The following is a 57,671-nucleotide window of genomic DNA, read 5'->3' as shown; positions in this document are numbered from 1 at the left end:
TTGGCCAATTTCATGATGGCGTTTGGGTCTAGGTTCGTACCATAATCTATCATCCAGGCGTTAAAGTCGTACATTCCCAGAACACCTAAAATGCTCATGAACAGGAACCAGCCTATAAACCATTTGTGGGTAAGTATATTGAAAAAACCAAAAACTCCAATGAGTACCCCTAAGGCTACCATGACCCCGATCACAATGGGGAACGTACTAAACTCCCACATTTCCTCTGGTTTTGGAAGTTTGCGCATGCCTATGTAATGATTGAGACCGTCTATGTTCTGAATGTCAAATTCATTTGTTCCTTTAATTCCGTCAATATAGATGTCCATACCCAAAGGCTCTGGATATTGGGGGGCACCCAACATTATGTTCCATAAGGGGAAAAAATAAAGGCCCAATAGGAACAATGGTCCAATAATCATCAGTATGCTTGCTTTTTTCATCGTACTTAATTTTTTGGTTAAAACAGTGCCTTAAAATTGGCATAAAGAATAGCGGACGGGTACGGGAATACTCACGTCCGCTATATCAATCAACCAACTAAATTTTATAGACTATTCTCCTAAGGAATAAGTTAAGGGAACATTTGAATCTGCCGGAGAGACCCTCACATAACCTTGCATTTCTTGGTGTAGCGCTGAACAAAAGTCCGTACAATAGAACGGCCAGACCCCCACCTTTTTTGGTTCCCAAACAGATGTTTTTGTCTGTCCTGGCATGATTAATAGTTCCGATGTATTTTGCCCTATCATTGCAAAGCCATGGGGTACATCGAAGTCCTGTTCGTGGTTGGTAATATGGAAGTATACCTTGTCACCCACTTTTATTCCCTCTATATTATCTGGGGTAAAATGGCTTCTTATGGTAGACATATACACATGTACCTCATTTCCCTCGCGAACCACTTTTGCCTGATCCGGACTGGTCACCGCATACGGATGCTTGTTGTCATCCAACCTATAGATTTTCTTGGACTTAGGTGCCAATAAATCTGCAGGACAGCCTGCGGCATAGTGCGGCTCCCCATGGGTTGGAAAATCATATATGAGCTCCATCTTATCACCGGATATATCATAAATTTGTGCGGAATGCTCCATTTCCGGACCTGTAGGCAAGTATCTGTCCTTTGTAATTTTGTTCATAGCCACTACGTATTTGCCAAAAGGCTTTCTTGAGTTTCCGCCAGGAATCATTAAATGACCAACTGAATAGAATGTAGGCTGCCTATCCAAGACTTCCCATGTGCCTAATTTCCATTTAACTACTTCGGATGAAATAAAGAAAGTGGTATAGGCATTTCCCTTGTCGTCAAATTCAGTATGAAGAGGTCCAAGACCACCACTTTTTACAGTTCCAGCCAGCACATCCTCAAATCTTAAAATCGGTATCCCATAAGCTTCACCATCGAATTTTTCACCCTCAATGGCAGCAATCATCTTGTCAAAGGAATGAATTGTAAGGTCTGCGGACAATTTTCCGTTACCAATTATATATTGGCCGGAAGGGTCAACATCGCAACCATGAGGTGACTTTGGAGTGGGTAGAAAGAAAACCGCACCAGGAACCTCTGTGGGGTCTACCGTAATTACCTCTTTTTTCATTGTGGAAGTTGCAGTATGGGTATGTTCATCGTATACGTTATGGGCATATTCTGTCGCCATTTTGGTTCCTCCTCCATTTTTTACATAATCCGCCACCATTTTCCAATTTACCGCAGCGATGAAGTCCTTATCGTTTTGGGAAGCATTCACTTCCTGGAGTGTATTGGCTTCCTCGGTGTTATAGGTTGTAAAAAAGAACCATCCGTGTGATTTGCCCCTACCAGGGTGCGAGAGATCATAATTAAAACCTGGCATTATCATTTGAAAATCCAGATTCAACCTCCCAGTTTCAGGTGCTATGCTAATGAACGAAAGTGACCCTTTGAAATTTCCTTTGTATTCATTTATGGGCATATCCCTTTGGGGAATGGGTACAGAAAAACGGGTGCCTGCAACAACATACTCGGTGTTTTCGGTTATGAAGGAAGAACTATGGTTACCAGCGCTGTTTGGTAGTTCTATGATTTCCTCAGTCTCGAAAGTTGAAAGACTTACCCTGGCGATTCTTGGCGTATTGTTACCGTTAATAAAAATCCATCTTCCGTCCAGCTCCCCATTGGTTTGGGAAATATCAGGGTGATGCGCATCGTCCCAAGGTACAAAACCGAAGGAAGTATTGAGCATTGGCTTGGTCTCTTCAGAATACCCATAACCTGAGGTGGGGAACTGAGAGAATACAGGTATCTCTTTAAATAGCCGGCCAGATGGAAGGCCATATACAGTAATATTTCCACTATATCCGCCCGACATGAAGGCATAAAACTCGTCATGTTCGCCAGGAGCCACGTAGGCTTTTTCAGCGGCACTTGAGGCCAAGGCACCGGTCGAGTTATTGTTCCCTTGGTTGCCACAGCTACTAATCAATGCGGTAGCGGCCAGAATGGTTAAAATAAAATTATACTTTTTCATTTGTAGTTATTATAAAGGGTTATTTGTAAATATTATTGATTGGGGGGTAGTATTACCTTATCCACTACGTGTACAATACCATTCCCTGCGGGTACGCTGGCCAATATTTTGGCTCCACCAACATACACATCGTCACCTTTGACCTCGACCGTAGTATTTTGGTCGTTCGCTTGACCAAGTTTCTTGAAATTTTTCAAAAATGCTTTATCATATTTCCCAGGGGTAACATGGTGTTTCAGAATATTGGCAAGCGCATCCTTGTTTTCTGGTTTCAATAGGTTTTCAACGGTACCTGCCGGAAGGGCATCGAAAGCTTCATTCGTAGGCGCAAACACCATTAAGGGACCCGCATTGACCAAAGCATTCTCCAAATCCGCCGCCTGTACCGCTGCAACCAAGGTGGTATGGTCCGGAGAATTGATGGCGATACTCAGAACTGTTGGGGTAGATTCATCGTTTTCAATAAATGCCTGTCCTTGCTCTTTACTGGTTGCTATTGAACCACTGGGGTCCCCTGAGTTCGTTTCCTTAGGTGCCTCATTGCAGCCTAACAAAAGGAGGCCGATTAAAAAGGGACCCAACATTGATTTTAAATTGGATGTTTTCATTGGTTATAGTATTTAAAGTTGTCTCATAGTATATAAAGTGAAAGTAATTGTAACGTGATCCTGGTTCATTAATTCAATGTTCTGAAAAATTCCAAAATATCCCTGGCCTGGTCCTCTGTCATATTTTGGTTTGCCATGGCAGCACCATTGAATTCTACCAGAAGATCTTTTGCACATCGATCTTCTTCGACCATCAACTGTGGATCTAAAATCATGTTCATAATCCATTCTGGGCTTCTACGTTCCATGATTCCTTTTGGCGAAGGTCCAATGAAGCGTTTGTCCACCTTATGGCAGGCATTGCAATTGGTCTTGAAAAGAGCCGCTCCTCGATCTACCATGGCCTGGTCTATATTTGGGTCTAAAGGAAGGTCCTTGATAGGACCAACTCCTTTATTGTCAAGGGTAATTCGTTGCGAGGCAGGAACCTCGCTTGCGGGCTCCGTAGATTCCACGGTTTTCTCAGTGGTTTTTTTACGATCTACGCTAAAACCTTCTTTCTTTTCTTCCTTGCCTCCACAGGCAAAAAGAAGAAGGGAAAATACCAATCCGATTGAAAAAGTCTTTGTGTTCATAGTTCATTTATTTAAGGTTGTCATCTCCGTAGTTCCTTTTGCTAATTTTCCGTTTTTAAGTATCGTTTTAAGGACACATCGATAATATTATAGTTCAAAATTAAGGGAGCTACTTCCCCGAAAACATGATTTTAATCATAAAAAGGATAAAAAAGTCTTTAAATCTTTATATTTGAAAAAAACAGAGAAAATATGCTTTCCAACTCTTCTAAATATGCCATAAATGCCGTTCTATACGTGGCCGTGAATTCTTCAATTGAAAACAAAATTTTAGCGAAGGATATTAGCAGGGAAACACAAATACCCCAGGCCTATTTGTCCAAATTGATGCAGGAATTGACCAGACATAATTTAATATCCTCGGTTAGGGGTCCCAATGGGGGTTTTTATTTGACCGATGAAAATAGGGGAGTGTCCTTATTGCAAATCGTCAATGTTATTGACGGGGACAACCGGTTAACATCCTGTATGTTGGGTTTGCATGCTTGCGATCACCAACATCCTTGTGCCGTTCATCATTTGGTAGGGGATACCAAGACTAGATTTGTTGAAAACCTAGAAAAAACTACTGTACAGGATTTGGTTTCGGATATAAAATCAGGAAAAAGTTTTCTTGGAATTTAACCATAGCGGAGGCCATTTTTATGAGAGCGAAAATCAACTATTGGCATTGTTATTACTGAAAATCTGATTTCCAATTTATGTACTAAGTACAGTATCTCTTTACAGATTCAAACCGGGCGGATTCAAAGCAATTGATTTATTCCACCCGGTGAACAAATGATTAGTATATCTTTTAGAACTCCAACTCAAAATAAAGTGAGCTAGCTTCGTTTTCTTCTGTAACATCCTCACCTTTTAAGACTTCCCCCAAAGCATTTTTCACTTTAAGGTTGATTTTCCAATACCCGGTCATGGTCAATGATAGTTTTCCTTTGTACATTTTGGCAGCAGTGTCAAAGGTTAAATCTTCATTGCTGGGCGAACTATGGTTGCCCATACCTGGCATTCGAGGATCAATTTCAATGGTGTATTCTTCAACTGCCGGAAAATTCATCATAGTCTCCATCTTAAAAAGCAAGGCAGAGAAGTCATTGACCATAACATCTGGAGTCATGGGCATCATGGCCAAGACGTATCGGGTTTCGTCCGTGCCTGTGAAAACATTGACCCGTTTTTTGCCATCGGCGGGAGCTATTACCTCAATGCGTTCCGAGAGGTTGTATGTTTGTCCAGCGATAGTATATTCAAGGTTCAAGTCCCAATATTCGGTAGCGTTTCCTGGCATTTGAAAGATGCTATATCCTTTATATACCGAAGAATCTTCTGTTTTCGTGATAGCCGATTTTGGACATGAGTGCGACATCATCTCCATATTCATTATAGGGGTCATGGATAGGTTGGCATTTTCAATGTAACTACCCTCGACGTTATCCTTAATCCTAAAGTAAAGTTCGTTGTAACCTATGGTGTATTGGTTTTGTTCCGAGTATACTTCAAGGGTATGGCCGTTGGCATCAATGGCTGTTAGTAAATTGTAGGACTCGAGTGGGTTAGTTTCAACCATGGGCTCATCGTTATCCTCGGTACACGAAATAAGTGTTGAAATCAAAAGAAGAGACGTAAAAATTGACTTTATAGTTTTCATGATTATATTTTTTTTATTGTTGGAAATCGATTTATTTAAAATTTCATTAATTGATATCATAGGATAGGGTCATATACATATTGCGGCCCATCCTTGGGATGTTGTTCCAATCCGTATAGGTAGAATAGAACGTGTCAAAGACATTATCTACCCCGGCTTTTAGGTATACATTGTCATTGTTGACCTTGAAGGTTTTTCCTAGGGAAAGGGATACCACGTTGAACGCATCCGTACGGTCTTCCCCAAATTCAGGATTGAAGTTCACTTGATCCGCAGACCCCCTAAGGGTTAGTGACATGGAAAATTTGGGGCTGGTGTATTGCAGGCCAGTGTTATAGGTCAAAGGACTAATGAACGGTAGGTTTCTTCCGCTCTTATCGACCCCACGGTGGTAGGATACCAGACCATTCCATTGCAGCTCTTTGGTGATTTCGTAGGTGCCGTCCACTGCAATGTTGTACAGATTGGCGTACTTCAAATTTTTGTAGATTTTCACCCCTTCGGCACCAATGGTCATGGTGCTGAGACTTGGTTCGATTTCACCAATGATGAAGTTTCTGGTATGAAAGAAGTTTCCCTCCATCCCAATAGTAAGTTTTTCGAAAGGAAATAACACCTTTGTGGTTGCCTCTACGGCACTCTCATTTTCTAGGTTTGGGTCACCTATATAATCATGGTTGTCAAAACTGTTGAATAAGTAGAAGCCAAAACCTTCTGAGACCGATGGCGCCCTGTTACCATAGGAAAGACTGTTAGTAAGCTCCAACTTTCCTAGATTTTTTTGATGCCGTGCCGAAAAGCTTTTTAGAAACCGTGTTTGTCCTCGGTCCATTTCCGGGTAGAAAATGCGCAAACTGTTCAATCCGAATTCATCGGCGATATTAAAACCTTGAACGGCCAATCGCGCCGAAAGTGTCAAAGTACTTTTTTCAATGCTCATGATGTCCCTAGCATACATGCCCGTGTTCAGTGTGCGTACATCTGGCCAGGTTAACATGAACATTGAGGCTTCACTTGGATTGTTGGGATACATGGTCATTTCAGCCAAAGAACGGTTGTAAAAACCATCCACTTTAAACATCAAACTGTGTGTTCCGCTATGCAGCTTTGCCTGTGAAAAATAACCATAGGTATCGCTCCATCCGGGCATATCCATTCGTATGGGCACATCGGGGCGTTGGCTATCGTCCATGATATGGGTAATGGAGTTAGCGTAGACCTTGGTTTCCCAATCGTTAAGATTTCCAAAAAAATCTTCCTGAACCCAACTTACGGAACCAATAAAAGCCCTGGCCAATGATACGTCCATAGGCAAAGCAGGATACCCAACATCCCGGGCTTCATCAAAGATGAAACTGACCAGTAACTTTTCGCCTTCTGCCACCTTTATGCCTGAATTGATGGAAAGGTTATATTTGGTGAATTGTGAAAAGGGTACCTCTTCTCTCCCTCCTGCAATATAGTTATCCGCATGCCTGTAGATAACATCCGTATCCAAATAAAAATTCTCGTTGGCATAGTTCAATTCACCCCCGACAATTTGTGCATTATTGTTGCTCTCGAAACCCGTTTCTACCGACCCCGTCCAATCAAGTGACAAAAAGCCGCTCTTTTCCAATCGCATGTCCAATGCCCCCCCGATGGTATTCCCTATTTCAGCTCCTTTTTGACCGCTTGTAATATGCACATTGGAGAGGTTTGAAACATCTACATAAGAAGTAATAGGATCCATACGGTCTGTGCAGGCACCAAAAATGCGCATGCCATCGATGGTAATCGCCAATCGCTCCGAAGTCATGTCGTTGATGATAGGCTCCCAGGCATAAGCCCCTCGCTTGACCATAGCCACTTTCTTAGAGGACTCCAAATATTCATCAAGCGTGGAAAGTGGTTTTTGATGTGTTTGATGGTCAAGACGTGTAATGTTCGAGGCAATTACGATTACTTCGCTTAGGTTAATGGGCAAAATGGAATCTTGGTCTATTGCCACTGGAATTTCTTGTCCCGTTGAAATCCAACAGGTCAAATAGTAGCATAGCACTAAGGTCATCTTACTAATTTTCGGGCCCTTTAACACATGGTTGAAAGACCAAATACTAAAACTATTCATAGGAATTGATTTAACGTTGACTTAAAAGAAGGATGCTTTGTGTCCAATCCCACCATACGGTTGCAGATAAGAGTGGCATCCATGATTACAAGCGTCAAACCAATTCAGGCGGTTCCGAAATGTCAGGAACATGAAGTGAAGAAATAAATATTAGTGCGTTGGAGAAATTGTGCTGAGTATTTTGAAGGCTTTCCAATTCCAAAAAAATGTTGGAGATTTTCTTAAAGAAAACCGCATGCAGTATATCTAATGTTGGACTCTTTTCCCCAAATGGATTCTTTTCGTTCTCTTTGGACTCTTTGGCGAACTGTTTTGCCAAATAACATTTGCCATCACATTTCAGTTCCGGCCTTTCTTTATTCTCACAGAGTACGTTCACTATGTAGTTATAATTCATGATGTATTCCGCCACTGGCCATAGAGGCTTGACCAACATGGTCATCGCGACGAAAAGAATTACCACTTTTTTCATGGGAACAAATTTATAAGCCACCCATGTCCAAAAACATGATAAATATCAGTATTAAAGGATAAAAATATCTTTTTAACTTTTAATACTTCTCATTTATAGGCTCTACCACGAATTTAATGGTAGAACCCATCTTCAACTCCTAGAGGAAAAAATATATGACGATAGGAGGTAGGACATAAGACAATTTTAAAGCCGATTTACTCGGTTCCGTAGGGTCTCAAATGTTCATTGGTCTTATGTCCTACATCTTTATATCCTGCACCAAACGTAAAATGTTTCCATTAAAATAAGGGTAGAACCCATTTATATAAAACAGTTTTACAGGTCGTTGCTCAAAGAATGGGAACCTGATTTTTTGTCCAAAAACTTATTTACACAAAGGCATGAAGGATTCTGGTCGTAAGTACAGAAACTTCCTGTGATTTATTTGCAGTATGTGATATGGTCTATGGAAAATAGGTGAAGAAACCTTTAAATGAACTCGAGAAGAGTTCAATATTCAAACCATCCACCAAAACATCATTATCAGGGCAAATACCGTTAGGGCAATCAATGCCCCTAAGATTTACACGGCATATTGAATTATCCATTTTTTGACCCTTTCGAATGCTCTGTTCGCACTATAGACCATTACATCTGAGAAATCATATATTCTATTGTAATTCGGTCTCGTTTGGGAATTCTGTTTTTGACGTCTCAGCAGCATGGACATTCTGTTCAATTTCTTTTTCCTCATCATCTTGACCGAATTACTAAGTTCTACTATTCCTCAAGTTTCTCCTCTACCTAGTTTCATACCGAGAAACAGGCTTTTTCGAAACTTTCCGGTCCCCTACGTACTGCTTTGATATATTTGAAATTAAGCCTCTCCATACATGGAATGGTGTCCATAAATTCCTTTAAATTGGTCTGCTGGCACGAAGGTTATCCTCAATATGAAATTGATTTTAAGCAGCTTATCGCCTTGAGTTCGACAGAATTTTTGATAGGACATTCAATTTTATTTTTCTATATTTCTTCACAAGGGCCAAATAGTCGTTGCGGTTTTTTTCGTGTTTGTGGAGATAAAAAGCATCACACGCCAAAGTATCGCACTCATCGGCATTTCGCATTGTACCTTCATATCTGTAAAGTATGCCTAATCTTAATTGATTTTCACGTCTTATATCATGTAATTGCTTATAAAGTTGTGCATTGTTCAGCATCCGGTCTTCGATATCCAGAAGGTATTCGAGTTCCTCGTTGATATATTCCAGGTCGTCAGTCCAGTCGGTAACTTCTTGCCTGTCTTTTTTTATCATGATGTTACTGTCGGATTCATGTGTATAAAATGGTTTTACAGTATTCATAGTATCATGTTTGTATTAATGAATTCGTTCTTTTGTACCACTTTCTCAATAGTCAGTTGTTGCTCACCTGAAGGAAAATCCCATAACAGGGAGTCGCCTTCGGCATAACCGATCACAGCGGAACCCATTGGAGTGGTGATGGATATCCTGTCATCTTTTAAATCGCTCTCCTTGGGCATGACCAATTGAAAGGTCTTGAACCAGCCCGCCTTGGACCGTACCGTCACCTCTGAGTTGAGCCGTACCACGTCACTTGGCATTTCCGATTCATCCTGGACGTGTGCCGTCTCCAGTTCCCCGTAAAGTTTTATGACGGACTTTCGCAGGGTGTCGTCCTTGTAAAAACCAGAAAGGTTCATCAATCGCTTTAAAAGCACATATTCCTTTTTTTCAATGACCAAACTTCCATATTTCATGTTTTCTGTTCTTTAGTGGTTTAAAGCTCCCGCCAAACTGGCGGGAGCCATCAAATATGCAGCCCTTGTTTCAGGGAAAAATTCCCCGTTGCACATAGGCTTCTTCCAGGCGTTCGATAGCGATGATAAATGCGGCTGTGCGCATGTCAATATTTCTTTCTTTGGAGGTTTCGAACACTCTGGTGAATGATTCACGCATTTTTTTCTCCAGTTTGGCCATGACCTCGTCCAACTGCCAAATCTCACCATTCTTATTCTGCAACCATTCGAAGTAACTACCTATGACCCCACCCGAATTGCATAGAATATCGGGAATGATTTCAATGCCCTTTTTTAAAAGGATGGTCTCGGCCCCAACATCCGTCGGACCATTGGCTCCTTCTGCAATTAGATATGCCTTTATCTTTTTGGCGTTCTTTCCAGTGATTTGGTTCCCCAGGGCAGCTGGCACACAGATATCACAATCAAGACCAAAGAATTCGGAATTCTCTACGGAATATGCACTTGCATAACCCTGAATACTACCTTTATTCGCCTTGGTATACTCCAAAAGCTTTTCAACGGAAATGCCCTCGTCATTGGCAATACTACCATAGGCATCTTGTACTGCGGTCATAGTGGCACCCTCTTTTTCCAGAAAGTGGGCGGCCCAATACCCTACGTTGCCAAAACCCTGTACGATAAACTTCTTATCCCTTAGGTCGATCTTCTTCTGTTCCGCCCAGAACTTTATGGTAAGGAACACACCGTATCCCGTGGCCCTGTCCCTGCCTTCCGAACCTCCGGCACCGATGGGCTTACCGGTCACGACGTGCATGTTGGTGGATCTTTCCGCAGGGGGCTTGGTACTCATATAGGTGTCCAATATCCACGCCATGGTCTGTGGGTTGGTGTTCACATCCGGGGCGGGAATGTCCAGCTCCGGGCCGATATTGTCCCCAAGGGCATAGGTGAACCTTCTTGTGATGCGCTGCAGTTCCTCTTGGGAATACTTGGTGGGGTCCAGTTGAATGCCCCCCTTGGCACCGCCATAGGGCAGTCCGGCCAGAGAGGTCTTCCAGGTCATCCACATGGCCAGTGCCCTGGCCGCATCGATATCTACCGTGGGATGATAGCGAAGTCCGCCCTTGTAGGGTCCTAGGGCATTGTTGTGCTGTACCCTGTAGCCCGTGAAAATCTCTACCTCGCCATTGTCCATACGCACGGGAAAGTGCACCACAAACTCATTGTTGGTGACCTCCAATATTTTTCTGATGTTCCCATTCAATTGGATGATATCCGCTGCATGGTCGAACTGGCGCATGACATTGTCCAGCATGCCCTGCTTACGAGGTGTTCTTTGTGTTTTAGTCAATGTTGTCATTATGTTTTAGCTTAAAATCGGTTCTTTATTGGGTATCCTGGGCACCGTTTCACCCATCATTTCTTCGGATACCATGTACTCTGGTTGCGTATTGTCGTCCAAATAGTGCCTATACTCGCTGCACGAACTGATATTGCCCATGTCGGTTGTAAGAGAACAATAGGGTGCGTGCTTACAGGTAGAGCAGATACTTCTTTTATAATTCTTCATCACTGTCCTTATTTATTTCCAAATTGGTTAACTGTTCTCCGTAACGGTTTGAACTTTGGAAGCTGGATAAAAAATGAGTGCCAACATTGCGAGACCGATTACTATCAAAAAGGCCACTTCAAGCTTGGATAAAAGGATGTTCATACCCAAGGATTTATTGGATACGCTTGTTAAATGTCCACTTTCGTTAAGTTGGATCTGGGCAAGGCCGTCCAAGGTGGAACCCATAGCATTGAGTCGGTTTGCCAATTGGAGCCTGTAATCGGCCACTGACACCTCTGGGGCATCCCGTAACCGGTTTTCAAGTCCCTTGAGGCTTTCGAACTGTCGGTTCAGTTCGTCCAGTAGCTGGGATTCCTTGGTGGTGAGCTCGGTCGCACCAAAGTCGACCAAGAGCCCATCGACCCTTTTGTTTATCGAGGAATTGCCCATAAGTTCTTTTTGCTGTACCAACTGCAGTTCCTTTCGGTGGAAGATGTTATTGAGTTGGTAAATAAAATCCTGTACGAGGACCCGGTCTTTATAGACGGAATTCACTGTGGTCTGTATCGTTGAAAAGTGTCTTTGGTCCAGTCTATTGGATCCAAGGACCAATAGAAAAGCCATGGCCAAAATCAAACCGATCTGTATGCGTTGCGATGTTGTGAGTCTAGTGAACATGGTTTCCAGTTTTACTCGATGATCGAGATTTGTTATTTTGATTTTTATACTTTATCCCTATGGAGATCTTTATTCTTCACCCTGCGATTTTTGTGACAGGGCAGTTTCCGTTCTTTTAAAATCCTTAACTGTTCGAACCCTGGCTTGGATAGTATATCCACCCGGTCTCCAACATTATGAAAAATGATTCTTTCGGATTCCGGGCGGATTACATTAACCAACCAATCAAACTGTTATTTAGCCTGCAGTTCCCCAGATGCCATTGCATCGTGGAAGTCCGCCGCGACCACGGTGTGGCTTCCAAAGAAGCGGCCGCCATCGTTGCGCTTGATCTTGATCTGTGTGGTTCCGTCCTTCTTCTCCCTTACGGAAGTGACCACCACTTCTTCCCCCTCTACACGCTTGTAGTTGGCGATACCTCCACGTTTGATGATGAAGTTCGCCCTGGGAAAATCGATGTGCTTGTACTTGTTCGATTCGGGCTTTCCGATCTCGAAGACATCTCCGACCTTGACCTCCGTGGTCATTCGGTCAACACTGCTCTGTGCGTTCAGTACGCTAACAGAGAACAAAAGGGCAATTGCATATTTGATCATAACTATGTATTTAGGGTTAATAAATTCTTTTTTCGATTCGATAATATCTTTTCAAAGGTCTCTTTGGGTGTGTTCAGTTTTACGCGTTTTTTACTCTGGGCCACTTTTTCAATCCTCAGTCTGACTATATTCCCCGGAAGGCCATATTGCAAGGTGTCGCCTGCCGAAAGCCCAACGATCTTGGCACCCAAGGAGCTGATGACCGAAATCTTGTCATTTTTGATGTTCTGTTCATAAGGTGGGACCAGGTCAAAGGTTTCCTCCCAGCCAGATTTGGACCGTACAGTGACGGTAGAGTAGATTTGTACTACGTCGGGCGGAATCTCGTCCGTTTCAACCAATTGGCACCTGAGCATGTTCTTCTTCAAAGCCTTCAGTGTGTCCTGGTGTGTGTAGTCCTCAATGGTCTCGTTGGTCTCTAGATAGTATTTGACCATTACAAAATTGTCCTTGCCGAATATCAGGTTACCGTACTTCATGGCTCCTCTTTTTTTGAACAGTCCCATTTTTTGCTCCTGTCCAAGTTTTTTGCCCCTGCATTATGGGATATCTTTTTGGTATGGATTAGTGATGGGATGAACATTATCATGTTGTATTTTTTATTCATGCCATAAAGGGCAAAAGGCATGCCCACTAAATGCCAAAGTGTGCTAAAAAATATAATCATCTGATTTTCAAATGATTATTTATTAAAGTTTTAATGAAACAATTTTAAATACTGGGGAAAAACACCCCAGATAGGGAGAAACCGACCGGTTTCAGTCGAGCTTGTCGCGTAGGGTCTTTCGGTCTATCTGGAGGATTTCGGCGGCCTTGGTCTTGTTGCCCTGGGTATGCAGCAAAACACGTTTGACGTATTCCTTTTCCATCTCCCTGAGCGGAACAAAGTCCTTTTCGGGGAACTCGATCTGATATTTGAGGAAATCGGGAAGGTCATTGACATCGATGAGGCCATCTGACATGATGACGGCTCGCTGGACTATGTTCTCCAGTTCCCTGATGTTGCCCGGCCAGTGGTAGCGTTGCAGCACTTCCAATGCCCCGGGTGACATCCGCAACAGCCTATCCTTGTATTCTACGCCATATTTTCTGAGGAACTTTTCAACCAAGAGGGGAATGTCCGTTTTGCGCTCACGAAGTGGGGGCACTTCGATCTCGACCACTGTTAGACGGTAGTACAGGTCCTCCCGAAAATTTTTGCCCTTGATGTCCTCCTTTAGATCGGCGTTCGTGGCGGCGATGATGCGGATATCCACTCTTTCACCTTTTTGCGAACCCACCTTGGTAATCTCTTTTTCCTGAAGGGCACGCAGCAATTTGGTCTGCACGGCCAAGGAAGCCGTTCCAATCTCATCGAAGAAGAGCGTGCCGCCCTGTGCGGCCTGGAAGAACCCGTTGCGGTTTTCATTGGCCCCGGTAAAGGCACCTTTGGTGTAACCGAAAAGTTCGGCCTCTTGTAGGTTTTCGGGTATGGCCCCGCAGTTGACGGCAATGAACGGTGCTCGCGAGAACTTTCCCGAATAGTGGATGGCCCGTGCCACAAGTTCCTTTCCCGTACCGCTTTCCCCTTTGATGAGTACCGTAGCTTTATTATCCTTGACCCTGTCGATGATGTTGGTGACCTTCTGAAACCCTTCGGATGCCCCGACCATTTCCCCATAGTTGGTGGTGGTGGGTTTGGTTTCGACAGTTTTGTTCGGTTTTCTTTTTTGGCCGTGTATGAATGCCTTTTCGACGGCTTGCGCCAATTCTGCCTTGGTAAAGGGTTTGGTCAGGTAATCGATGGCACCCGACTTGAACGTCTCCAATGCACCGTCAACGGAGGGATAACCCGTTACCACGAGTTTGGGCATCTCAGGATAGTGCTCGTTGGTAAACTTTAGCAATTGGAGCCCGTCGACCTCTGGCATCTGTATGTCCGTAATCAACAGGTCGATAAAGGTATCCTTAAGGATAAAGAGCGCCTCCTTGACCGATACGGCCTTGTAGGTATGGTAATCCATCGAACGAAGGTGCCGTTGCAACAGTTCGAGGATGTCGATGTCGTCATCGACGATCAAGATGTTCTCCTTACGCAGTGCCATGGTCACAATTTAGGAAAATCGATGGTAAAAACGGTTCCTTTTGGGGTATTTGGCGCATGGGAGATCGTGCCTCTATGGCTGCTGATGATTCCGTGGACCACGCTGAGGCCCAATCCGGAACCATCGCCTGTCGGTTTGGTCGTAAAAAAGGGTTGAAAGACCTTTTCGGCAATTTCGGGGTCGATGCCCTTTCCCTGATCGGCTATCCGTACCCTGATGTTCTTTCCTTTTTCGGCAATTTCGATACGGATGCTCCCCTCTTGGGGAGAGTAATAAGCAGCGTTCATGATCAGGTTGAACAGTACTTGGGTCAACTGCACGGTATCGGCCCTTAGTTTGAGGCTTTCATCGGTGAAGGACTTTTCAAGCTTGATGTTTTTTGCCCTGAGCTGTGGTTTGAGTAGTTTCAGCACGTTCTCGACAGTTGGAATCAATTCTACAACCCCCATCTCTTGGGGCATTTCACAAGCGAAGAACATGAGTTTTTTGACAATTTCACGACTGAAGATGGCATTGTCCATGATTTTTTGCAGGTCACGCACGTTTTCCTCGTTCCTGACCTTTTCCTTCAATAGTTCTGCAAAGCCTAGAATATTTGCCAATGGTGTATTGAGTTCATGGGCAATTCCAGCGGTGATTTCCCCCAAGATATGTAAACGGTCCGCACGTTCCATCTGTCGGCGGGTAGCCGCCTCGCTATCCCTAATCTGTTTGCGCTCCAAAAGATTTCCAATGGCTAAGCTGATATTGTCGAGTAGCGTTTGTTCTTCACCCAGAAAATCATCCTTCTTATATTTATTTGAAGGATAGCCCACAGTAATTTGGCCATCGACTTTGTTGAAAATCTTGATATCGGAAGTCAGGGTGACCCTGTCCAAATCATAATACTCAGTCTGTACTTTATAGCCGCTTGTATACAAGTAAGCTTCCGCGTCATCATCAAACTGCCAACCACGTTTGATACAGTATAATATGGCCTCCAACGAGCTTTCAAGCTCGTCGTAGTCAGAATTGACGATAATCGAGGTGACCTCGTAGAGACAGGTGAGCTCTTTTACGCGTTCCTTTAGTTTGGCTTCAGTTGATGTCATGGCATTTAGAATCTTGCTGCTAAATTCAAAAAGTGAAGTTCTAAAATAATTGGTCAGTAAGGAAATAAAGGTTAGGTAAATCTGTTCTGTTTTTGCGCAATCCTAGTGGTAGTTGGAAAACCCCCAAAATCCAAGTCTGACCTATCGGACGACCCTCGCCCGAACAAGGTCGTCTTTCAGTCTGCTATTTTCAAACATGTACAGAACGTCAATGCACTGAAATAAAGGCTTAGGAAGTTCATCTAAGGGTTCAACGGGGTGGCGACCAAATACCTGCAGAACTACCTGAACTAGTTTCTGGTGCTCGAAAAGATAAAACATTTCACCGAGCGCGTATGGCAATATTTGCCGCCATCGCCCGAACCTCGAACACCTCATGGTTCGAGTACAAACAGGTCCTCTACAATATGTTAATAAGAACTTAGCTTTAATCAATTGAGAATTGATTTCTGTAGACGAAAAATCCATTATATCTGCCTACCAGCTTATAAAATCCATTGGAGAACTAGAAGTACTATATGAAATTACTGGGTTAATGAGGTACAGGCTCTGTATTTTTAAGGATTATCTCGATTTGTTTAAGGTAGGTCTTTAAGCAAAAACAATTTATACCAGTAGCAATTCGCTAGCCTCATCCAAAACAGAACTATCCAATTCTTTTAAATATGCTTGGGTTATTGCCAAATTTTGATGTCCCATGGACTCGCTTATGACATCCGTAGCAACCCCTTTTTGTTTTAAGCAGTTTGCGAAACTGTGCCTGGCTACATAACTACTTATATTTTTATCGATTTTACAGAGTCGGGCGATTTCCTTTAAATCCTTATTGAATTTCTTCAGGGTTTTTGATTTCCTGTTTTCTATTTGGATGGGGGTCATATTCTCATTCAGTAGCAATGGGAAGACATATTTTGTGCCTATTGAGTTTTCTTTATAATAGTTTAGTATTTCTTGTACCGGAGGAAGCACTTTTAAAATGAAATTGCCCTTGGTTTTGGAACGTGTGTAAAAAATCCTGTCCCCTTTGATGTCATTCCATTCCAATTTCATCATGTCAGTAAAGTTCATACCACGTGTATAGAAACTAAAAACAAAATAGTTACGGGTATTTCTTAATGTAGGATAATTTGAAATATCCATTTTCACGATGCGCTGTACCTCATCAAAGTTTAAAGCCCTTTTGGCTCCTTTTCCTTTTAACCTAGAAAGCTTGTATGCTTTGAAAGGATAGAAATCGGATTTTACAATATTTCGGCTAATGCCAAAGTTGTATAAAGCCCTAATAGCCCTCATTCGAACACCAATACCGCCATCGGTCCCGCCTCTAGACCTGAGAAAGACTTCGTACTTATTCAAATATGTAGGAGTTATTTGTTTAAAGGTCAGGTTGGTTGAACGGTTGAACATTTTTAGGGAGTTGTATGTGTCTCTATTTGCTCTTGCATTTCCCGTTCTTCCGGCTTCTATCATTTCACAAATTATTTCTTCCCAAAAAGCGAAGACATTTGTTTTTATTGGATTGGTTTCAATGCGATATCTTTTTTCAAATTCTTCCAAACCGAAATCTTCTTTCTCAATTTGCAATTCTCCTACAACCTTCAATGCCCGGTCTTGGAATTTATGCAACAGCCTGTTGTTTTGTATGAAATTTTCGTTACGCTTATTAAATTTTCCGGCATTGCTATCCCACTCCGCTTCGGTAGCATCAAATAAGGTCTTGAAATATTTTGATTTTCTGTCCTTGGTTACTCTCAAACAGATGGGATATTTACCATTTGAAAGCTTCTTTTTTCGTAGAATTGTTTTGACGTTAATCATGGCCTTTGTTTAGATCGGGTACAACATAGGTACAACATTTTGCTTTTTAAAAGTACATTATATGAAAATAGATACAAAATAAAAATTTATAATATGCTTAAAATCAATTAATAAGAAAATACATGAAACTATATGAAAGCTAATTCTTGCTGACTGTTAATCAGAGGGTCCTTGGTTCGAGCCCAAGAGGAGGAGCAAAAAAGAGAAAAACCTTGTCGAAAATGGCAAGGTTTTTTTGTGCCCAAAAGTTTCTGGGCGAGATGCCTGTTCCTAAGTTTTCGACTACCTCAAAATAAACGAAATAAACGGAAACCCTAATGCTTTACTGAGCTTGGGATGTAAGGAGGATTAAAAATGGAAACGACCCTATCTACAAAGATGGAACTTTTTGTATCCAACAGTTTTTGGGAGAGAAGTCTGTTCCAACCATTTACTCAACGCTCAGTGGGGACTTTTTAGAGGTGATTTAAGAAAAAAATGAAATCCAATCTATTGGTGCCGGTTTTTTTAGGTAAGCTTCATTTAACTGCAATTAAGAGGGTTATCCGAATCAAGTTAAAACTTTAGAATTTGCCTTATTGGTGACAGATTGCTTTAACCTATATTGGTACCATAATCATTTTTAAAATCATATTTTGGAGTCTCGAAAAATTCTGTCGGTGATTTTTCTGTTCTTATTCTCGTCATTGGTTTTTTCACAAAAAGGAATGTCCATTGCAGATAGTATTATTAAATCGGTACAAGAGAAAGAATCGTATGTGGAAAGAATAGGTCTTTTGCAAAAAGAAATTCAAACTATTTACCTAACCCAATATGAGGAGACCCTAGCCTTGGCGCGTTATGGTTATACCTTGGCCAACAGCAGAAACGATAGCATAAATAAGGGGGATTTCTTAAGAAGTATAGGTGGCGCCTACCAAAAATTGGGTTTCATTGATAGTGTTTCCATATATTTTTTTAAGGCCCTAAAATTATTGGAACCCACCAAGGACAGTGAAAAGTTGGGTCTACTTTACGATGATATGGCCAGGCTCTATCGAAAACTGGAACAACCCAAAAGAGCTTTGGAGTTTTATGATCGGGCTCTTGAACTCTATGAAAAAGAGAATGATTTAGAGGGGATTGCTCGTATCAATAACGAAAGTGGTGCCGTGTATAGCGATAACGGCGATTATAAAATAGCAAATGAACGTTTTGAAAAATCCTTACGAATTCAAATACAGCGCAATGATTCGGTTGGAATTGGTTATTCACTGGAATTTTTAGGGTATAATCAATTACAGATCAGAAACTACCAACGGGCAGAATCCTATTTAATGCAAGCCCTGAAGGTCCGCAAAAATGTAGGTGATGAATTTGCAATAATGCTAAATTACACAGCTTTAGGGGAATATTATAAAGAGATAAATAAAGCTTTAACCTCGAACGAATACTTTGAGAAGAGCAATTCCTTGGCTCGCAAGATCAATTTTTTGGATATTCAGGCTTATAATCATCGCCAATTAATGGAGAACTACGAAGTTTTAGGTGATTACAAAGCAGCATATGAAAACCTAAATGCCTATAATATATTGAATGATAGCCTCTACAATACACAAAAAATTAGAGATGTTGAAGAGATAACCGCAAAATACGAAACGGCCGAAAAGGAAAATGAGATTTTGCAGCAACGGGCCAAAATTGCGGAGAGCGAACTGCGTTTAAAAAAGCGCAGTCAGTGGATCTTTGGTCTGTTGGGCTTGGCCCTCATCGTGGGGCTTTTGGGTTTTTTATTCTACCGCCAACAGGTCTTTATCAATGAAAAACAGAAAAGGGACGGTGAATTAAAACTGGCCATGGAGAAGATAGAAAGTCATACCAAATTACAGGAACAGCGCTTGTCCATTTCCCGTGACCTCCACGATAATATAGGCGCTCAACTATCTTTCGTTATTTCGACCATAGATACTCTAACATTTCATGTTCAAGGAACCAATGATAAAGTCCTTACCGGTTTGGCAAACTTGGGAACCTTTACCAAGGAGACCATGCAAGAGCTAAGGGACACGGTTTGGGCTATGAACAAATCGGACATTACCATACAAGATCTACAGGCGCGTATGGCCAATTTTGTGGAAAAAGCAAAGCATGCCTATCCCGGCAGGCATATCGCCATACAAGTGGCCGCCACGGTTCCGTCCACACTCGGGTTTACGGCGTTAGAGGGCCTTAATATTTTCCGGATCCTTCAGGAGGCCCTTAACAATGCACTGAAGCATGCCGGGGCGCAGGCAATGCTCGTAAGAATAGAGAAGGAGGAAAATGCCGTTCTTTTTGAAATATCGGATGATGGAAAGGGTTTCTTGGAGAACGAGGTTGAACCGGGAAACGGGCTATATAACATACGCAAGAGGGCCAAGGAATTGGGCGGTGAACTTCATTTGGAATCCCAGCCCGGCCAGGGTACCCGTATCGTTTTTCAACTAGAAGAAAAAAAGCACAGCAAATGAGCATACGTACGGCAATCATAGACGACAATCATTTTCTCATTAAGAGCCTACAGGAAAAACTCTCGTTGTTTCCTGATATTACCATCTCTTTTACAGCAAATGACGGGCTACAGTGCATGGACAAGCTGAACCAAGATCCGCAGGTAGACCTTATGCTGATGGATCTGGAGATGCCCGTGAAAAATGGTATAGAGGCTACGGCGGCGGTCAAGCAAAGGTGCCCTGACTTAAAAGTGATCATACTTACGGTTTTTGATGATGACGAAAATATATTCAATGCCATACAGGCAGGCGCAGATGGCTATCTGCTAAAGGAGACCGGGGCCCATGAACTGCATAACGCCATGGTACAGACCCTGAACGGCGGTGCCATAATGACACCGTCCATAGCGCTAAAGGCACTGAACCTCCTGCGTTCGCCCTTGGCCCCAACTGTGGCCCATATGGAAGAGTCCGTCCAACTTTCAAACCGCGAAGTGGAGGTGTTGGAACAGTTGTCCACAGGAATTCCCTATACCGCCATTGCGGAAAAACTCTTTATTTCCCCGTTTACCGTGCGCAAGCATATTGAGAACATCTACGAGAAATTACAGGTAAATTCAAAGGTGATGGCCATAGAAAAGGCCAAAAGAAATGGGCTAATTTAAACCTATATGATGTAGCAATGGTAATCTAAAATAGGGCATATGCCCTATTGAAACAAAAATGTAGGAAGCATAGTTTTGCAAAAACTATAATTTTTACTTTATGAAGCTTATTAAATTAAACCTGCTACTTGTTTTAGTATTGGGCTATTTTCATTTTACTTGCGCACAAAATGTTCAGGACTTTAAAATAAAGTTATTGGGGGCTGCCAATTTAAATTATAGAAAAAGTCCCAAAAAAGTGGTCATTTCAGATTTTCAGTTGAATTTCCAGACTGCATTGGAAATGCAGGACAAAAAGGCCGGGGGTAAAATGTGGCGAGGAGGTTTAAAGGGAGACGCGACGGCCTCTTTGGCACTTGCTTTGGAAGGGTTGAACGAAGCGTCCCTACAAGAGATTACCGATCAACTTTTTGAACAGTACAAGGCCGAGCTCAATGCCAATGGTTTTGAGGTTGTACCTATAGAAGGACTTTGGGCCAACAATGCGTATGACAAGAGCCGCGATAAAAGATGGGAGTTAAAGGCAGGTAAGGGTGCGGAGAAAGGAAATGTGTTCGGGGATATTGTCATGCGGCCAAGCAGCCAACAGTTTATAGTGGCGAAAAAATCGTTCAATGGAAAGCAGAAGAACAACTTTACGGTACTTAGTGATTTTGAAACTCAAGTGGAATCTAAGATAGCTAGCCAAAAAAACGATTTTATCTTTAACAAAGTAGTGATTTACATTCAAGCGTTTGAAAATTCCATGAGTGAAGCCGAAAGGTCTTTGAACCGCATGGCAGGTTATGCTCAGGTGAAAGCGGAAACCGATTTTAGGCTAAGTGATATGAGCTTTAATAAATTTGGTTCTGGTCAGATGATAGCTAAAGATGGGGTAGAAGTGACCAATGTATTGGAAAAGCAAAAGTTTGATGCATCCCAGGCAGCGGATGTGGACAAGCTTGGTACCGATGTTGGGGTTTTACGTATTTGGGATGTGGATGATAGGGAGGAAATGACATTAGGTGTAGTAAAATGTGACTCGGATAAATATGCAAAGGGCACCCAGTTAGGGGTTGAAGCCTTTTTAAAGGCCACGGTCCAAAAGTTGAGGGAGAAGTCCTAGCACTATTAATTTACCAAATTGAAAAATCCCTTGGGGCACTTGCACAAGGGATTTTTTATTGAAATAAATCTTAGTAGTTGGCGTAAGTTTAATACTTAAATTTGGTTCAGTTTTCCATTTATTGTTAGGGTTTCTCAAAAAATTGTAATACCCGGTTTCCTTAAAAGTATACAAAATGTAATTAGTGACTTGAGCTTTAGAATAAATACTAACTTTTCAGTTCTTGTTTTTTAAGTAAACATATCATAACTATGCATATTCTTATAAATGTAATTTTTACATTTAATGTTTATGCGGTTCCATTTTGCTTTGAATCCTTTATGTCGAATAAAAATGATCGTGTATCTTAACGTCTTTTTAAAATATAAGAACGAATCGATACTAACTTTAGCCCAAAAAGAAAGCTTGGTGCGAATAATACAATCCAATTAAAGTGAAAAATTTCATCACCGATAATTTTTTGTTACACAATCAATTTGCAGAAGAGCTTTACCACGGCTATGCGGCTTCGATGCCTATCATCGATTATCATTGCCACCTTCCCCCTGCTGAAATTGCCAAGGACCATATTTTTGAAAACCTTACAAAAATTTGGATTGAGGGTGATCATTACAAATGGAGGGCAATGCGGGCCTTTGGTATCGATGAAAACTATATTACGGGAAGCGCACCGGATCGGGAGAAGTTACGGAAATGGGCCAAAACGGTTCCCTACACCCTCAGAAATCCTTTGTACCACTGGACGCATTTGGAACTGAAACGGTATTTTGGGATCGACGATTTGCTGAACGAGAAAACTGCCGACAGGATTTTTGACGAGGCGACGGACAAATTACAAAGTCCGGAATTCAGTTGCCAAAACTTGATAAAGAATAGGAATGTGGAAGTGGTCTGTACCACGGAAGATCCGTTGGATTGCTTGGAACATCATAAAAAATTGGCCAAAAGTGATTTTGGGGTGAAGGTGAGTACGGCATTTAGGCCGGATAAGGCGCTATTTATCTCGAAACCCGAATATTTGGACTATTTGGAAAAATTGTCTGATGTAAGTGGAGTGACCATCGATTCCTTTAAATCGCTCTGCGATGCCCTGTCCCTACGTTTGGATTATTTTGGGGAGAACGGCTGTAGCCTTTCGGACCACGGTCTAAGCTATATTCCCTATCAGACCTTTACCGATCAAGAAGTGGAGAATATCTTTCAAAAGAGAAAGGAAAATAAGGTCTTGGCTCCTGATGAAAGTGAAAAATTCCAAACGGCGGTTCTGCTCTTTTTATGTGAACAATACAGTAATAGAGATTGGGTACAGCAATTTCATTTAGGGGCCCTTAGGAACAATAATTCAAAGATGACACGTTTATTGGGTCCCGATACGGGTTGGGATTCCATTGGGGATTATAGACAGGCCGAAGGGCTATCCAGGTTTTTGAATGCCTTAGACGAAAGGAATGTACTTGCCAAGACCATATTATATAACCTAAATCCTTCAGATAACGAGGTAATTGCTACCATGACAGGGAATTTTAACGATGGTCGCATCAAGGGGAAAATGCAATTCGGTTCGGGGTGGTGGTTTTTGGATCAAAAGGATGGTATGACCAAACAGTTGAACGCCCTTTCCAATATGGGATTGATTAGTTGTTTCATTGGAATGTTAACTGATTCTAGGAGTTTTCTTTCTTATCCCAGGCATGAATATTTTAGAAGGGTACTTTGCAATTTGTTCGGGGAGGAAATGAAAAACGGTGAAATTCCACAGGATTTTGATTTGGTAGGTGGCATTGTTCAGGACATTTGTTACAGGAACGCCAAGGAATATTTTAAATTTTAAAAAGAACAATATAATAATGAAAAGAGTAATCACTTTTGGGGAAATAATGCTTCGACTTTCGCCTCCGGGGTTTTTAAGATTCTCCCAAGCGGATTGTTTTGATGTTGTATACGGGGGAGGCGAGTCCAACGTAGCGGTCTCCCTGGCCAATTATGGCGTCCCTGTCGATTTTGTCACACGTTTGCCCAAGAATGATATCGGGGATTGTGCCCTTATGGAGATGCGAAAGCGGGGGGTAGGAACTGACAAGATAATTTATGGGGGCGAGCGATTGGGTATCTATTTTTTGGAAACGGGAGCGGTCAGTCGCGGTAGTAAGGTAATCTACGATAGATCCCATTCCGCCATTTCAGAAATTGAACCCGGTATGATCGACTGGGATTCCGTTTTTGACGGTGCTGGCTGGTTTCATTGGACAGGGATAACACCCGCCATATCACAGGGTGCTGCAGATGTTTGCCTAGAGGCTGTAAAAGCGGCAGACAGAAAGGGAATTACAATTTCTACGGATTTAAACTATAGGGCCAAATTATGGCAATTTGGCGGCGACCGTGAAAAAATAATGACGGAACTGACTTCCTATTGCGACATCATTTTGGGCAATGAGGAAGATGCCGAAAAACATTTTGGAATACATCCTGAAGGTCTGGATGTCCATAAGCACGGACAGGACGTAAAGGCAGAAGCTTTTCTATCTGTCTGTAAACAGATGATGGAAAAGTTTCCCAAGGCAAAAAAAGTAATCACTACCCTTAGGGGTTCCATATCGGCCTCCCACAATACATGGGCCGGTGTACTTTGGGATGGCAAAACCATGTACGAGACCAGACAATATCAGATTACGGATATCGTGGATAGAGTCGGTGGTGGCGATTCCTTTATGGGCGGACTCATTTATGGATTGATGAAATATGAGGGCGATGACCAGACCGCCTTGGATTTTGCCGTGGCGGCTTCCTGTTTGAAACACACTATTAAGGGCGATGCCAACTTGGTAACGGTAGATGAGGTAGAAAAGTTGATGGGCGGAGACGCTTCGGGTAGGGTTGCGAGATAAGTCTACCTTTCCCCGGGTTGTAGAGGGAAAAAAAGCTTTATCATGAAAATTAAGAATTAAAATTTTAAAGAATGGAATCCTCACCGTTGGAAGGATTTATATAGGAAGGGCATATGGCACAATATTCAAGAATTGAAGTAGCAAGGGTAATGAAGGAAACGGGTATGGTTCCGTTATTCTATCATCCTGATATCGACCTGGGAAAGAAGGTCCTAAAGGCCTGTTACGATGGCGGTGCTAGGTTGATGGAATTTACCGCTCGAGGGGACTTTGCCTTTGAGGTTTTCCTGGAACTTAACAAATATGCGGTAAAGGAACTTCCCGGTATGATCATGGGGGTTGGCTCCATTACGGATGCGGCGGCGGCCTCGCTTTTCATGCAGATGGGGGCCAATTTTATCGTAACCCCATCGCTTAGAGAGGATATCGCGATCGTTTGTAACAGACGAAAAGTGCTTTGGTCCCCGGGTTGTGGTTCCCTGACGGAAATCAACCGTGCCGAGGAACTTGGGTGCGAGATCATTAAACTGTTTCCAGGATCCACATACGGACCTGAATTTGTAAAGGCCATAAAAGGCCCACAACCATGGACCAGTGTTATGCCCACGGGCGGCGTAAGTACGGACGAAGCCAACCTAAAAGGCTGGTTCGATGCCGGGGTGACCTGTGTGGGAATGGGCTCCCAGCTAATCAGTAATGAGGTTTTGAAGAATAGGGATTTTGTTGGTTTGAGCAAAAGCGTAAGGGATACCTTGGCCCTGATAAAATCCCTTAGAAAATAGGCGTATGAGGTTTCATCGGATATATTTTGGATTGGTCACGGCACTAGTAGTGCTTAGCTGTTCCGATGAAAATGCCGTAAAGACCTTACGTTTGGGTCATGGTCTAGATGTTAGCCATTCGGTTCACAAAGCCATGGTGTCCATGGCTGAGGATTTGGCAGAGCGTTCAGGTGGTAGGCTAAAACTAGAAATCTATCCAAGTCAGCAATTGGGTACTGAAAGGGAATGCCTGGAACTGTTGCAGATAGGAAGTTTGGATATGACCAAGGTATCCGTAGGTGTGCTTGAGAACTTTGCTCCCAAAATGAAAGTGTTAGGTTTGCCTTTTCTTTTTAGGGACAGACAGCATTCGTTTGATGTTTTGGATGGGCCTATAGGGGAAATGTTGTTGAAAGATGGGGAAAAATATTGGCTAAAAGGTTTGGGGTACTATGATGCTGGGAGTCGTAGTTTTTATACGATGAACAAGCCTATTTTAAAGCCTTCAGATTTGGAGGGAGAAAAAATTCGGGTGATGGAAAGTGCCACGGCCGTAAACATGGTCAAGGCTTTGGGCGGGTCTCCCACTCCTATCTCATGGGGAGAGCTTTATACCTCGCTGCAACAAGGGGTGGTGGACGGTGCCGAAAACAATCCTCCAAGTTTTTATCTTTCAAGACATTATGAAGTATGTAAATACTATAGTTTGGACGAGCATACCGTATTACCCGATGTACTCTTGATCGGAACATATGCCTGGGAAAAACTCACTGAACAGGAGCGGGAGTGGTTGAATGTATCGGTTGAAAAATCCATAAAATATCAACGGAAACTTTGGGCGGAAGCGGAGACCGAAGCACTTCGGGAAGTTGAAAAAGCGGGCGTTGAAATAATCAGGCCGGACAAGACCCCTTTCGTCGAAAAGGTATCCGAGATTTTTGAAAGCTATAAGGATGATGATGAAATGTACCCACTAATTAAGCAGATCCAGGAAACCAATTAGCACATGAGAGCGACAATAGATAGGATTTTGGGCAAGACGCTGGTATTTATTATGTCCGTGATGGTCATCAACGTATTATGGCAGGTGTTTACGCGGTTCGTAACCGGTAATCCCAGTTCCTTTACGGATGAGTTGGCGCGGTACTTAATGATATGGATCGGGGTTTTGGGAGCGGCCTATGTGTCTGGGCGAAATCTTCACGTGGCCATTGATATTCTGCCTGCCCGTTCAACCAAGCGAAGACAGAAAGTACTCAAGGCCATAGTGTATTCGTTGATTATATTGTTCGTACTGTTTGCATTTGTTATAGGTGGCTCTAGGCTGGTCTATATCTCGTATGTCCTTGGCCAACAATCCCCCGCCCTCCAATTACCCTTAGCGGTAGTTTATATGATCATCCCCATTAGCGGTCTTTTAATAATGTACTACAAGATTTCGGATTTAAAAAAGCTATTGTCATGATGGAACACATCCCCATTCTGGTCTTGGTACTCAGCTTTATTTGTCTCTTGTCCATTGGTACGCCGGTAGCTTGGAGTATCGCTATTTCATCCCTCCTAACTATGCTGGTGAGTATTCCGGTAGTTCCCGCATTGACGACGGTTTCCCAGCGCATGGCAACCGGTCTAGACAGCTTTGCCTTATTGGCCATTCCCTTTTTTATTTTATCGGGAGAACTAATGAACAAAGGTGGTATCGCACACCGACTCATAGCCTTTGCAAAGACCTTGGTGGGTTCCCTTCCAGGTGGCTTGGCATTGATCAATGTGATCGCTGCCATGCTCATGGGTGCCATCGCAGGGTCGGCCATGGCATCCGCCTCCGCCATGGGCAGTATTTTAGGTCCGGAAATGGAAAAGGAGGGCTATTCCAAGGAATTTGGAGCCGCTGTGAACATTACTTCTTCTACCACAGGATTGGTCATACCTCCAAGCAACGTGCTGATCGTCTATTCCTTGGCCAGTGGGGGCGCCTCCATTGCAGCCCTCTTTTTGGCTGGCTATATTCCAGGGATATTGACAGGACTTTTTCTGATGATCGTCGCCTTGGTATGGGCAAAGAAGAAGAACTATAAGGTAGGCAAACGAAGTAGCATTAAGGAAGTGGTGAAAACCTTTGTGGATGCCCTGCCCAGTTTGTTCATGTTGGTCGTAGTTATCGGGGGCATCGTTACGGGTGTCTTTACGGCTACGGAGGCATCGGCCATTGCGGTGTTGTACAGTCTGGTTCTTGGGTTTGTCTACAAGGAAATAAGTTTTTCGTCGCTACCTCAAATATTACTGAATTCATCGGCCACCACCGCCATTGTCATGCTGCTCATTGGTGCGTCCATGTGCATGTCCTGGGCCCTGTCCTATGAAAACATTCCCCAGGATATCAGTTCAGGCCTGTTAAGTTTGAGCGACAACAAAATCGTCATCTTGTTGATTATCAATCTAATCCTGCTTTTTGTAGGTATATTCATGGATATGACACCCGCGGTGTTGATATTCACCCCTATATTTTTACCGATTGTCACCAAATTGGGACTGGATCCTGTCCATTTTGGAATCATCATGGTATTGAATCTCTGCATTGGGCTATGCACACCCCCCGTGGGTTCTGTTTTGTTTGTGGGTGTCGGTGTGGCCAAAACGACCATCGAAAAGGTATTTAAGCCCCTACTTCCCTTATTTGTGGCCATGATTATCGCCTTGTTCTTGGTAACTTACATTCCAGAATTAAGCCTGTGGTTGCCAAGCTTGTTCGATTTATAATCCAGTATGGAAAATCTTAAAAGAGAATCATTTTCAAGTTCCGGATCCTTGCCCATAAAAGTGGTACAATTTGGGGAGGGTAATTTTTTGAGAGCCTTTGTGGATTATGCAATCAAGGTATTGAACGATACCGTGGGGTTCCATGCCGGAGTAGCCGTGGTGCAACCCATTGAAAATGGAATGGTCCCCTTGTTAAATGAACAGGACGGGTTGTACACCTTGTTTACCAAGGGTATTAAGCAAGGCGAGGAAGTTCAGGAGAAGATACTGATTGATACCATTGTCAAAGGTGTCAACCCTTACGATGAATTTGAGGAATTTCTGGAATTGGCTCGAGGGAAGGACCTCGAGTTTGTGATTTCCAATACCACCGAAGCAGGGATTCGTTATGATGGGAACGATCTCTTTCACATGACCCCGCCCAATTCGTTTCCTGGAAAACTGACCCGTTTCCTATATGAGCGATTCCTATATTTTAATGGAAATCAAGATTTTGGGCTGACCATCATTCCCTGTGAACTGATCAATTACAATGCCGATACCTTGAAAACAGTTATTCTGCAATATATTGATCTTTGGAAGCTTTCGGGGCAATTTAAAAACTGGGTCTTGAATGCCTGCACATTACACAACACCTTGGTAGACAGGATTGTACCGGGCTACCCGAAGGCCGATATCGAGGCATATAATCTGGAACTGGTATATAAGGATCGACTCATAGTCACTGCCGAAACATTTTTTCTATGGGTCATTGAAGGGGATGATAATCTCAAGAAAAGACTTCCATTTCATAAGACGCCTTTGGATGTTCGTATCGTGGAGGATATGCAGCCTTTTAGGACAAGAAAGGTGCGAATATTGAACGGTGCCCATACCGCTATGGTCCCCATGGCATTGCTATATGGCAACGAAACCGTGAAGGAAACAATGGACGGCCCTTTTACAGGGGAATTTATTCGGTCCCTAATTCTTGAGGAAGTAGTCCCAACCTTGGCCATGGACAAGCAGGAATTGGAAGTTTTTGCCGAAGAAGTTTTTGATCGCTTTAGAAATCCGTTTATTAAGCATCAATTGTCCAGTATCGCTTTAAACTCCATTTCAAAATTTAAGGTTAGGGTGCTGCCCAGTCTTTTGGAATATGTTGAAATGAAAGGAAAATTGCCGTTGAGAACGGTATTTGCCTTTGCCTGTTTGGTCAGATTTTATCAAGGGCATTGGCAAGGAAAAGAAATGCCTTTGAATGATGATGAAGCTATCATCAATACGTTTAAAAATCGTTGGCAGCTTCCCTTGGAAAACATAGTGAAGGAACTATTGGGAAATACCACGTTCTGGGATACCGATTTAAATCAGGTGGACGGACTCCCTTTGGCCATGGAAGATGCCTTGCGGTATTTGGATACGCAAGGTGTGGAAAAAGGATATCAAGAATTTGAGGAAAGTTACAAGTAAGCACTATGCAACAACGGTTGATCAAAGTACACGAGGATGATAATGTCGGGATAGCCCAGACCGATTTATCCGAAGGTGAAATTGTCCATTTTCAAAATGACAATTTGCAAATTCAGAATCCTACGAAGGCAAAACATAAAATTGCACTGGAAGAATTATCAAAAGACGCTAAAATAACCATGTACGGGGTCTTGGTAGGCAAGGCAACCATGCCCATCAAAAAAGGCGGACTCTTAACCACCGAAAACGTAAAGCATCAAAGCGAAAGCGTACAAGGACGAAAGGAAAAGTATCGTTGGAACCCTCCAGATATTTCCAAATGGAAGGATAGGACATTTTTGGGCTACCACAGACCGGATGGGCAAGTGGGCACGCAGAATGTATGGCTGTTCTTTCCGTTGGTCTTTTGTGAAAACAGAAATATTCAGATTTTAAAGGATGCTTTTGAAAAGGAACTGGGCCTTGGCAAAATAAGCAGGCAACGGCAATTGCTACGGCAACTCATACAAGGCAAAAATCCCAAAGTTGGCGAGGATGCCGCGGTGGGAGAAAGGACTTTTGAAAATGTCGAAGTTAAGTTTATTACACACCAAGGAGGTTGCGGAGGAACGCGCCAAGATTCGGAAATGTTGGCCAGGTTATTGGCGGGTTACATTAAAAATCCCAATGTAGCGGGAGCTACGGTCCTAAGTTTGGGATGTCAAAATTTACAGATAGACCTCCTAAAAAACGCCTTGAAATCGTTGGATAAAGACCTTCAAAAACCCGTATTGATCTACGAACAGCAACAAATGGGGACCGTTGAGGAGATGCTGAATACCATCATCCTGGAATCTTTTGAAGGAATCAAGGAGGCGAATAAAATCGAAAGGAAACCGGCACCGCTTTCCAAAATAAATATGGGCTTGGAATGTGGTGGTTCCGATGGTTTTTCGGGAATTTCCGCCAATCCTGCCCTGGGATATACTTCGGATATTTTGGCCGCACTGGGAGGATCTCCCATGCTCTCCGAATTTCCTGAATTATGTGGTGTGGAGCAGGAATTGGTAAACCGATGTGTAAGGGATGTGGATGCCGAAAGATTCATTGATTTGATGAAGGCCTATGAACAATCGGCAGAACGGGTAGGTTCTGGTTTTGATATGAACCCTTCACCGGGAAATATCAAGGACGGCTTGATTACCGATGCGATGAAATCTGCTGGAGCGGCCAAAAAAGGAGGTACCTCACCCATACAGGCGGTTTTGGATTATGGGGAATATGTGACCAGAGCCGGTCTCAATCTACTTTGCACCCCAGGAAACGATGTGGAAAGTACTACGGGTATGGTAGGATCTGGCGCCAATATAGTCGTCTTCACGACCGGTTTGGGAACGCCCACGGGAAACCCAATCGCTCCCGTAATCAAAGTGTCCTCCAATACCGAAATGGCCAAAAAAATGCCCGATATCATCGATATCGATACAGGACCGATAATCAGGGGAGAGACTTCCATCCAACAAATGGGCGAGGAAATTCTGGAATATGTCATAAAAGTGGCAAGCGGTGAAATCACGGCAAAGGCGGATATCTTAGGACAAGATGATTTTATCCCATGGAAACGGGGAGTATCCTTATAAAAACCTAAAATCATGCCGGAATGCTGAGGTCAGCTCTAACAGTTTCCCTAATTTTAGGGGTAAATTAATGAATACAAGGAAAAAGAATAACAAATGAGTAAAGAAACAACCTATTATCAGGCAATAAACCCGGCAACAGGAGAAAAGCTAGAAGGTGAATTCAAAAATTCCACTTGGGAAGATGTAGACCAAGCCGCTCAAAATGCAGCCAAGGCCTTTCAGGTTTACAGAAGGCTTGATAACGAGACCAAAGCTAAATTTTTGGAAACAATTGCCGATGAAATTCTTGCATTGGGTGATGCCCTGCTTGAGCGTTGTAATCTAGAAACTGCTTTGCCATTGGGACGGCTTACCGGAGAACGGGGAAGAACCATGAATCAATTAAAATTGTTTGCCAGTGTAGTTAGGGAAGGTTCTTGGGTAGATGCCCGCATTGATTTGGCACAACCTAATAGGGAGCCCCTGCCCAAATCGGATATACGACATATGTTGATTCCATTGGGTCCGGTTGCGGTCTTTGGGGCAAGTAATTTTCCATTGGCATTCTCAACAGCTGGTGGTGATACGGCTTCGGCCTTGGCAGCGGGATGTCCTGTGGTATACAAAGGGCATCCGGCGCATCCAGGAACCACTGAAATGATTGCAGGTGCCATTCAAAAGGCCGTCGAAAAAATAGGGTTACCAGAGGGTGTGTTTTCCTTGGTTCAGGGAACCTCGATCGAAGTCGGTGAAAATCTGGTGAAGCATTCAGCAATAAAAGCTGTTGGTTTTACGGGATCTTACAATGGGGGTATGGCTATATTCAATTATGCGAACTCAAGGCCCATTCCAATTCCCGTTTTTTCTGAAATGGGAAGTACAAACCCCATGTTCATTTTACCGGGGGCACTTAAGGAGCGTGCCTCGCAATTGGCCCAAGGCTATTCCAATTCACTTAATATGGGCGTTGGCCAATTTTGCACCAATCCCGGTCTTAGTTTTTATCCAAAAGGGGACAAGTCCAATGAATTTCTTGAGGTGTTATCAAATCAAATAAAGGCTACCGAGCCGGCAACCATGCTTACGGCTGGAATCCAATCGGCCTATAATAAAGGGTTGGAAGAACTCTCCGGAACAAAGGACTTGGAAGTTCTGGGCGAAGGAAAATCCGCAGGTGGGGGTATCGGGGTTTGTTCAAAGGTTTTCAAAACTACGATAGACACCTATTTGAAAAATAGTAAACTCTCTGAAGAAAATTTTGGTCCTTCTTCCATATTGGTTGAAGCATCAGCTAAGGAGGATCTTTTGAACGCTGCAAGAAATCTTGAAGGCCATTTAACGGCCACCGTGCACGCTACCGAGGCTGATTTGGAGGAATATGCAGAACTATTTGAAATTTTGGAGCAGAAAGTTGGGCGTGTATTGGTGAATGGTTATCCCACCGGGGTGGAGGTATGTCATTCCATGGTTCATGGAGGCCCGTTCCCCGCTACAACGGCACCAAGTTCAACGTCTGTGGGGACCAATGCCATAAAGCGATTTGTTCGGCCGGTCTGTTATCAGGATTATCCGCAAAGTTTACTTCCACCGGAACTTAAGAACGACAATCCCTTGGGCATTTGGCGTTTGGTAGATGGCGAGTTTTCCCAAAAATCAGTGTAGTTCTTTCTTTAAATTATTTGGTGCCCCTTTGATTTAAGTTTTAAAGGGGTACTTTTTTTTAGTTTTTTATATTCCTTCGGGTTTACACATATCTTTTTCCGCTTGCAATTAAATAGGTGCCGTTGCTTCATTTTAACACGAAGCGGTTTCAGGTCAATTTTTAGTCACTTCACACTAAAACATCCCTTGAGGCACTACTTCTATCCTACATTTGCCCTGTAAATAATTCGTAAACAGATAGATAATTAAAAAATAGATATAATGAAAAAAGTTAGTGTTTTACTAGGGATAGGAATTTTGTGGGGTTTATTGATTTCGGCAAAAGGCGATTGCAACCTTAAAAATTTGGAGCACAATCCGCATACGACAAAATATAATCCATTTGCCGAAGGATTGCAAATTTCCATAGAGTCAGCCAACCTGAATGCCAGCGAAATCGTCGTGTTGGAGATCGAGGAAGAAGTGGATTTGGGTTTTGACACATTAGAATACCTGCCTCTTGGTTTTAATGCCTACGACGGAATGGAATTAGCTGTTGAGGATATTGTGGTTCTTGAAGAAGATGAAGAAGTGTATTTGGGTTTTGATGTAGCCCTTTACCTCCCAAAAGATTTCAATGCATATAAGTAACAGGTGGTTGATTGTTGCTAGTTAGCACCTCTAAATAGGCCTTCATTAACTTGGAGGCCTATTCTCCATACAAGGTCCAACCAACCAAAATTAATGTACTTTTAAAGCCTAAGAATCCATGCGACCAACCACTATGATAAAACCAATAAAGGCCGGACAGATAATCAAGGTTTCCTTGCTTTTGGCCATTCTTATTTCGCTTCCCAGGTCTATTTATCTATACAATATGTTTTCCGGTGGAAGTATTGACCTTTCCGGTGAGTTGGTAATGGATTTTCTGTATCGTTATATCTTCTTTGCTTTATTCTCTTATTTGATTCTACAAGTAAATACCAATTTGGTATATCAAAAGATAAAGGCAAGGCATACCGTACAATTGGTCATAGTAGTGGTGATTGATTTTCTTATTTTACTGTTGTTATTGACATTATACCATTTTATGTATTATCATGTGATGGGCGTTGATATAGATAAACGTGATTGGGGGTTTGTGAAATTCAATTACGTAGTACTTACCGTAGTCCTTTTTTTTATAGCTAGGGTATTGCGCTTGCAGACAGATCAGCAGGAAAGTAAATTGGAGAACGAACGGTTAAAACAGCAAAACCTTCAAAACGAACTTGCCGCATTAAAGAATCAGATAGACCCACATTTTCTGTTCAATTCCTTAAACTCGCTAACTTCTTTGATAAGGGACAATAAACCGGCAACACAATTTGTGAACAAACTTTCATATATGTACCGATATATCCTCCAAAGCGGAGACTCCAATTTGGTGACGGTTAAGGAGGAGTTGAAGTATTTGGAAAGTTATGCATATCTCATTGAAACGAGGTATAGAGATCGTTTCCAGTTGAATATAAAGATTGACGAGTCTTTTTTGGATAAAAAACTACCGCCTATGGCCTTACAATTGCTGGTTGAAAATGCCGTAAAGCACAATGAGATATCCGCTTCCCACCCACTTAAAGTGGACATTTTACAAAGGAACGGGTCTATTTTTGTAGAGAACATTATCAGGCCAAGGACCAATTTGGCGGATGGAACAAAGAACGGTTTGATAAATTTGAAAAAACGCTATGCTCTGCTATTAAAACAGGACTTAAGTATTCGGCAGGACAACGATATTTTCAGTGTGGAGTTACCTTTGGCATGAGAAGCATGTAGTTACATTGAGTTTTATTGCAAGCTATATACCTTCTAAGAAGGGAATGTTTAAAAAGCAAAATAATAACCAAATTTTAAACGTGTGCAAGTAATCATCGTAGAGGACGAATTGGCGGCCAGTGAAAACTTGGCCTATTTACTTAAATCCATTGATGAAACCATTGAAGTGGAACAAGTTCTGGAATCCGTGACCGATGCGGTAGAATATTTTTCCGTACCCTACAAGGCATCCCTCATTTTTATGGACATCCATCTGGCGGACGGACTTTCCTTTGAAATTTTCGAAAAAGTTAAGGTTAGTACTCCCATCATTTTTACCACGGCCTACGACCAATATGCTCTAAAAGCTTTTAAGGTGAACAGTATCGACTATCTCTTAAAGCCCATAGACGAGGTTGAACTTTTAGAAGCCATTAGAAAGTTTAAAAGTAGGACACCGGACAAGGGTATAGATAAGCAACAAATAGACAGTCTACTAAATTTGATCGGTGGTCGAGGGCAAAATTACCGGGAGACCTTTTTGGTAAGTCACCGGGATCAGCTAATTCCCTTAAAAACGGATAGTATCGCTTATTTTAGAATCGATACGGGCATCGTTAAAGGAGTTACGGTAGATAATCAATCGTATGTAATGGATACCAAGTTGGAAGAAATCGAGGAAGGCTTGGACCCTGCAAAATTCTACCGTGTCAATAGACAGTTCATTGTAAAAAAAGATGCCTTGGAAAGCATCAAATACTACTTCAACGGAAAACTCATTATAACCCTATCTCCCGCCTGTGATGAAAAAGTGGTGGTTAGCAAGGCCAAGGCCACGGCCTTTAAAAACTGGGTGAATACGTAATTAAAAGAGTATTTTACAGGTTGCTGTAAGCAGTCGTTTTTCCTTATTTCTTATCGTATCTTTGGGAAAGTACCATTGATATAATCCCGTAATGTCAAAAAAACAGGCAACGCCTCTTTTTAACGATTTTCCCCCGGTTTCCGCCAAAGCTTGGAAACAGAAAATTCAGTATGACCTAAAGGGAGCCGATTACAATACGGAGTTGCTATGGACTTCCAGGGAAGGAATCCATGTAAAACCTTTTTATCACAGGGAGGATCTTGAAGAAACCTTACCTGCCACGGGTACAATCACCTCATGGAAAATAGGGCAATCCATGTACGCGGGCAACGCGAAATCAGCGAACAAAAGGGCATTAAAAGGATTGGAAAATGGGGTCGAGGTGCTAGATTTTACCATTCCCGATATTGAAGTAAAGCCTGAAGCGCTTTTAAGGGGTATCGATTTGGAAAAAATTCCGGTGTCGTTCCAATTTCAATTTCTATCAGGGTCCTATATAACCTCCCTGCTCAAATCCGTAGGCAAAGGAACATCCAATCTGCAATTGAACATCGATATCATCGGGAATTTGGCCCGTACCGGAAATTGGTTCCACAACCTGAACAAAGACCTTGAAGAGCTGGAAGTGCTGCTACAAACCGGGGCGGATACCATTTTGAGTATCGACACCACCTTGTATGAAAATGCCGGGGCGGATATGGTGCAGCAATTGGGATACGGACTCGCCCACGCCCATGAATATGTACAGCATTTGTATGACAAAGGCCTATTAAATAAACTGGGAAGGGTCACATTTAAGGTGTCCGTTGGGGGCAATTATTTCTTTGAGATAGCGAAGCTTAGGGCCTTGCGGCTACTCTGGAAAACGTTGATGGAAGATTACGGTCTCACGGCGGACTGCCATATCATTGCGGAACCTTCCAAGAGGAACAAAACGTTGTATGACTACAATATGAATATGGTCCGGACTTCGGCCGAAAGCATGAGCGCAATCTTAGGCGGGGCGGAGGTAGTTTTCAATCACCCGTACGATAAAATATACCATAAGGACAATGGGTTTTCAAGCCGAATCGCCCTAAACCAGTTATTGATTCTCAAGGAGGAAGCCTATTTCAATAGTGTACATAATCCTGCCGATGGCGCCTATTACATCGCATTCTTGACCGCCCAATTGGCGGAAAAAGGGTTGGAACTTTTTAAATTGGTCGAACGGGAGGGCGGTTTCCTTCGGCAATTGAAAAACGGCACCGTACAACAAAAGATTAAGGAAGCTGCCATCAAGCAACAAAAGGAATTTGATCAAGGGAACGAAGTACTTGTAGGAACGAACAAATTTGTGCATGGTTCCGATACCATGAAAGCCGATTTGGAGCTGTACCCTTTTGTGAAAACCCGGTCCAGAAAAACCCTAATAGTACCCATAATAGAATCACGCTTGGCCGAAGCCATGGAACAAAAAAGGCTGAACGATGAGTAGAAGGAACGTACAACATATCAAACTTAAAACCGGGAATGCCACGAACGATTCCACCAATAGTTCCCAAGAGGAATTCGTGACTGCGGAAGGTATTACTTTAAAAAAAGTGTATACGAAATCCGATCTGGGCGAATTGGAGCATCTGGATTTTGCAGCGGGTTTGCCACCTTTTTTACGAGGTCCGTATCCTACCATGTACGTCCAGAAACCTTGGACAATCAGGCAGTATGCCGGGTTTTCTACGGCCGAGGAAAGTAACGCCTTTTACAGAAGAAATCTGGAGGCAGGACAAAAGGGTCTGTCGGTCGCCTTTGACCTTCCCACCCATCGGGGCTATGATAGCGACCATGAACGCGTTGTGGGCGATGTTGGCAAGGCTGGGGTTGCTATCGATTCCGTGGAGGATATGAAGATTTTGTTCGATGGCATTCCGCTGGATAAAATGTCGGTTTCTATGACTATGAACGGGGCGGTAATCCCAATCATGGCCTTTTACATTGTTGCCGCTGAGGAACAGGGCGTATCCAAAGAGCAATTATCGGGAACCATCCAAAACGATATTCTTAAGGAATTCATGGTGAGGAATACCTATATCTATCCCCCCGGGCCTTCTATGCGTTTGGTCGCCGATATTTTTGAATACACAAGTAAGTTTATGCCCAAGTTCAATAGCATCAGTATTTCCGGGTACCACATGCACGAGGCCGGTGCTCCGGCCCAAATGGAATTGGCCTATACCTTGGCCGATGGCTTGGAATATATACGAACAGGTCTTGAAGCCGGACTCAAAATCGATGATTTCGCACCAAGGCTTTCCTTTTTCTGGGGGATTGGTATGAACCATTTTATGGAAATCGCCAAGTTACGTGCGGGTCGCATGTTATGGGCCAAATTGGTAAAGAAGTTTGGTCCGAAAAATGAAAAATCATTGATGCTGCGTACCCATTGTCAAACCAGTGGTTGGAGCTTAACGGAACAGGGCCCTTTTAATAATGTAGCCAGGACGACTATCGAGGCCATGGCGGCGGTCTTTGGTGGGACACAAAGTTTACATACCAATGCCTTGGACGAGGCCATTGCCTTACCCACCGATTTTTCGGCACGGATTGCACGTGAGACCCAATTATTTCTTCAGGAGGAAACTAAAATTACGAAAACGGTGGATCCATGGGCCGGCAGCTATTATCTGGAAACCCTAACCCATGAATTGGCACAAAGGGCCTGGGACCTCATAACAGAGGTGGAGGAATTAGGTGGAATGACAAAGGCCATAGAGGCAGGAATCCCCAAAATGCGCATTGAGGAGGCAGCGGCCAAAAAACAGGCCCGATTGGACAGTGGAACCGATTTACTTGTAGGGGTTAACAAATACCAATTGAAACAAGAAGATGTCCTGAGTATTTTGGAGGTGGATAATGAGAAGGTTCGGGAGCAACAGCTATCCCGACTCGCAACCATCAAGAAAAATCGGGATGAAACAGCAGTAATGCGACTTTTAGATCAACTTACAAAAGGGGCAAAGGATTCACTTGAAGAAAACAAACAGCGTGATAATTTATTAGCTTTAGCAGTCGAAGCAGCTAGGGCCAGGGCGACTTTGGGCGAAATCAGCACGTCGCTTGAAAGGGCCTATGGTAGGCATACGGCAAAAACCAATACGATTACAGGCGTGTATTCCAAGGAGATCAAACAGGACGAAAGTTTTAAGAGGGCGATTCAGTTGGCCAACGAATTGGCTGAAAAGGAAGGCCGAAGGCCACGAATCATGGTCGCCAAAATGGGACAGGATGGACACGATCGTGGGGCCAAGGTAGTGGCCACCGCCTATGCCGATTTGGGATTTGACGTGGATATAGGACCCTTGTTCCAAACACCGGGAGAGGTCGCCAAGCAGGCCGTTGAGAACGATATACATATTTTGGGGATTTCCTCATTAACGGCCGGGCATAAAACCTTGGTCCCAGCCGTTATCGAAGAACTTAAAGCCTATGGCAGGGCCGATATTCTTGTGATTGTTGGGGGTGTAATTCCCAAACAGGACTATGCATTCCTAAAGGAAAAAGGTGTTACCGCCATTTATGGCCCGGGAACAAAGATAAGTGATGCCGCCATAGAAATATTGGAGCTATTATTACAATAGAATCCGTTCAGGGGCAATAAAAAAAGGGACCTTGTACGGAATCCCTTTTTTATGGTATTGTTTCTATATTAAGCCGTGGCTACTTCACCAGATGATTTTTTGTTTTTCATCCAAAAATATAGGATAATGAACATCACAACGGCCAAGGCGGGGAAAATGGTTATGGTGCGCATCGTTTCCTGTCCTGCTACCAATTCCAGTTCATCACCAGTAAGTCCAGTAGCGGCTACTTTCTCCAAATCGGAGTCTATCCACCTTCCGGTCAAGGGTTGAAAGATTGTTTGGGAAAACATTCCCACGGCTCCTATAATGGACATACCCAAAGCGCCACTTTTTGGGATTTTATCGGCTACAAAACCTATCATGTTAGGCCAGAAATAGGCAACACCCAAGGCAAAAAAGATAGCAGCTACATAAGCCATGGCTCCAGTTTGGGTACTAAATAGATATACACCTATCGTAGCTAAAACAGCAGACCCTAGCAATACCCCGGTTTGGTCGAATTTTTTGACCATATCACCACCAAAATATCGGGCAACGGCCATAATACCCGTAACCAAGGCTAGAATCAACATAGGCTGGGCACCACTTTTTGCCAGTATGATACTGGACCACTGTTGTGGAATGAATTCTGAGGCGGCGGTTAGTGCCATACAGGCGATCATGAAAATAAAAAGCGGAGAAATCATTGCTTTTAGGTTACCACTCAAGGTAGCACCTTCCTCCACCTTGGCTTTTGGCCAAGTTTGTCCTAAGAATAGATATCCGTAAATAAGTGTTGGGATAACAATAACCCAAATTTGGGATTCCCAACTCAATCCGGCATCCGTCATAAATTTTGAAATCAAACTACCTATTACAATGCCCCCGGGAAACCACATGTGGAACCTGTTCATCATGGTGCTCATTCTTGTACCCTGATAGGCATCTGCAATCATTGGATTACAAGCGGCCTCGGTACAACCATTGCCAAGTCCAATAAGCAGGGTAGAAATCAATAGACCTGTGTAACTACCGGAATAGATGGTTAGGATAATTCCTAAAGCGTGGGCAAAAAAGGCAAAATTCATAATGGCCTTTCCTCCAACCTTATGGTAAATCAATCCTCCAATTACCATAGATATTGGAAATCCTAAAAACCACATGGAGTTAATAAATCCTAATTGTTCTGCGGAAAGGCTCAGTTCCTCTCCCAATTGCGGTAAAATACCAGCCCTGATACTAAAGGAAAAGGCTGTTGTAATCAAAGCGAAACAACTTGCATAGAACAATCTGTTCGCATTTACGTTTGAAGTTGCTGTTGAACTCATATTAGTTGGTTTTGTTAATTTGTTTTTTGGTTAGCATGCTAAGCTAAGAAAAATGCGATAATTTCCCCTATTTTTTAAGAAAATCATAGTTTAAGTGTTTGCTTATACACGATAATGAGGTTTTGGAAATGTTTGCATGATTTTTAAGTAGTTGTAAAACAGACCGTTTTCCTATTTGTAAACTACCCTGTTTAAGACTACCTTGGAGGAAAAATGATACAGTAACATCATGATACTTAGAAAGACATTACCACTTATTGCATTATGCATTGTTTTAAGTTGCAAGAATGAACCGCCCAAAGAGGCCCTAGAAAAGGTGACCATGGATGAGGGTTACGACCCTGAAGCAAATCTGTCGGCTTTGCGAATCGAACTAAGGCCAATAGGTTCACCCGTGGCGAACTATGTACACGCCGTACGAACGGGCAACTTACTTTTTTTAGCTGGAAAAGGCCCTAGACAAGCCAATGGTGAGAACGTGGTTGGAAAATTAGGCTTGGATTTAACCGTGGAAGAAGGATATAATGCGGCCAGGGAGGCGGGCATCAACCAGTTATCCGTCCTAAAGGAGGAGTTGGGCGATCTGCGCAAGGTGAAACGCATTGTGAACGTAAAGGGCATGGTGAATGCCATCCCGGAGTTCGCAGAACAATCCAAGGTCATCAATGGATATTCAGATCTGATGGTCGCGGTTTTCGGTGAAAAGGGAAAGCACTCACGGGCCGCCGTGGGTATGGGATCCTTGCCTGGAAACATGGCCGTAGAGGTAGAAATGGTCGTTGAGGTTTATGAATAAAGAATTTTAATGAATGCCATTAGACCCATGGAAATAGCAACGGTACATCCACATAAAAGCGAATTGGGGGAAGGTCCCTTTTGGGATGCCCATAAAAAGGCCATTTGTTGGGTGGATATTTTGAATGGGCATCTTCATGAATATGTGTTACATGCGGATGCGTACAGGCGATATGAGATCGGTAGAATGATAGGGTGCGCCGCAGTTTGTAAGGACCAAAATTTTATTTTGGCCTCTACGGGGGGCATCGGGTTTTTGAATAGGGATTCCGGATTGATAACCTATGTGGACCACCCTGAAAAAGATATACAAGGAAATAGGTTCAACGATGGTGCCTGTGACCCCGCCGGAAGATTTTGGGTCGGCAGTATGGCCCTTTCAGAGGAAACGGGAGCCGGTTCGGTCTATATGTTCGAGAACGGGATTAGTAGTAAAAAGATTGAAAACAACACTATCTCAAATGGTATGGCTTGGAATGCGGATCATACCCTTTTTTATTTTATAGATACGCCTACGGGGAGTGTCGTAGCGTATGATTTTGAGGTTAAAACGGGCATGATATCGAATAAAAGGGTGGTTATTTCCATTGATGAAAAAGAGGGGTTTCCAGACGGGATGACCATCGATTCTGAGGATATGCTCTGGATCGCCCACTGGGGCGGATGGCAAGTGACCCGTTGGAACCCGCAAAATGGTGAATTGTTAACCCGGATCAAACTACCCGCGGCGAAAATCACCTCGTGTACCTTTGGAGGTGAGGACTTAAAAGATTTGTATGTGACTTCCGCAAAAGTGGATTTGACCGAGGAAGAATTGAAAGAGCAACCTTTGGCGGGTTCCTTATTTGTAATTCGGAACAGTGGGTGCCAAGGTGTGCCCGGATTTTTATATAAGAACTAAATTATTCATAATGAAACTAATACGATTTGGAAAACAAGGAGTTGAGAAACCGGGAGTGCTGGATGAAAAAGGTATTAGAAGGGACCTTTCCAATGAGTTTACGGATTGGAACAGAGCCTTTTTTCAGAGTGGGGGACTCCAAAAATTGGGAACTTTGGATATATCCAAGTTTCCGGAAGTGGATTCCAAGGAACGTTTGGGATCCTGTGTTTCGCGTCCTGGGAAGGTGATTTGCATCGGTCTAAATTATTCGGATCATGCGGCCGAATCAGGTATGGCCATTCCCGAAGAGCCCATCATCTTTCAAAAAGGAGCGAACACCGTAGTAGGCCCCAACGATGACATCCTAATACCACGAAACAGCCAAAAAACGGATTGGGAAGTGGAACTGGGCATCGTGATCGGGAAAGATGCTAGATATCTAAGTTCCATGGAAGCGGCCAAGGAATACATTGCGGGGTATTGTATTTCCCATGATGTATCGGAGAGAGCCTTTCAACTGGAAAAGGGAGGGCAGTGGACCAAGGGCAAGTCCTGTGACAACTTTAATCCCTTGGGTCCTTTTTTGGCCACCCCAGATGAAATAGACGATGTACATAACCTACGAATGCAGCTTTGGGTCAATGGGGTTAAAATGCAGGATGGAAATACCAAGACGATGATTTTTGATTGCTATTATGTGGTGCATTATCTGTCCCAATTTATGACGTTGGAAGCTGGTGATGTCATCTCTACGGGAACGCCACCTGGCGTAGGTTTGGGTATGAAACCTCCCATATACTTAAAGGTCGGGGATGAGGTAGCCCTGGAAATCGAAGGTTTGGGCCGGCAAGAACAAAAATGTAGTAATGCCTAAATATAGCGATATTTAATATGTTTAGTTTAAAAGGAAAAATTGCCGTCATCACCGGCGCTGGAAGCGGAATTGGAAGGGCCATTGCCGTTGTCTTGGCGGAGCAAGGTGCCGTAGTACATATTTTGGAGGTCGATGAAAAAGCGGCCAACGAAACCTTGAAAACGGTCATTGAAAATGGGGGTAAGGGCTATTTCCATTGGTGTGATGTTAGCAATCAATCAGCCGTTGTAGAAATCTTTAATAGAATTGACAGAGTCGATATCTTGATCAATAATGCCGGGGTCGCCCACATTGGTACGGCTGAAAGTACTTCGGAAGCTGAATTTGACCGAATCTATCGAATCAATATAAAAGGCGTTTATAATTGTCTTCATGCATGTATTCCTTTAATGAAAAAACATGGCGGCGGACGTATTTTGAACATGGCAAGCATTGCTGCATCCCTAGGAATATCAGATAGGTTTGCCTATTCCATGTCCAAGGCTGCGGTATTGAATATGACCTTAACCGTTGCCAAGGATTTTATAAACGACAATATTACTTGTAACTCCATTTCGCCTGCCCGGGTACACACCCCTTTTGTGGATGGATTTATCGCCAAAAACTTCCCCGATAATCAAGAGGAGATGTTTGAGAAATTATCAAAAACGCAGCCCATTGGCAGAATGGCCAAACCTGAGGAAATTGCCGCTTTGGCAGTATATTTATGTAGTGATGAGGCGCAATTTATTACGGGTACGGACTATCCCATCGATGGTGGGTTTATTAAACTCAATAGTTGAAAAATGAGACTTAAAAACAAAATTGCCTTGGTAACGGGTGCCGGTAAGGGCATCGGGAAGGAAATTGCTTTAGGTTACGCTGCGGAAGGGGCTACCGTAATCATCAATGATTTGCCTGGGACGGATTATGCGGGACATGTTGTAAAAGATATCGTAAAAAAGGGTGGGAAAGCCGAGTTGTACGAAGGGGACATGTCCAAGGTTGCGGAGATTCGGAAAATGTTCGCCTATATTCGTCAGGAGTATGGCCAATTGGATATTTTGGTCAACAATGCCGGAATTACTGGTTGGAGCGATTTTTTTGATACCGATGAAGCCTTGTTCGACAAGGTAATCGGCCTGAATATAAAGGGAACCTTGTTTTGTTCCATTGAAGCGGCACGCCTCATGAAGGAAAATGGAAAGGGCGGTAGTATCATCAATATATCCTCCATCTGTTCCGTACTCAGTGTGAAGAACCTCATCTGTTATTCCACCAGTAAGGGAGGCATAGAGGCCATGAGCAAACAAATGGCGGTGGAATTGGCTCCGTTTAAAATTAGGGTGAATACCTTTGGACCGGGCCCAATTAACACGGAACGGAACTTGATTGAGGATCCGGAGTATAAAGAAAATTGGGGTCGGGTGGTACCCATGCAAAGGACCGGAGAACCGGAGGAAATGATTGGGCCGGCTATATTCTTAGCTTCTGATGAGTCCAGTTATGTGACAGGCCAATTGTTCTACGTAGATGGCGGCTGGAGCGTACAGGGGAAATTTGCGGAGGATAGTATGGATAGCCAGTTGAAGAATAGTGGGGCAAAATAATAAAACCTAATAATTCAACTATTAAACGCAAACTAAAAAAGGAGCAATAGGATTCCCACTTTTTGTTTAAAGTAGCCTCGACAAGAGATAACTGCGTTGTTCTTTTGTGTCTCATGTTGAAAATGCATATAGAAAGCTAACGCTTTACAAACTTTAACAAAAAAAGGACCAGCAAGCTGTCCTTTTTTTATTTTCGTATGTAACACCTTCGGTGAATCTATATGCATTTATTTGTAGCCTCGGCAAGAGATAACCGCGTTGTTCTTTTGTGTCTCATGTTGAAAATGCATATAGAAAGCTAACGCTTTACAAACTTTAACAAAAAAAGGACCAGCAAGCTGTCCTTTTTTTATTTTCGTATGTAACACCTTCGGTGAATCTATATGCATTTATTTGTAGCCTCGGCAAGAATCGAACTTGCATCTAAAGTTTAGGAAACTTCTATTCTATCCATTGAACTACGAGGCCAAATAGGCTGGCAAAAATAGGGTTTTTTGTGGATTGTAAGCAAAAGGAATTACATCAATTTCTTTTGGACCATATTTCATACATGGGTTCCCCCCTGCTATTATTGCCGGTATGATGCCAATCGTCCCCTTTGATTTCGTAGTTGAACTCTAAACTTGCACCTACCCGATTGTTATCACGGGAAAAAAACTCGATGTTCTCCGTATAGACCCCGTCCACCGAAGTAAAACTGCCGCCCCCCGTTCCAGAAAAGGCCATGGTCTCTGTTTGGTAGGCAATCCATTGAAACCGACCGTCCATCAGGAATTTTAAGGTTTTCCTTGGGTTTTCATCTCCCCGGCGTTCTTGGCCCGTATCGGGGCCACGCGTAGCAAACAGCCATTGCCCGTCCAGGGCTTGGTTCAAGGATTCCTTTTTTTTGAAGGTTATGGCATCCTCCATGTGTATTATGATCTTATCTCCATCCATGGAAAAAGGCATTTCCAATGCCCTGATTCCGTCCTTTTCAAAGTTCGAATTGAACTCGAGCTGTACTTTTAGCATCTTTTCATCCGCAGTATAAAACCCACCTACCGTTTTTATAAATTCGGCCGGGTCCAATTTGTATACCGAATAGGTCAGATAACCCTTGTTGATTTTAAGTTCGTGCTGCGTATTGTCCTGATCGGAAAGATAGACACCGGCCGCAATTTGGGCATTTGCCATGGATATCAGCAAGGCCATTACCACAAAAGGTAGTATTCGTATTATTTTAAGATGTTTCATTTCCATGGATATATTGATTAATATTCTTGGTAAGATACTGAATATAAATATTTTGTAAATTTAAAAAAATCATAAACCCGACTCTGTTGAACAATTATTGGTCCTTGAACGTATTTTGTTTGAAAACGGTTGTTTTTTCAATTTTTTTGTTTTCATTTGTGCCCTAAAATATGAGGTTAACTCAATGTAAGGCCATGGTCTTTAGCTGAACATAATGCAATTTGTTTCTATGTTCGGGTTTTTGGGAATTAGGAAGTCAAACCCAAAAATGGCTTATAAGATAAGCAACCGAATTTTAAAGCTAACTTCCGAATGTAACTCCTCGATCGTGCAGAGTCAGCACATCTATTTTTTCATTCCCACCACCCAAAAACAAATTCTTATTTGATTTGAAAATACATCATGTTTTCTTAACATGATATGAGCACATTTTATTAATTATTAAACCGTATTTTCAAACATCAAATATTTTTTTACATGAATACCAAGTATATTGATCTTATCGATCAGACCTATTTTTTCCCCCAAGAGGAATTTACATTAGACGGTGACCACTTGAAGTTTCACAATATTCCCCTAAACGAATTGGTCGAGGAATATGGTAGCCCTTTGAAGTTTACCTACCTACCCAAAATATCCGAGAATATTGCGCGTGCAAAGAACTGGTTCGTAAATGCCATCAAAAAGAACGATTACAAGGGTAAGTACCATTATTGCTATTGCACCAAAAGTTCACACTTTCAACATGTAATGCATGAGGCATTAAAGAACGATATCCACATTGAGACCTCTTCCGCCTTTGATATCAACATTGTTGAACAGTTGAAAAAGGACGGTAAACTTAAGGACGACGCCTATGTCATCTGTAACGGGTTCAAACGCGAGCAGTATATCGATAACATTGCCCGGTTGATCAATAACGGCCATGACAACTGTATCCCGATCATCGATAATTATGAGGAAATAGAACTTCTTTCGGATAGTATTAATGATACGTTCAAAGTTGGTATCCGTATTGCATCGGAGGAGGAGCCCAAATTTGAATTTTATACATCCAGATTGGGCATCGGCTATAAAAATATAGTGCCGTTCTACGAAAACCAGATAAAGGACAACGATAAGGTGGAGCTTAAGATGCTACATTTTTTCATCAATACCGGTATCAGGGACAATGCCTACTATTGGAACGAATTGGTAAAGTGTCTAAAGGTGTACGTGCGACTTAAGAAAATCTGCCCTTCTTTGGACAGCCTGAATATTGGCGGCGGATTTCCAATCAAGAACTCTCTGGCCTTCGAATACGATTATCAATATATGGTGGATGAGATCTTGAACCAGATCAATATTGCCTGTGCAGAAGCCGATGTACCCGTTCCCAATATTTTTACCGAATTCGGGAGCTTTACCGTGGGGGAAAGTGGCGGTGCCATCTATGAGATCCTCTACCAAAAACAGCAGAACGATCGTGAGAAATGGAATATGATAGATTCCTCCTTCATCACTACTTTGCCGGATACCTGGGCCATTAACAAACGATTTATCATGCTGCCCATAAACCGGTGGAATGATGAGTATGAAAGGGTTTTATTGGGCGGACTTACCTGTGATAGCGATGACTACTACAATAGCGAGCAGAACATGAACGCCATCTATCTCCCAAAGTACAAACGTGATAGACCTTTGTACATCGGGTTCTTTAATACGGGTGCCTATCAAGAGACCATTGGCGGCTTTGGCGGTCTGCAGCACTGTTTGATCCCACAGCCCAAACATATCTTGATCGATAAGGACGCGAATGGTGAACTGATAACCACTTTATATAGTCCACAACAGACCGCTGAGGACCTCTTGGAAATTTTGGGGTATGGAGACTATCAAAAAGGAAAAAAGAAAAAATCCGCAAAAGCGGAAAAACAACTTTCAAATTAATTAGTTCTAATTTTTAAATCAGATGAGTACATCAAAGAATTATGCAGGTATACCTGACAAATTCGCACAGTTGGAAACCGCAAAGGTTATTTTGATTCCAGTGCCTTATGAAGGTACTACGACTTGGGGCAAGGGAACGGTGAACGGACCCAAGGCCTTTTTGGAAGCCTCCGAGAATATGGAGCGCTATGATATTGAGACCGATACCGAGGTGTACGAACAAGGTATTTACTTGGCCGATGCCATTGCCGGACACACCTCTCCAGAGGCCATGGTAAACGAAGTCCACAAAGTAACCAAGGACTATATAAAGCGAAATAAATTTGTAACACTGGTAGGCGGGGAGCATTCCATCTCCATTGGTACGATCCGCGCCTTTAACGAGTGCTTTGACGACCTTACCGTGCTACACATAGATGCACATGCAGATTTGAGGGATTCCTATGCCGGTAGTAAATACAATCACGCCTGTGCTGTCCATGAGGCCAGTCAGACTACCAATTTGGTGCAAGTAGGGATTCGTTCCATGGATGCCATTGAAAAGACCTTGATCGATGCGGACAAGACATTTTTCGCGCATGAGATGGTGGCCGATGAATATTGGATGGACAAGGTCATTGAGGCCATGACGGACAATGTATTCATTACCTTTGACCTGGACGCTTTGGATCCTTCGATTATGCCATCTACGGGAACACCGGAACCTGGGGGGCTTTTATGGTACGAGACCTTGGAGTTCTTAAAACAGGTTTTTGAGGAGAAAAACGTGGTAGGCTTTGATCTGGTGGAACTTTGCCCTAATCCTTCCGCAAAATCCTCGGATTTTGTGGCCGCAAAGTTGTATTATAAGATGTTGAGTTATAAGTTTATGGGCCAGGACGCTGATGAGGAGTACGACAATACCTATGATGTGGACTATAAATCGAACAACAGTTTAAAATTTAATGATGACGAAGAATAAGGGAGCTATCTCCAATTTTATTGAAAAATACTATTTACACTTCAATGCCGCAGCTTTGGTGGATGCCGCCAAGGGCTACGAGGAGCAACTGAACAAGGGTGCCAAAATGTTGGTTTCCTTGGCCGGGGCCATGAGTACCGCGGAGCTGGGAAAGATTTTCGCGGAAATGATCCGTCAGGACAAGGTTCAGATAATTTCTTGTACCGGAGCCAATTTAGAAGAGGATATCATGAACTTGGTAGCACACTCGCACTATAAGCGTGTGCCAAATTATCGAGATCTTACGCCGCAGCAGGAATGGGATTTATTGGAAAAGGGACTGAATAGGGTAACGGATACGTGTATTCCAGAGGAAGAGGCCTTCCGTAGGTTGCAAAAGCATATTTTTAAGATCTGGAAGGATGCCGATGATAAGGGAGAACGCTACTTGCCCCATGAATTTATGTATAAAATGTTGCTCTCAGGTGTTTTGGAGGAATATTATGAAATAGATTTGAAGGACTCGTGGATGTACGCTGCAGCGGAGAAAAACTTGCCAATTATCTGCCCAGGTTGGGAGGACAGTACTATGGGCAATATATTTGCATCGTATGTACTTAAGGGAGAGCTGAAGGCCAGCACCATGAAATCCGGTATTGAGTACATGACCTTTTTGGCAGATTGGTATACCGATAATTCCGAAAACGGAATCGGGTTTTTTCAGATAGGAGGTGGTATTGCGGGGGATTTCCCCATCTGTGTTGTGCCCATGCTGTATCAGGATATGGAACGCACGGATACCCCTTTCTGGAGCTATTTTTGCCAGATTAGCGACAGTACCACAAGCTACGGTTCCTATTCAGGTGCCGTACCCAATGAAAAGATTACCTGGGGCAAATTGGATGTAGACACCCCAAAATTTATTATAGAAAGTGATGCGACCATTGTTGCACCTTTAATTTTTGCTTATCTTTTGGACTATTAATTATTTATGGACAAGAACGCACATTTAAAAAAAGTAATCGTAGATTTTAAGAAGTTGACCCCCGAAGTGTTGAAGCTTTTAGTGGAGCGCTATCCAGATGGGTATGATGATCGTAATATCATATCCTTTAAAAACGCCCAAGGAGAGCGGATCGAGGCGGTGGAGGTCCTAACGGAGGATACCAAATACCTGGTAAAGATCAGTGCCAAGTTGGAGTATACCATGGAAAACTATGATGAGGACGACTACGAGGATTTTGACGACGACGATCCAGACGCAATCATGGAACCAGATCCAAAGGATATGGTAGATGGCGATGAGGACGACGACTAGTCTTTGGATTTCGATTAAAAGTCAGTAAAATATTCTAAAATTTGGGTTTGGGTCCTATAGGCCTAAACCCATACTTTTTTATCGGAATAAGTCCGATGAATACACACTCCTAAAATTGTTATGAAAGTAGAAGAGATTGAAAATATTGACCTGGAGTACCTAAGCCTTTCGGACTATAAGGAACTGAAGGAGGCCATGGTTACTTCCTATCTAAATGTACACGATGCGGCTTGGACGGAGAAGGAGATCGATCGCTTGATCAAAAAATTTCCGGAAGGCCAGGTAGTGATAAAGATAAATGGGAAGTTGGCCGGCTGTGCCCTATCCATTATTGTGGATTATGCCAAGTTCGAAAGCAGGCATACCTATAAAAAGATAACGGGCAACTATACCTTCAATACCCATACGGACGAGGGCGATGTGCTCTACGGAATAGACGTTTTCATCGTTCCGGCGTTTAGGGGTATGCGTTTGGGCAGGCGTTTATACGATTACCGCAAGGAACTCTGTGAAAAACTGAACCTTAGGAGCATTGTGTTTGGCGGTCGGATGCCCAATTATCACAAATATGCGAAGGAACTAACGCCCAAGCAGTATATAGAAAAGGTCCGACACAAGGAAATAGAGGACCCTGTGTTGAACTTTCAGATCAGTAATGATTTTCATCCCTCCAAGGTGATGAAGGGTTATTTGGAAGGGGACAAGGATTCCAACGATTTCGCCATTTTGATGGAATGGGACAATATTTATTATCAAAAACCGACGGACGAGGTCACCACGGCCAAAACAATCGTTCGGTTGGGGCTTATCCAATGGCAGATGCGTCCGTACAAGGATATAAACGAGCTATTGCAGCAGGCCGAATATTTTATTGATTCCGTTTCGGGATATCGGTCGGACTTCGCTCTTTTTCCCGAGTTTTTCAACGCCCCTTTGATGGCCGGAACAAACCATATGAGCACGCCCGATGCTATACGGGAACTTGCAAAGCACACCGAGGTGTTGGTACAGAAATTTTCAGAGTTCTCCATCACCTATAACATCAATATCATCGCGGGTAGTATGCCCGAAGTTATTGACGGCAAGCTTTTCAATGTGGGGTATCTGTGTAGAAGGGACGGTTCCTTGGAGCGCTATGAAAAACTACACGTGACCCCAGACGAGGCCAAGGTTTGGGGGCTACAGGGAGGAACGAAGTTGCAGGCCTTTGATACGGATTGCGGAAAAATTGGCGTACTGATCTGCTACGATGTGGAGTTTCCGGAACTCCCGCGTTTGTTGGCCGATGAAGGGGTGGACATTCTTTTTGTGCCCTTCCTGACGGATACACAGAACGGATACTCCCGTGTGAGAAATTGTGCCCAGGCACGGGCCATAGAAAATGAATGCTATGTGGCCATTGCCGGTAGTGTGGGGAATTTGCCCAATGTGCAGAATATGGACATCCAGTTCGCTCAGAGTATGGTGTTCACGCCCTGCGATTTTTCCTTTCCAACGAACGGCGTAAAGGCGGAGGCGACCCCCAATACGGAGATGATCCTCATAGCCAATGTGGACATCAGTTTGCTCAGGGAGCTCAATCAATTTGGAGCGGTCCGGAATTTAAAGGACCGCCGCAAGGACATATTTGAACTAAGAAAAAAATAATATTGGAAAATTTAAAGATCATAGGTAGCGAGGAATGGTGCGTTTTTAAGGAATTGGGAGTCCCGGCCATTAAGGCGAGGGTAGATTCCGGCGCTAAGACCTCCTCCATACAGGCGACCAATTTAAAGATTGTGAACAAAGGGGCCCAGGAATGGGTAAAGTTCGAGGTGAACCCCTTACAGGAGAACCGCAGTATTGCTATCAACTGCGAGGCCCGGTTGATAGACCGTAGGATGGTGAAAAGTTCCAGTGGTATATCTGAGGAGCGCTTGGTAGTACGTACGCCCGTTACCATGGGCGATAACACATTTGATATAGAACTGACCCTGGCAAATAGGGATACGATGGAGTTCCGGATGTTGTTGGGGCGGGAGGCCTTGACGGATAGGTACATTGTAAACCCGGCGGTAAATTATCAAATCCAGGAATTTACAGATGAGGAGGTTACGGAAAAATACAAACCCTATTACAAAGAAAAAACCGGACTGAAAATCGCCTTATTGGCAAGCAACCCCAACCTGTATAGCAACAAAAGGTTGATGGAAGCGGCCGAGGCACGTGGCCACGAAATCGTATTTTTGAACGTTGAGCAGGCCTATATGAAACTGGACGCGCATTCCCCGGAGATTCGTTATAGAGGAGGGAACATCCTCAAGGATTTTGATGCGGTCATCCCACGTATAAAACCGGCCGTTACGTTTTACGGCTGTGCGGTGATACGGCAGTTCAACAATTTGGGCGTGTATTGTCAGAATTCGGCAGAATCCATTACCCAATCGCGGGACAAGCTCTTCGCATCGCAGCTTTTTTCCAAGAACGATATTCATATTCCCATCACGGGATTCGCCAAATCGCCCATGGATACCAAGGATTTGATCAAAATGGTGAACGGTGCGCCCTTGATCATCAAATTGTTGGAAAGTACCCAAGGGAAAGGAGTTGTTTTGGCAGAAACGAACAAGGCAGCGGAAAGTGTGATCAATGCCTTTAAAAGTGTGAACACGAATATCCTTGTTCAGGAGTTCATCAAGGAAGCCAACGGGCAGGACATCCGTTGTTTTGTGGTCAATGGTAAAGTGGTGGCCAGTATGCAGCGCCAGGCGGAAAAGGGCGAGTTTAGGGCCAATATCCACCAAGGTGGCAAGGCGTCCATGATCAAGATTACACAAGAGGAAAAAAAATTGGCGTTGAAGGCCACCAAGGCTTTGAATCTGGCCGTCGCCGGCGTGGATATCATCCGTTCCAACAAAGGTCCCTTGTTGTTGGAGGTAAATTCCTCCCCCGGACTGGAAGGCATTGAAAACGCTACGGGCAAGGATATTGCCAATGAAATGATCAAGGCGATTGAAAGGAAGCTCAAGTTTAGCTAATGAGCACCCTTTATCGGGTTTGTGCAAGTACCTTTATAGGCCGTAAATGTATGGAATGAAAAAGCATACTAACCGTATCGACAAGCTTGTTCGATGGTATAAAAAGTTCCAGGTAAGCAAATCCCCCCAAATGAATTTGGTGTGGGGTTTTTTTCTGTATACGGTTATCGGCTTTGGACTTTTGTCCCTTCCCATATTCCATAAAACGAGTGTTGGCCTGTTGGACAATCTGTTTATTTCAACCTCGGCAATTTCCACGACCGGTCTTGTGACGGTAAGTGTTTACGATTCCTATAATTTCTTTGGGCAGTTCATCATCATGGCCCTGTTCCAGATTGGGGGCATCGGTTACATGACCTTGACCACGTACTATTTGCTGTTCACTACGAGAAACATTTCGGCCTGGCACAACAAAATTTTGGGGGCAGAATTTACCATGCCCAAGACCATAAAAATTAGGGATTTTATCAAGAGCGTGGTTGTTTTTACCACGGTCATGGAAGTGCTGGGGGCCATTTGTTTTTATATCGCGTTTCGGCAAACAGGGATGGAAGCGTTAAAAGCGATTTGGTTTTCGGTATTTCACAGTGTTTCGGCCTTTTGTACGGCCGGTTTTGGCCTGTTCAACGATAGTTTTGAGGGATATAATGACAACGTGTTCATCAATACCGTTATATCCGTTTTGGCCATTGCGGGATCCTTGGGTTTTATCGTGATTACGGATATATGGTACCGTATCACCGGGCGGTCCCAAAAACTATCCTTTACCACTAAGATCATTACCTATGGATTTTTACTGCTATTGGGATTGGGGACTCTGCTGGTGTATTTTGCGGAACCGAGTGTTCAGGGGTCCGAGTCCAAATTGACGGAGTCTTTTTTTCAGGCCATGACCGCCATGACCACGGTGGGTTTTAATACCATTCCTACGGGCGGATTGAGCCTCCCCATTTTGTTATCGGTCATATTTTTAATGTACATAGGCGCATCACCTTCGGGAACGGCGGGTGGAATGAAGATCACAACCTTGACCGCGATGATATCCGTGCTTAAAAGTAGGTTGTTTGGGCAACGTCAGATAACATTTTTCAAGAGGACCATCCCTTTTGAACGGCTTTATGTGGCTACGTCCACCTTCATTCTGTATACCAGTATCATTTTTCTGTTCACTTTTCTACTGACCTTTACCGAAGCCTTTGAACTACGGCAAATCCTTTTTGAGGTCGCTTCCTCCTTAGGTACCGTAGGTCTGAGCACGGGAATCACCGGCGAGCTTTCCCAATGGGGTAAATTGATGGTCATTGTATTGATGTTCATTGGCAGGGTAGGGGTACTTACGTTTGGGTTTGCGTTGTTGGAACGTAAATCAAGTAATTCTATCGAGGTGATCAAGGACGATTTGGCGGTCTGAAATCGACCTTTTCCAGTCAAGTCCGATAAAATTTTCAATTCTTTGGTTGCGATTCCGATGCTCTAGAGAAGCTTATACTGGTACCGTTGTAGCTTATTCCTAAAATGGAACTGGTATTTGGGAAAGTATCTCTTTTTAGTTGACAAAAAAACGAGCTAAAAAATTACATCTTGATAAAATCGGCGCACCGAAATTGATAGAGTATTATTTCTTATTTATGTCCGAATCAAATTCCAGACTAGAACTATTTTTTTGAATACATTTAGTTGTAACAAAATGATAGATATGTAGTTAAGAGGTTGCATTCCGGTGATTTTGAAGGTACGCCCCGCGGGAGGTTTGAACCTAAGGAAATCGATAAAAATAGTAGTAATCTAATACACCTTGCTTTATGAAATCTTTTCAAAGACCCACCCAGCACGCCGATAGCAAACACTTATTTTTTCAAAGACCTGTAGTCCGTTCCACAAAGGATACCTGCCATATTTTTGGTATTCAGGAATCGCATAATACCTTTAAGGGGTTGCATGAATACAGCTTTAAGGCTTCCAGATAATCTAAGGTTTAAAACGAAACTAACTCAAAAAGAAAAGCCCTTTCTAAAAGGGCTTTTCTTTTTGATACATTTCTCGATTATTGGGCAATCCAACGACGTAATTCCTCCTCCCCGTTTCACTACGGTGAAACACCCCTCCCTGACCAGGTAGGGGAGCTTTTTTTGGTGTTAAATAAGACGAGGTAACATAAAATGGTTCTTGAGGAAAACCGGCCTATTTTGGGATGCGTAGCAAATCCGGGAGGCCTTGGAATTGGCAACAGGAAATCGCCCAAATAGTATTCCGATGCAATAGGAAACGGCCTGGGCGATGCGGGCCAAGGACTGCTTGGATTTCAAGTATCCTAAAATCAGTCTAGCCTTTTTGGATACTTTTTCGGCGATGGAAAAAGTATCGGAACTAAACCTCCGACCCTCCCCGTTCCGCTGTCGCGAAACACTCCTCCCTGACCGGGGTGTGGAGCTTTTGGGTGTACAATGTGTAGGAATGAAAACACGGCACTTATTATAATTCTGACGACGAAAAACCCCCGTTCTTGTCCTTCTAACGACGAACGAAGTGAGGAGGAAGAATCCGTTCTGGCCTAATACCTTTAATTACCCAAAACTTTATTTGCACCAACCAATTATTTATAGGATTTTTAGGGTAATCCCCCTAAAATAGGAATATAGTAACTTGTTACTATATACAATTGTTAGCGTAAATGCCGTTCAAATTTATTGGTCGGGGTTATTTTTGGAATTTAAGGGTCTCTTGTTCTCCGGTCCGTACTCCCCTGTTTTGGTTTCGGTGTTCTTAAAAAAATAATTATCGGTTCGGGGCCTTCCCTTTTTTGCCCCGGTACGCAAGGAGTACGCAGAAAGGATCCGACTCGGACGTGTAAAAAGCTTTCTAAGCTGTTCGCAAGGGGTTCGCAAGCGGTACGCAGGCTTCCCACTCCGTGGTGGATTAAAAGGGCAAAAATTGTACGGGGACAAATGGCAATGTCCGCTTCCTGCCCATGAAAAGGGCAACGCCACAATTACGCTAACAATATGTATAATTAATGCTGGCCGATTTTCCGTTAGGAAAATCTACGTATATTTAAAAGCGATGGTACTGGCCGAAATCCTACGGATTTCAACCCGCACTAATCATACACGAACCGTTGTGTGTAAGTTAAAAAATCAGAACGCTGAATGACAGAAACTGTTGAATTGAGAAAAAAACCGGAATTAAAATTTATCCTGAATATGGATGAATTTAATGTCATTGATGCTTCCGAACCGAAAAATAACGGAACTTACTCATACACTGAAATAAAAAGTGCGGAATTGAACTCTGAACGGACTAATTGGCTGATTTCAATTTTGAGCGTAATAGTCGACTTTTTAACTGGAAGTGGAAACGGAGGAAAATTTAAAACGAAAGCAAATTTAATTCTGAAAACAGAAAAGCGGAATTTAAAAATATGGCTGAACGATGCGGATTATGGAAAAGCGGAAAAAATAACTGAATTGATAAATAAAAATAAAACCTACACACAACAACGGCTATAGTTCATTGCGGCGGAATTTCCTCGCGGAAATTCCTGTGTGTTTGCAATGTCTGGTTTACGGCGGAATAATTCTGCCGAATCATTCCGCAACGAAACCATAGCCAAGACCGTTGGCAACAATTTGATAAAGCACATTATGAGACAACGTATTTTATTAAGTATCATTTTAGGGTTATTGAAAACGGGAATTGGGTATTCTCAAGATGTGAATATAAAAGTTGGAGTCAGGGACAATATTCAATCGACTATTTTAAATGAAAATAGACAACTCATAGTTTCCCTTCCAAAAAATTACGACACCTCAATGAATACTTACCCTGTACTATATGTTTTGGATGGAAATGAGACAGGTCTTTTAGATGCTATTACAGCGACCAGTAAGCTTGGAGCGGAAATGATAATAGTCGCTATTGCAAATACCGACCGTGACAGAGATATGATGCCATTATCTACACAAACATACCAAGTTGACAACCCTGGAGCTGAACAATTTCTTTCATTCATTGGAAAAGAATTAATACCACATATTGAAAACGGGTATCGCTCAAACGGACAAAGGACAATACGCGGCAGGTCGTTGAGTGGATTATTTATAATGTATGCTTTTTTGGAAAAGCCACAATTATTTGACAACTATATTGGTAATAGTGCTGGTTGGTACGCAGATATGAATTCTTATTTTGGAGCACTAACTGATAAAGCCTTTAAAGACAAAGAGCGGTTTAAAGGAAAGAAATTATTCGTTGCAAACTCATTAGCTGACCCTTTTGACCCAAAAAAAGAAGTTCACTATGCAATGCTCGAATTTGCTGAAAAAGTGAACTCGGAATTAGGAGATAGAGTATCATTCAAGTATGTAACTTATGATAATTATGGACACGTTCCATTTCCGAGTTTTTATGACGGACTGAATTACGTCTTGAAAAAAAATGAATAAAAACTGTTGCCAACATTGTATCCTATGAAAAGCCCTAGTCCAGTTCTCTAAAGTTAATATTTAATTTTCAATTACTTCATAATGATGGTTTTGGGGTGTTGAATCGTTGATAATCCTATCGGAATTATCAACCGTTCAATACCATATAACTTGCTCCGCATCCTATATGTGATACACTCTTTTCCGTGTTCACCGGCATCTGTATGATTAT

At 42.9% G+C, this 57,671-nt stretch carries 53 protein-coding genes and 1 tRNA gene (1 of these 54 running past the window's edge); 33 read left to right on the top strand and 21 right to left on the bottom strand.

Going from position 1 to position 57,671, the window contains the following annotated elements; translation table 11 throughout:
* The 4 genes from FEK29_RS00260 to FEK29_RS00245 all read right to left on the bottom strand — a co-directional run.
* Window positions 1-443: the 5' portion of a hypothetical protein gene (locus FEK29_RS00260; protein ID WP_138256402.1), read on the bottom strand. The gene continues 202 nt to the left of window position 1, outside the view; the window shows 443 of its 645 coding nt (coding positions 1-443); its start codon is at window positions 441-443; its stop codon lies off the left edge, out of view.
* A gap of 111 nt (window positions 444-554) precedes the next feature.
* Window positions 555-2,510, bottom strand: a complete 1,956-nt coding sequence (nosZ, locus tag FEK29_RS00255; protein ID WP_138256401.1) for a Sec-dependent nitrous-oxide reductase — start codon at window positions 2,508-2,510, stop codon at window positions 555-557.
* 32 nt (window positions 2,511-2,542) lie between these two features.
* Entirely contained in the window at window positions 2,543-3,118 is a 576-nt protein-coding gene (locus tag FEK29_RS00250) for a fasciclin domain-containing protein (RefSeq protein WP_138256400.1), read from the bottom strand.
* Window positions 3,119-3,186: 68 nt separating this feature from the next.
* Complete coding sequence (locus tag FEK29_RS00245) at window positions 3,187-3,693, bottom strand: c-type cytochrome (RefSeq protein WP_138256399.1); 507 nt, start codon at window positions 3,691-3,693, stop codon at window positions 3,187-3,189.
* 192 nt (window positions 3,694-3,885) lie between these two features.
* On the opposite strand from FEK29_RS00245, the gene FEK29_RS00240 reads away from it, so the two are divergent.
* Window positions 3,886-4,317 (top strand): RrF2 family transcriptional regulator, encoded by a 432-nt coding sequence (locus FEK29_RS00240; RefSeq protein WP_138256398.1) that lies wholly within the window; start codon window positions 3,886-3,888, stop codon window positions 4,315-4,317.
* A gap of 172 nt (window positions 4,318-4,489) precedes the next feature.
* On the opposite strand, the gene FEK29_RS00235 is transcribed toward FEK29_RS00240, so the two are convergent.
* The 14 genes from FEK29_RS00235 to FEK29_RS00175 form a co-directional block, all read right to left on the bottom strand.
* The gene (locus FEK29_RS00235; protein WP_138256397.1) at window positions 4,490-5,341 is read right to left on the bottom strand and encodes a hypothetical protein; all 852 of its coding nucleotides are present in this window, start codon (window positions 5,339-5,341) and stop codon (window positions 4,490-4,492) included.
* 46 nt (window positions 5,342-5,387) lie between these two features.
* On the bottom strand, window positions 5,388-7,391 hold the full coding sequence (locus FEK29_RS00230; protein WP_138256396.1) for a TonB-dependent receptor plug domain-containing protein: 2,004 nt from the start codon (window positions 7,389-7,391) through the stop codon (window positions 5,388-5,390).
* A gap of 154 nt (window positions 7,392-7,545) precedes the next feature.
* Window positions 7,546-7,923: a hypothetical protein gene (locus FEK29_RS00225; protein WP_138256395.1), complete on the bottom strand. Its 378-nt coding sequence runs from the start codon at window positions 7,921-7,923 to the stop codon at window positions 7,546-7,548.
* 565 nt (window positions 7,924-8,488) lie between these two features.
* Window positions 8,489-8,662: a hypothetical protein gene (locus tag FEK29_RS17845; protein WP_161595291.1), complete on the bottom strand. Its 174-nt coding sequence runs from the start codon at window positions 8,660-8,662 to the stop codon at window positions 8,489-8,491.
* Between the two features lie 217 nt (window positions 8,663-8,879).
* On the bottom strand, window positions 8,880-9,272 hold the full coding sequence (locus tag FEK29_RS00220; protein ID WP_138256394.1) for a hypothetical protein: 393 nt from the start codon (window positions 9,270-9,272) through the stop codon (window positions 8,880-8,882).
* Entirely contained in the window at window positions 9,269-9,688 is a 420-nt protein-coding gene (locus tag FEK29_RS00215; protein ID WP_138256393.1) for a GreA/GreB family elongation factor, read from the bottom strand. The genes FEK29_RS00220 and FEK29_RS00215 overlap by 4 nt, the downstream gene beginning before the upstream one ends.
* A 70-nt stretch (window positions 9,689-9,758) precedes the next feature.
* On the bottom strand, window positions 9,759-11,051 hold the full coding sequence (locus FEK29_RS00210) for a Glu/Leu/Phe/Val family dehydrogenase (protein WP_138256392.1): 1,293 nt from the start codon (window positions 11,049-11,051) through the stop codon (window positions 9,759-9,761).
* A 6-nt stretch (window positions 11,052-11,057) separates the two neighbouring features.
* Window positions 11,058-11,261 (bottom strand): hypothetical protein, encoded by a 204-nt coding sequence (locus FEK29_RS00205; RefSeq protein WP_138256391.1) that lies wholly within the window; start codon window positions 11,259-11,261, stop codon window positions 11,058-11,060.
* A 27-nt stretch (window positions 11,262-11,288) separates the two neighbouring features.
* Window positions 11,289-11,921, bottom strand: a complete 633-nt coding sequence (locus FEK29_RS00200) for a hypothetical protein (protein WP_138256390.1) — start codon at window positions 11,919-11,921, stop codon at window positions 11,289-11,291.
* A 233-nt stretch (window positions 11,922-12,154) separates the two neighbouring features.
* Window positions 12,155-12,517, bottom strand: a complete 363-nt coding sequence (locus FEK29_RS00195) for a hypothetical protein (protein WP_138256389.1) — start codon at window positions 12,515-12,517, stop codon at window positions 12,155-12,157.
* Window positions 12,518-12,519: 2 nt separating this feature from the next.
* A complete protein-coding gene (locus FEK29_RS00190; RefSeq protein ID WP_161595290.1) occupies window positions 12,520-12,996 on the bottom strand; it encodes a GreA/GreB family elongation factor in 477 nt (158 codons plus the stop codon).
* A 279-nt stretch (window positions 12,997-13,275) separates the two neighbouring features.
* Window positions 13,276-14,601, bottom strand: coding sequence for a sigma-54-dependent transcriptional regulator (locus FEK29_RS00185; protein ID WP_138256387.1), 1,326 nt, complete (start codon window positions 14,599-14,601; stop codon window positions 13,276-13,278).
* Between the two features lie 2 nt (window positions 14,602-14,603).
* A complete protein-coding gene (locus tag FEK29_RS00180) occupies window positions 14,604-15,692 on the bottom strand; it encodes a sensor histidine kinase (protein WP_138256386.1) in 1,089 nt (362 codons plus the stop codon).
* A gap of 606 nt (window positions 15,693-16,298) precedes the next feature.
* Window positions 16,299-17,510 carry a site-specific integrase gene (locus tag FEK29_RS00175; protein ID WP_138256385.1) on the bottom strand — a complete coding sequence of 404 codons (1,212 nt, stop codon included), beginning with the start codon at window positions 17,508-17,510 and terminating at the stop codon, window positions 16,299-16,301.
* Window positions 17,511-18,217: 707 nt separating this feature from the next.
* Between FEK29_RS00175 and FEK29_RS00170 the strand changes: the two genes are divergently transcribed.
* The 17 genes from FEK29_RS00170 to scpA all read left to right on the top strand — a co-directional run bounded on the left by FEK29_RS00170 (window position 18,218) and on the right by scpA (window position 39,130).
* Complete coding sequence (locus tag FEK29_RS00170) at window positions 18,218-19,999, top strand: sensor histidine kinase (RefSeq protein ID WP_138256384.1); 1,782 nt, start codon at window positions 18,218-18,220, stop codon at window positions 19,997-19,999.
* Window positions 19,996-20,646, top strand: a complete 651-nt coding sequence (locus FEK29_RS00165) for a response regulator transcription factor (protein WP_138256383.1) — start codon at window positions 19,996-19,998, stop codon at window positions 20,644-20,646. Before FEK29_RS00170 ends, FEK29_RS00165 begins: the two co-directional genes overlap by 4 nt.
* A 100-nt stretch (window positions 20,647-20,746) precedes the next feature.
* Window positions 20,747-21,751, top strand: a complete 1,005-nt coding sequence (locus FEK29_RS00160; protein WP_138256382.1) for a hypothetical protein — start codon at window positions 20,747-20,749, stop codon at window positions 21,749-21,751.
* Between the two features lie 427 nt (window positions 21,752-22,178).
* Entirely contained in the window at window positions 22,179-23,582 is a 1,404-nt protein-coding gene (gene uxaC, locus FEK29_RS00155; protein ID WP_138256381.1) for a glucuronate isomerase, read from the top strand.
* 16 nt (window positions 23,583-23,598) lie between these two features.
* Window positions 23,599-24,639 carry a sugar kinase gene (locus FEK29_RS00150; protein WP_138256380.1) on the top strand — a complete coding sequence of 347 codons (1,041 nt, stop codon included), beginning with the start codon at window positions 23,599-23,601 and terminating at the stop codon, window positions 24,637-24,639.
* 113 nt (window positions 24,640-24,752) lie between these two features.
* A complete protein-coding gene (locus tag FEK29_RS00145; RefSeq protein ID WP_138256379.1) occupies window positions 24,753-25,421 on the top strand; it encodes a bifunctional 4-hydroxy-2-oxoglutarate aldolase/2-dehydro-3-deoxy-phosphogluconate aldolase in 669 nt (222 codons plus the stop codon).
* A gap of 4 nt (window positions 25,422-25,425) precedes the next feature.
* Entirely contained in the window at window positions 25,426-26,403 is a 978-nt protein-coding gene (locus FEK29_RS00140; protein WP_138256378.1) for a TRAP transporter substrate-binding protein, read from the top strand.
* A 3-nt stretch (window positions 26,404-26,406) separates the two neighbouring features.
* A complete protein-coding gene (locus tag FEK29_RS00135; RefSeq protein ID WP_138256377.1) occupies window positions 26,407-26,865 on the top strand; it encodes a TRAP transporter small permease in 459 nt (152 codons plus the stop codon).
* On the top strand, window positions 26,865-28,160 hold the full coding sequence (locus tag FEK29_RS00130; protein ID WP_138257304.1) for a TRAP transporter large permease: 1,296 nt from the start codon (window positions 26,865-26,867) through the stop codon (window positions 28,158-28,160). Before FEK29_RS00135 ends, FEK29_RS00130 begins: the two co-directional genes overlap by 1 nt.
* Before the next feature lie 6 nt (window positions 28,161-28,166).
* On the top strand, window positions 28,167-29,612 hold the full coding sequence (locus tag FEK29_RS00125) for a tagaturonate reductase (RefSeq protein WP_138256376.1): 1,446 nt from the start codon (window positions 28,167-28,169) through the stop codon (window positions 29,610-29,612).
* Between the two features lie 5 nt (window positions 29,613-29,617).
* Entirely contained in the window at window positions 29,618-31,231 is a 1,614-nt protein-coding gene (locus tag FEK29_RS00120; protein WP_138256375.1) for a UxaA family hydrolase, read from the top strand.
* Between the two features lie 93 nt (window positions 31,232-31,324).
* Window positions 31,325-32,872, top strand: coding sequence for an aldehyde dehydrogenase (NADP(+)) (locus FEK29_RS00115; RefSeq protein WP_138256374.1), 1,548 nt, complete (start codon window positions 31,325-31,327; stop codon window positions 32,870-32,872).
* A 261-nt stretch (window positions 32,873-33,133) separates the two neighbouring features.
* Window positions 33,134-33,502 (top strand): hypothetical protein, encoded by a 369-nt coding sequence (locus tag FEK29_RS00110; protein ID WP_138256373.1) that lies wholly within the window; start codon window positions 33,134-33,136, stop codon window positions 33,500-33,502.
* A 118-nt stretch (window positions 33,503-33,620) separates the two neighbouring features.
* A complete protein-coding gene (locus tag FEK29_RS00105) occupies window positions 33,621-34,658 on the top strand; it encodes a sensor histidine kinase (RefSeq protein WP_138256372.1) in 1,038 nt (345 codons plus the stop codon).
* 93 nt (window positions 34,659-34,751) lie between these two features.
* Entirely contained in the window at window positions 34,752-35,513 is a 762-nt protein-coding gene (locus tag FEK29_RS00100; RefSeq protein ID WP_138256371.1) for a LytR/AlgR family response regulator transcription factor, read from the top strand.
* A gap of 91 nt (window positions 35,514-35,604) precedes the next feature.
* Complete coding sequence (locus tag FEK29_RS00095) at window positions 35,605-36,990, top strand: methylmalonyl-CoA mutase subunit beta (protein WP_138256370.1); 1,386 nt, start codon at window positions 35,605-35,607, stop codon at window positions 36,988-36,990.
* Window positions 36,983-39,130: a methylmalonyl-CoA mutase gene (gene scpA, locus FEK29_RS00090; protein ID WP_138256369.1), complete on the top strand. Its 2,148-nt coding sequence runs from the start codon at window positions 36,983-36,985 to the stop codon at window positions 39,128-39,130. Before FEK29_RS00095 ends, scpA begins: the two co-directional genes overlap by 8 nt.
* A 68-nt stretch (window positions 39,131-39,198) precedes the next feature.
* On the opposite strand, the gene FEK29_RS00085 is transcribed toward scpA, so the two are convergent.
* Window positions 39,199-40,440 carry an MFS transporter gene (locus FEK29_RS00085; RefSeq protein WP_138256368.1) on the bottom strand — a complete coding sequence of 414 codons (1,242 nt, stop codon included), beginning with the start codon at window positions 40,438-40,440 and terminating at the stop codon, window positions 39,199-39,201.
* A 229-nt stretch (window positions 40,441-40,669) separates the two neighbouring features.
* On the opposite strand from FEK29_RS00085, the gene FEK29_RS00080 reads away from it, so the two are divergent.
* From FEK29_RS00080 to FEK29_RS00060, 5 genes are read left to right on the top strand one after another with little or no spacing between them, the layout of a single operon-like run.
* On the top strand, window positions 40,670-41,236 hold the full coding sequence (locus FEK29_RS00080; protein WP_138256367.1) for a RidA family protein: 567 nt from the start codon (window positions 40,670-40,672) through the stop codon (window positions 41,234-41,236).
* Between the two features lie 9 nt (window positions 41,237-41,245).
* Window positions 41,246-42,136, top strand: a complete 891-nt coding sequence (locus FEK29_RS00075) for an SMP-30/gluconolactonase/LRE family protein (protein ID WP_138256366.1) — start codon at window positions 41,246-41,248, stop codon at window positions 42,134-42,136.
* Window positions 42,137-42,146: 10 nt separating this feature from the next.
* On the top strand, window positions 42,147-42,992 hold the full coding sequence (locus FEK29_RS00070; RefSeq protein ID WP_138256365.1) for a fumarylacetoacetate hydrolase family protein: 846 nt from the start codon (window positions 42,147-42,149) through the stop codon (window positions 42,990-42,992).
* A 17-nt stretch (window positions 42,993-43,009) separates the two neighbouring features.
* Complete coding sequence (locus FEK29_RS00065; protein ID WP_138256364.1) at window positions 43,010-43,774, top strand: SDR family NAD(P)-dependent oxidoreductase; 765 nt, start codon at window positions 43,010-43,012, stop codon at window positions 43,772-43,774.
* Window positions 43,775-43,777: 3 nt separating this feature from the next.
* Window positions 43,778-44,581, top strand: coding sequence for an SDR family NAD(P)-dependent oxidoreductase (locus FEK29_RS00060; protein ID WP_138256363.1), 804 nt, complete (start codon window positions 43,778-43,780; stop codon window positions 44,579-44,581).
* Between the two features lie 396 nt (window positions 44,582-44,977).
* Here FEK29_RS00060 and FEK29_RS00055 read toward each other — a convergent pair.
* Window positions 44,978-45,049: transfer RNA gene (locus FEK29_RS00055), tRNA-Arg, on the bottom strand.
* A gap of 54 nt (window positions 45,050-45,103) precedes the next feature.
* Window positions 45,104-45,820 carry a hypothetical protein gene (locus FEK29_RS00050; RefSeq protein WP_240042621.1) on the bottom strand — a complete coding sequence of 239 codons (717 nt, stop codon included), beginning with the start codon at window positions 45,818-45,820 and terminating at the stop codon, window positions 45,104-45,106.
* Between the two features lie 471 nt (window positions 45,821-46,291).
* Between FEK29_RS00050 and FEK29_RS00045 the strand changes: the two genes are divergently transcribed.
* The 10 genes from FEK29_RS00045 to FEK29_RS00005 all read left to right on the top strand — a co-directional run bounded on the left by FEK29_RS00045 (window position 46,292) and on the right by FEK29_RS00005 (window position 57,460).
* Window positions 46,292-47,743 carry an arginine decarboxylase gene (locus tag FEK29_RS00045; RefSeq protein ID WP_138256362.1) on the top strand — a complete coding sequence of 484 codons (1,452 nt, stop codon included), beginning with the start codon at window positions 46,292-46,294 and terminating at the stop codon, window positions 47,741-47,743.
* 22 nt (window positions 47,744-47,765) lie between these two features.
* Window positions 47,766-48,704, top strand: a complete 939-nt coding sequence (gene speB, locus FEK29_RS00040; protein ID WP_138256361.1) for an agmatinase — start codon at window positions 47,766-47,768, stop codon at window positions 48,702-48,704.
* Window positions 48,691-49,668, top strand: coding sequence for a deoxyhypusine synthase family protein (locus tag FEK29_RS00035; protein ID WP_138256360.1), 978 nt, complete (start codon window positions 48,691-48,693; stop codon window positions 49,666-49,668). The genes speB and FEK29_RS00035 overlap by 14 nt, the downstream gene beginning before the upstream one ends.
* 6 nt (window positions 49,669-49,674) lie before the next feature.
* A complete protein-coding gene (locus tag FEK29_RS00030) occupies window positions 49,675-50,001 on the top strand; it encodes a hypothetical protein (RefSeq protein WP_138256359.1) in 327 nt (108 codons plus the stop codon).
* A gap of 120 nt (window positions 50,002-50,121) precedes the next feature.
* Window positions 50,122-51,648: a bifunctional GNAT family N-acetyltransferase/carbon-nitrogen hydrolase family protein gene (locus FEK29_RS00025; protein WP_138256358.1), complete on the top strand. Its 1,527-nt coding sequence runs from the start codon at window positions 50,122-50,124 to the stop codon at window positions 51,646-51,648.
* A 2-nt stretch (window positions 51,649-51,650) separates the two neighbouring features.
* On the top strand, window positions 51,651-53,018 hold the full coding sequence (rimK, locus tag FEK29_RS00020) for a 30S ribosomal protein S6--L-glutamate ligase (protein WP_193554872.1): 1,368 nt from the start codon (window positions 51,651-51,653) through the stop codon (window positions 53,016-53,018).
* A gap of 55 nt (window positions 53,019-53,073) precedes the next feature.
* Window positions 53,074-54,429, top strand: coding sequence for a TrkH family potassium uptake protein (locus tag FEK29_RS00015; RefSeq protein ID WP_138256356.1), 1,356 nt, complete (start codon window positions 53,074-53,076; stop codon window positions 54,427-54,429).
* Between the two features lie 391 nt (window positions 54,430-54,820).
* Entirely contained in the window at window positions 54,821-54,985 is a 165-nt protein-coding gene (locus tag FEK29_RS17840) for a hypothetical protein (RefSeq protein WP_161595289.1), read from the top strand.
* A gap of 1,179 nt (window positions 54,986-56,164) precedes the next feature.
* The gene (locus tag FEK29_RS18075) at window positions 56,165-56,524 is read left to right on the top strand and encodes a hypothetical protein (RefSeq protein ID WP_193554871.1); all 360 of its coding nucleotides are present in this window, start codon (window positions 56,165-56,167) and stop codon (window positions 56,522-56,524) included.
* A 135-nt stretch (window positions 56,525-56,659) separates the two neighbouring features.
* Window positions 56,660-57,460, top strand: a complete 801-nt coding sequence (locus FEK29_RS00005) for an alpha/beta hydrolase (protein ID WP_161595288.1) — start codon at window positions 56,660-56,662, stop codon at window positions 57,458-57,460.
* Window positions 57,461-57,671: the final 211 nt, after the last annotated feature.

Origin of the sequence: Maribacter aurantiacus (assembly GCF_005780245.1) — a bacterium.
Taxonomy (GTDB): domain Bacteria; phylum Bacteroidota; class Bacteroidia; order Flavobacteriales; family Flavobacteriaceae; genus Maribacter; species Maribacter flavus.
The sequence above is the reverse complement of the archived record's forward strand: the minus strand, read 5'-3'. Positions and strand labels throughout refer to the sequence as shown.

Coding starts and splice junctions, on each gene's coding strand:
- nosZ (WP_138256401.1), bottom strand. CDS start 2,510: ATGAAAAAGTATAATTTTATTTTAACCATTCTGGCCGCTACCGCATTG.
- FEK29_RS00250 (WP_138256400.1), bottom strand. CDS start 3,118: ATGAAAACATCCAATTTAAAATCAATGTTGGGTCCCTTTTTAATCGGC.
- FEK29_RS00245 (WP_138256399.1), bottom strand. CDS start 3,693: ATGAACACAAAGACTTTTTCAATCGGATTGGTATTTTCCCTTCTTCTT.
- FEK29_RS00240 (WP_138256398.1), top strand. CDS start 3,886: ATGCTTTCCAACTCTTCTAAATATGCCATAAATGCCGTTCTATACGTG.
- FEK29_RS00235 (WP_138256397.1), bottom strand. CDS start 5,341: ATGAAAACTATAAAGTCAATTTTTACGTCTCTTCTTTTGATTTCAACA.
- FEK29_RS00230 (WP_138256396.1), bottom strand. CDS start 7,391: ATGACCTTAGTGCTATGCTACTATTTGACCTGTTGGATTTCAACGGGA.
- FEK29_RS00225 (WP_138256395.1), bottom strand. CDS start 7,923: ATGAAAAAAGTGGTAATTCTTTTCGTCGCGATGACCATGTTGGTCAAG.
- FEK29_RS17845 (WP_161595291.1), bottom strand. CDS start 8,662: ATGATGAGGAAAAAGAAATTGAACAGAATGTCCATGCTGCTGAGACGT.
- FEK29_RS00220 (WP_138256394.1), bottom strand. CDS start 9,272: ATGAATACTGTAAAACCATTTTATACACATGAATCCGACAGTAACATC.
- FEK29_RS00215 (WP_138256393.1), bottom strand. CDS start 9,688: ATGAAATATGGAAGTTTGGTCATTGAAAAAAAGGAATATGTGCTTTTA.
- FEK29_RS00210 (WP_138256392.1), bottom strand. CDS start 11,051: ATGACAACATTGACTAAAACACAAAGAACACCTCGTAAGCAGGGCATG.
- FEK29_RS00205 (WP_138256391.1), bottom strand. CDS start 11,261: ATGAAGAATTATAAAAGAAGTATCTGCTCTACCTGTAAGCACGCACCC.
- FEK29_RS00200 (WP_138256390.1), bottom strand. CDS start 11,921: ATGTTCACTAGACTCACAACATCGCAACGCATACAGATCGGTTTGATT.
- FEK29_RS00195 (WP_138256389.1), bottom strand. CDS start 12,517: ATGATCAAATATGCAATTGCCCTTTTGTTCTCTGTTAGCGTACTGAAC.
- FEK29_RS00190 (WP_161595290.1), bottom strand. CDS start 12,996: ATGAAGTACGGTAACCTGATATTCGGCAAGGACAATTTTGTAATGGTC.
- FEK29_RS00185 (WP_138256387.1), bottom strand. CDS start 14,601: ATGGCACTGCGTAAGGAGAACATCTTGATCGTCGATGACGACATCGAC.
- FEK29_RS00180 (WP_138256386.1), bottom strand. CDS start 15,692: ATGACATCAACTGAAGCCAAACTAAAGGAACGCGTAAAAGAGCTCACC.
- FEK29_RS00175 (WP_138256385.1), bottom strand. CDS start 17,510: ATGATTAACGTCAAAACAATTCTACGAAAAAAGAAGCTTTCAAATGGT.
- FEK29_RS00170 (WP_138256384.1), top strand. CDS start 18,218: ATGTCCATTGCAGATAGTATTATTAAATCGGTACAAGAGAAAGAATCG.
- FEK29_RS00165 (WP_138256383.1), top strand. CDS start 19,996: ATGAGCATACGTACGGCAATCATAGACGACAATCATTTTCTCATTAAG.
- FEK29_RS00160 (WP_138256382.1), top strand. CDS start 20,747: ATGAAGCTTATTAAATTAAACCTGCTACTTGTTTTAGTATTGGGCTAT.
- FEK29_RS00150 (WP_138256380.1), top strand. CDS start 23,599: ATGAAAAGAGTAATCACTTTTGGGGAAATAATGCTTCGACTTTCGCCT.
- FEK29_RS00145 (WP_138256379.1), top strand. CDS start 24,753: ATGGCACAATATTCAAGAATTGAAGTAGCAAGGGTAATGAAGGAAACG.
- FEK29_RS00140 (WP_138256378.1), top strand. CDS start 25,426: ATGAGGTTTCATCGGATATATTTTGGATTGGTCACGGCACTAGTAGTG.
- FEK29_RS00135 (WP_138256377.1), top strand. CDS start 26,407: ATGAGAGCGACAATAGATAGGATTTTGGGCAAGACGCTGGTATTTATT.
- FEK29_RS00130 (WP_138257304.1), top strand. CDS start 26,865: ATGGAACACATCCCCATTCTGGTCTTGGTACTCAGCTTTATTTGTCTC.
- FEK29_RS00125 (WP_138256376.1), top strand. CDS start 28,167: ATGGAAAATCTTAAAAGAGAATCATTTTCAAGTTCCGGATCCTTGCCC.
- FEK29_RS00120 (WP_138256375.1), top strand. CDS start 29,618: ATGCAACAACGGTTGATCAAAGTACACGAGGATGATAATGTCGGGATA.
- FEK29_RS00115 (WP_138256374.1), top strand. CDS start 31,325: ATGAGTAAAGAAACAACCTATTATCAGGCAATAAACCCGGCAACAGGA.
- FEK29_RS00110 (WP_138256373.1), top strand. CDS start 33,134: ATGAAAAAAGTTAGTGTTTTACTAGGGATAGGAATTTTGTGGGGTTTA.
- FEK29_RS00105 (WP_138256372.1), top strand. CDS start 33,621: ATGCGACCAACCACTATGATAAAACCAATAAAGGCCGGACAGATAATC.
- FEK29_RS00095 (WP_138256370.1), top strand. CDS start 35,605: ATGTCAAAAAAACAGGCAACGCCTCTTTTTAACGATTTTCCCCCGGTT.
- scpA (WP_138256369.1), top strand. CDS start 36,983: ATGAGTAGAAGGAACGTACAACATATCAAACTTAAAACCGGGAATGCC.
- FEK29_RS00085 (WP_138256368.1), bottom strand. CDS start 40,440: ATGAGTTCAACAGCAACTTCAAACGTAAATGCGAACAGATTGTTCTAT.
- FEK29_RS00080 (WP_138256367.1), top strand. CDS start 40,670: ATGATACTTAGAAAGACATTACCACTTATTGCATTATGCATTGTTTTA.
- FEK29_RS00075 (WP_138256366.1), top strand. CDS start 41,246: ATGAATGCCATTAGACCCATGGAAATAGCAACGGTACATCCACATAAA.
- FEK29_RS00070 (WP_138256365.1), top strand. CDS start 42,147: ATGAAACTAATACGATTTGGAAAACAAGGAGTTGAGAAACCGGGAGTG.
- FEK29_RS00065 (WP_138256364.1), top strand. CDS start 43,010: ATGTTTAGTTTAAAAGGAAAAATTGCCGTCATCACCGGCGCTGGAAGC.
- FEK29_RS00060 (WP_138256363.1), top strand. CDS start 43,778: ATGAGACTTAAAAACAAAATTGCCTTGGTAACGGGTGCCGGTAAGGGC.
- FEK29_RS00050 (WP_240042621.1), bottom strand. CDS start 45,820: ATGGAAATGAAACATCTTAAAATAATACGAATACTACCTTTTGTGGTA.
- FEK29_RS00045 (WP_138256362.1), top strand. CDS start 46,292: ATGAATACCAAGTATATTGATCTTATCGATCAGACCTATTTTTTCCCC.
- speB (WP_138256361.1), top strand. CDS start 47,766: ATGAGTACATCAAAGAATTATGCAGGTATACCTGACAAATTCGCACAG.
- FEK29_RS00035 (WP_138256360.1), top strand. CDS start 48,691: ATGACGAAGAATAAGGGAGCTATCTCCAATTTTATTGAAAAATACTAT.
- FEK29_RS00030 (WP_138256359.1), top strand. CDS start 49,675: ATGGACAAGAACGCACATTTAAAAAAAGTAATCGTAGATTTTAAGAAG.
- FEK29_RS00025 (WP_138256358.1), top strand. CDS start 50,122: ATGAAAGTAGAAGAGATTGAAAATATTGACCTGGAGTACCTAAGCCTT.
- FEK29_RS00015 (WP_138256356.1), top strand. CDS start 53,074: ATGAAAAAGCATACTAACCGTATCGACAAGCTTGTTCGATGGTATAAA.
- FEK29_RS17840 (WP_161595289.1), top strand. CDS start 54,821: ATGAAATCTTTTCAAAGACCCACCCAGCACGCCGATAGCAAACACTTA.
- FEK29_RS18075 (WP_193554871.1), top strand. CDS start 56,165: ATGACAGAAACTGTTGAATTGAGAAAAAAACCGGAATTAAAATTTATC.
- FEK29_RS00005 (WP_161595288.1), top strand. CDS start 56,660: ATGAGACAACGTATTTTATTAAGTATCATTTTAGGGTTATTGAAAACG.